At 72.0% G+C, this 57671-nt stretch carries 50 protein-coding genes and 1 other RNA gene (2 of these 51 only partly in view); 24 read left to right on the top strand and 27 right to left on the bottom strand.

Annotation, left to right across the window (positions count from 1 at the left end; all coding sequences use genetic code 11):
- Positions 1-399, top strand: partial view of an alpha/beta fold hydrolase gene (locus BLR04_RS14055; protein WP_090763837.1) — the 3' portion only. Its footprint begins 249 nt before the window's first position; only the last 399 of its 648 coding nucleotides appear in the window; the start codon falls outside the window, past its left edge; its stop codon occupies positions 397-399.
- Here the strand turns inward: BLR04_RS14055 and BLR04_RS14050 are convergent.
- Positions 378-902 (bottom strand): cysteine dioxygenase family protein, encoded by a 525-nt coding sequence (locus BLR04_RS14050; RefSeq protein ID WP_090763834.1) that lies wholly within the window; start codon positions 900-902, stop codon positions 378-380. The two genes, BLR04_RS14055 and BLR04_RS14050, sit on opposite strands and share 22 nt — an antisense overlap.
- A 108-nt stretch (positions 903-1010) precedes the next feature.
- On the opposite strand from BLR04_RS14050, the gene BLR04_RS14045 reads away from it, so the two are divergent.
- Together BLR04_RS14045 and BLR04_RS14040 are read left to right on the top strand one after the other, a co-directional pair.
- Positions 1011-1895, top strand: a complete 885-nt coding sequence (locus tag BLR04_RS14045; protein ID WP_090763833.1) for a LysR family transcriptional regulator — start codon at positions 1011-1013, stop codon at positions 1893-1895.
- A gap of 69 nt (positions 1896-1964) precedes the next feature.
- Positions 1965-2591 (top strand): LysE family translocator, encoded by a 627-nt coding sequence (locus BLR04_RS14040; protein WP_090763828.1) that lies wholly within the window; start codon positions 1965-1967, stop codon positions 2589-2591.
- A gap of 663 nt (positions 2592-3254) precedes the next feature.
- Here the strand turns inward: BLR04_RS14040 and BLR04_RS39665 are convergent.
- Positions 3255-3434: a hypothetical protein gene (locus BLR04_RS39665; RefSeq protein ID WP_143022036.1), complete on the bottom strand. Its 180-nt coding sequence runs from the start codon at positions 3432-3434 to the stop codon at positions 3255-3257.
- 174 nt (positions 3435-3608) lie between these two features.
- On the opposite strand from BLR04_RS39665, the gene BLR04_RS40610 reads away from it, so the two are divergent.
- Positions 3609-9221 carry a hypothetical protein gene (locus BLR04_RS40610; protein ID WP_176903071.1) on the top strand — a complete coding sequence of 1871 codons (5613 nt, stop codon included), beginning with the start codon at positions 3609-3611 and terminating at the stop codon, positions 9219-9221.
- A gap of 82 nt (positions 9222-9303) precedes the next feature.
- On the opposite strand, the gene BLR04_RS14020 is transcribed toward BLR04_RS40610, so the two are convergent.
- The 5 genes from BLR04_RS14020 to BLR04_RS14000 are packed head-to-tail and all read right to left on the bottom strand — an operon-like array spanning position 9304 to position 15545.
- On the bottom strand, positions 9304-10890 hold the full coding sequence (locus tag BLR04_RS14020) for an acyl-CoA synthetase (RefSeq protein WP_090763816.1): 1587 nt from the start codon (positions 10888-10890) through the stop codon (positions 9304-9306).
- 37 nt (positions 10891-10927) lie between these two features.
- The gene (locus BLR04_RS14015; RefSeq protein ID WP_090763813.1) at positions 10928-12076 is read right to left on the bottom strand and encodes a thiolase domain-containing protein; all 1149 of its coding nucleotides are present in this window, start codon (positions 12074-12076) and stop codon (positions 10928-10930) included.
- Between the two features lies 1 nt (position 12077).
- On the bottom strand, positions 12078-13112 hold the full coding sequence (locus BLR04_RS14010) for a lipid-transfer protein (RefSeq protein WP_090763810.1): 1035 nt from the start codon (positions 13110-13112) through the stop codon (positions 12078-12080).
- Positions 13112-14008: an OB-fold nucleic acid binding domain-containing protein gene (locus BLR04_RS14005; protein ID WP_245740239.1), complete on the bottom strand. Its 897-nt coding sequence runs from the start codon at positions 14006-14008 to the stop codon at positions 13112-13114. Before BLR04_RS14005 ends, BLR04_RS14010 begins: the two co-directional genes overlap by 1 nt.
- Positions 13998-15545, bottom strand: a complete 1548-nt coding sequence (locus BLR04_RS14000; protein WP_090763807.1) for an acyl-CoA synthetase — start codon at positions 15543-15545, stop codon at positions 13998-14000. Before BLR04_RS14000 ends, BLR04_RS14005 begins: the two co-directional genes overlap by 11 nt.
- Positions 15546-15688: 143 nt before the next feature.
- On the opposite strand from BLR04_RS14000, the gene BLR04_RS13995 reads away from it, so the two are divergent.
- Positions 15689-16498 (top strand): crotonase/enoyl-CoA hydratase family protein, encoded by an 810-nt coding sequence (locus tag BLR04_RS13995; RefSeq protein ID WP_090763804.1) that lies wholly within the window; start codon positions 15689-15691, stop codon positions 16496-16498.
- Here BLR04_RS13995 and BLR04_RS13990 read toward each other — a convergent pair.
- Together BLR04_RS13990 and pgfA are read right to left on the bottom strand one after the other, a co-directional pair.
- Positions 16495-17601: an NAD(P)H-dependent flavin oxidoreductase gene (locus BLR04_RS13990; protein WP_090763801.1), complete on the bottom strand. Its 1107-nt coding sequence runs from the start codon at positions 17599-17601 to the stop codon at positions 16495-16497. The two genes, BLR04_RS13995 and BLR04_RS13990, sit on opposite strands and share 4 nt — an antisense overlap.
- A gap of 82 nt (positions 17602-17683) precedes the next feature.
- Complete coding sequence (pgfA, locus tag BLR04_RS13985) at positions 17684-18604, bottom strand: cell envelope lipid trafficking protein PgfA (RefSeq protein WP_090763799.1); 921 nt, start codon at positions 18602-18604, stop codon at positions 17684-17686.
- Between the two features lie 142 nt (positions 18605-18746).
- On the opposite strand from pgfA, the gene BLR04_RS13980 reads away from it, so the two are divergent.
- The gene (locus BLR04_RS13980) at positions 18747-19889 is read left to right on the top strand and encodes an acyltransferase family protein (RefSeq protein ID WP_090763796.1); all 1143 of its coding nucleotides are present in this window, start codon (positions 18747-18749) and stop codon (positions 19887-19889) included.
- Here the strand turns inward: BLR04_RS13980 and BLR04_RS13975 are convergent.
- The 5 genes from BLR04_RS13975 to BLR04_RS13960 all read right to left on the bottom strand — a co-directional run bounded on the left by BLR04_RS13975 (position 19816) and on the right by BLR04_RS13960 (position 27673).
- Positions 19816-23925 (bottom strand): alpha-(1->3)-arabinofuranosyltransferase domain-containing protein, encoded by a 4110-nt coding sequence (locus tag BLR04_RS13975; protein WP_090763793.1) that lies wholly within the window; start codon positions 23923-23925, stop codon positions 19816-19818. The two genes, BLR04_RS13980 and BLR04_RS13975, sit on opposite strands and share 74 nt — an antisense overlap.
- Complete coding sequence (locus tag BLR04_RS13970; protein ID WP_090763790.1) at positions 23922-25055, bottom strand: glycosyltransferase family 4 protein; 1134 nt, start codon at positions 25053-25055, stop codon at positions 23922-23924. Before BLR04_RS13970 ends, BLR04_RS13975 begins: the two co-directional genes overlap by 4 nt.
- Positions 25052-25888, bottom strand: a complete 837-nt coding sequence (locus BLR04_RS13965) for a glycosyltransferase (protein WP_090763787.1) — start codon at positions 25886-25888, stop codon at positions 25052-25054. The genes BLR04_RS13970 and BLR04_RS13965 overlap by 4 nt, the downstream gene beginning before the upstream one ends.
- An 11-nt stretch (positions 25889-25899) precedes the next feature.
- Positions 25900-26034, bottom strand: a complete 135-nt coding sequence (locus BLR04_RS42325) for a hypothetical protein (RefSeq protein ID WP_281191431.1) — start codon at positions 26032-26034, stop codon at positions 25900-25902.
- 76 nt (positions 26035-26110) lie between these two features.
- Positions 26111-27673 (bottom strand): MmpA family trehalose lipid delivery protein, encoded by a 1563-nt coding sequence (locus BLR04_RS13960; RefSeq protein ID WP_090763783.1) that lies wholly within the window; start codon positions 27671-27673, stop codon positions 26111-26113.
- Positions 27674-27867: 194 nt separating this feature from the next.
- Between BLR04_RS13960 and BLR04_RS13955 the strand changes: the two genes are divergently transcribed.
- Positions 27868-29910, top strand: coding sequence for a SpoIIE family protein phosphatase (locus BLR04_RS13955; protein ID WP_090763781.1), 2043 nt, complete (start codon positions 27868-27870; stop codon positions 29908-29910).
- Positions 29911-29949: 39 nt separating this feature from the next.
- On the opposite strand, the gene BLR04_RS13950 is transcribed toward BLR04_RS13955, so the two are convergent.
- Positions 29950-32127: an acyl-CoA dehydrogenase family protein gene (locus BLR04_RS13950; protein WP_090763778.1), complete on the bottom strand. Its 2178-nt coding sequence runs from the start codon at positions 32125-32127 to the stop codon at positions 29950-29952.
- A 75-nt stretch (positions 32128-32202) separates the two neighbouring features.
- A complete protein-coding gene (locus BLR04_RS13945; protein ID WP_090763775.1) occupies positions 32203-32970 on the bottom strand; it encodes a hypothetical protein in 768 nt (255 codons plus the stop codon).
- A 647-nt stretch (positions 32971-33617) separates the two neighbouring features.
- On the opposite strand from BLR04_RS13945, the gene BLR04_RS13940 reads away from it, so the two are divergent.
- Together BLR04_RS13940 and BLR04_RS13935 are read left to right on the top strand one after the other, a co-directional pair.
- A complete protein-coding gene (locus BLR04_RS13940) occupies positions 33618-35048 on the top strand; it encodes an AMP-binding protein (protein WP_090763772.1) in 1431 nt (476 codons plus the stop codon).
- A gap of 19 nt (positions 35049-35067) precedes the next feature.
- Positions 35068-36147 (top strand): S1C family serine protease, encoded by a 1080-nt coding sequence (locus BLR04_RS13935; RefSeq protein ID WP_090763769.1) that lies wholly within the window; start codon positions 35068-35070, stop codon positions 36145-36147.
- A 1-nt stretch (position 36148) separates the two neighbouring features.
- Here the strand turns inward: BLR04_RS13935 and BLR04_RS13930 are convergent, their stop codons facing one another.
- Both BLR04_RS13930 and BLR04_RS13925 read right to left on the bottom strand, forming a co-directional pair.
- Entirely contained in the window at positions 36149-36799 is a 651-nt protein-coding gene (locus BLR04_RS13930) for a hypothetical protein (RefSeq protein WP_090763766.1), read from the bottom strand.
- Positions 36796-37575 (bottom strand): hypothetical protein, encoded by a 780-nt coding sequence (locus BLR04_RS13925; protein WP_143022035.1) that lies wholly within the window; start codon positions 37573-37575, stop codon positions 36796-36798. Before BLR04_RS13925 ends, BLR04_RS13930 begins: the two co-directional genes overlap by 4 nt.
- Positions 37576-37876: 301 nt before the next feature.
- Here BLR04_RS13925 and BLR04_RS13920 point away from each other — a divergent pair, with 301 nt between their 5' ends.
- Positions 37877-38710: a GNAT family N-acetyltransferase gene (locus BLR04_RS13920; RefSeq protein ID WP_090763760.1), complete on the top strand. Its 834-nt coding sequence runs from the start codon at positions 37877-37879 to the stop codon at positions 38708-38710.
- Positions 38711-38801: 91 nt separating this feature from the next.
- Positions 38802-41060 (top strand): carbamoyltransferase HypF, encoded by a 2259-nt coding sequence (gene hypF / locus BLR04_RS13915; protein WP_176903070.1) that lies wholly within the window; start codon positions 38802-38804, stop codon positions 41058-41060.
- Here hypF and BLR04_RS13910 read toward each other — a convergent pair.
- Positions 41030-41536 (bottom strand): hypothetical protein, encoded by a 507-nt coding sequence (locus BLR04_RS13910; protein ID WP_245740238.1) that lies wholly within the window; start codon positions 41534-41536, stop codon positions 41030-41032. The genes hypF and BLR04_RS13910 overlap by 31 nt on opposite strands.
- A 111-nt stretch (positions 41537-41647) precedes the next feature.
- Here BLR04_RS13910 and BLR04_RS13905 point away from each other — a divergent pair, with 111 nt between their 5' ends.
- From BLR04_RS13905 to hypE, 13 genes are read left to right on the top strand one after another with little or no spacing between them, the layout of a single operon-like run.
- On the top strand, positions 41648-42694 hold the full coding sequence (locus tag BLR04_RS13905) for an NADH-quinone oxidoreductase subunit B family protein (protein WP_090763948.1): 1047 nt from the start codon (positions 41648-41650) through the stop codon (positions 42692-42694).
- 12 nt (positions 42695-42706) lie between these two features.
- Complete coding sequence (locus BLR04_RS13900) at positions 42707-44512, top strand: nickel-dependent hydrogenase large subunit (protein ID WP_245740237.1); 1806 nt, start codon at positions 42707-42709, stop codon at positions 44510-44512.
- Positions 44509-44952: a hypothetical protein gene (locus BLR04_RS13895; RefSeq protein ID WP_090763753.1), complete on the top strand. Its 444-nt coding sequence runs from the start codon at positions 44509-44511 to the stop codon at positions 44950-44952. The genes BLR04_RS13900 and BLR04_RS13895 overlap by 4 nt, the downstream gene beginning before the upstream one ends.
- Positions 44949-45593 carry a DUF5947 family protein gene (locus BLR04_RS13890; protein ID WP_090763751.1) on the top strand — a complete coding sequence of 215 codons (645 nt, stop codon included), beginning with the start codon at positions 44949-44951 and terminating at the stop codon, positions 45591-45593. The genes BLR04_RS13895 and BLR04_RS13890 overlap by 4 nt, the downstream gene beginning before the upstream one ends.
- Positions 45590-45808 (top strand): hypothetical protein, encoded by a 219-nt coding sequence (locus BLR04_RS13885; RefSeq protein ID WP_090763748.1) that lies wholly within the window; start codon positions 45590-45592, stop codon positions 45806-45808. The genes BLR04_RS13890 and BLR04_RS13885 overlap by 4 nt, the downstream gene beginning before the upstream one ends.
- 20 nt (positions 45809-45828) lie before the next feature.
- A complete protein-coding gene (locus tag BLR04_RS13880; protein WP_090763745.1) occupies positions 45829-46446 on the top strand; it encodes a DUF6084 family protein in 618 nt (205 codons plus the stop codon).
- Positions 46447-46449: 3 nt separating this feature from the next.
- Positions 46450-47439 (top strand): hypothetical protein, encoded by a 990-nt coding sequence (locus BLR04_RS13875; protein WP_090763742.1) that lies wholly within the window; start codon positions 46450-46452, stop codon positions 47437-47439.
- Positions 47436-48248, top strand: coding sequence for a hydrogenase maturation protease (locus BLR04_RS13870; protein ID WP_245740236.1), 813 nt, complete (start codon positions 47436-47438; stop codon positions 48246-48248). The genes BLR04_RS13875 and BLR04_RS13870 overlap by 4 nt, the downstream gene beginning before the upstream one ends.
- 11 nt (positions 48249-48259) lie before the next feature.
- Positions 48260-48367, top strand: coding sequence for a DUF6893 family small protein (locus BLR04_RS42720; RefSeq protein WP_393494639.1), 108 nt, complete (start codon positions 48260-48262; stop codon positions 48365-48367).
- 6 nt (positions 48368-48373) lie between these two features.
- Positions 48374-48739, top strand: coding sequence for a hydrogenase maturation nickel metallochaperone HypA/HybF (locus BLR04_RS13865; protein ID WP_090763738.1), 366 nt, complete (start codon positions 48374-48376; stop codon positions 48737-48739).
- Positions 48717-48989 (top strand): HypC/HybG/HupF family hydrogenase formation chaperone, encoded by a 273-nt coding sequence (locus BLR04_RS13860; protein ID WP_090763735.1) that lies wholly within the window; start codon positions 48717-48719, stop codon positions 48987-48989. Before BLR04_RS13865 ends, BLR04_RS13860 begins: the two co-directional genes overlap by 23 nt.
- 9 nt (positions 48990-48998) lie before the next feature.
- Positions 48999-50138, top strand: a complete 1140-nt coding sequence (gene hypD / locus BLR04_RS13855) for a hydrogenase formation protein HypD (RefSeq protein WP_090763733.1) — start codon at positions 48999-49001, stop codon at positions 50136-50138.
- On the top strand, positions 50135-51208 hold the full coding sequence (gene hypE / locus BLR04_RS13850) for a hydrogenase expression/formation protein HypE (RefSeq protein WP_090763731.1): 1074 nt from the start codon (positions 50135-50137) through the stop codon (positions 51206-51208). Before hypD ends, hypE begins: the two co-directional genes overlap by 4 nt.
- On the opposite strand, the gene BLR04_RS13845 is transcribed toward hypE, so the two are convergent.
- The 8 genes from BLR04_RS13845 to BLR04_RS13815 all read right to left on the bottom strand — a co-directional run.
- A complete protein-coding gene (locus BLR04_RS13845) occupies positions 51191-51790 on the bottom strand; it encodes a D-sedoheptulose-7-phosphate isomerase (RefSeq protein WP_090763730.1) in 600 nt (199 codons plus the stop codon). The two genes, hypE and BLR04_RS13845, sit on opposite strands and share 18 nt — an antisense overlap.
- Positions 51787-52008, bottom strand: coding sequence for a HypC/HybG/HupF family hydrogenase formation chaperone (locus tag BLR04_RS13840; protein ID WP_218128885.1), 222 nt, complete (start codon positions 52006-52008; stop codon positions 51787-51789). The genes BLR04_RS13845 and BLR04_RS13840 overlap by 4 nt, the downstream gene beginning before the upstream one ends.
- Entirely contained in the window at positions 52005-52487 is a 483-nt protein-coding gene (locus BLR04_RS13835) for a phosphoheptose isomerase family protein (RefSeq protein WP_245740235.1), read from the bottom strand. Before BLR04_RS13835 ends, BLR04_RS13840 begins: the two co-directional genes overlap by 4 nt.
- 177 nt (positions 52488-52664) lie before the next feature.
- On the bottom strand, positions 52665-52838 hold the full coding sequence (locus tag BLR04_RS40605; protein WP_176903069.1) for a hypothetical protein: 174 nt from the start codon (positions 52836-52838) through the stop codon (positions 52665-52667).
- A gap of 749 nt (positions 52839-53587) precedes the next feature.
- Entirely contained in the window at positions 53588-54703 is a 1116-nt protein-coding gene (locus tag BLR04_RS13830; protein WP_090763727.1) for an AI-2E family transporter, read from the bottom strand.
- 222 nt (positions 54704-54925) lie between these two features.
- Positions 54926-56275, bottom strand: coding sequence for a DUF2254 domain-containing protein (locus BLR04_RS13825; protein WP_218128883.1), 1350 nt, complete (start codon positions 56273-56275; stop codon positions 54926-54928).
- A gap of 331 nt (positions 56276-56606) precedes the next feature.
- Positions 56607-56990, bottom strand: a transfer-messenger RNA (tmRNA) gene (gene ssrA / locus BLR04_RS13820).
- Between the two features lie 292 nt (positions 56991-57282).
- Positions 57283-57671, bottom strand: the 3' portion of a protein-coding gene (locus tag BLR04_RS13815) for a penicillin-binding transpeptidase domain-containing protein (protein ID WP_090763726.1). 1468 nt of this gene lie beyond the right edge of the window; the window shows 389 of its 1857 coding nt (coding positions 1469-1857); its start codon lies off the right edge, out of view; it ends in the stop codon at positions 57283-57285.

The following is a 57671-nucleotide window of genomic DNA, read 5'->3' as shown; positions in this document are numbered from 1 at the left end:
GAGCTGCTCGTGCTGGTGACGGCCATGATCCCGGCGCCCGGCGAGCCGCCGTCCGCGTGGTGGACCAACACCGGGTTCAAATCCGCCGAGCTCGACGAGATCGAGCTGTTCCTGCACGACGTGCCCGCGGAGCTGGCCGCCGATTTGACGGCGCGCTCGCGCGGCCAGGCCGACAAGGCAGTCGTCGAGCCGTGGCCGCTGGACGCCTGGCCCGACGTCCCGACGAGGTTCCTGCTGTGCCGGGACGACCGGTTCTTCACGCCCGAGTTCATGCGGCGGGTCGTGCGCGAGCGGCTCGGGATCACGCCCGACGAGATCGGCGGGAGCCACATGCCGATGCTGGCCCGCCCCGCCGAACTGGCGCAGGCGCTCGACGGCTACTTGACGGGCAGGTCATAGAGGCGGCGGACGCTGCCGCCCAGCTTGGCGACGTCGGCGCCGTAGATGTGCAGCGAGACGCCCAGCTCCGAGCTGGTGTTGAGCACCTTGTGGATGTCGCCGGGGGGCGCGAAGCCGCTGACCTCGCCCGGCAGGTTGTCGGCCCGGCCGATCTCCACGAGGTGGTCGCCCATGTCGCGGTAGAGGGTCTCGTGCTCGATGCCGCTGATGATGCCGAACGTGCACCACGACACGTGGTCGTGGATGGGGGTGCCCTGGCCCGGACGCCACACGACGGCGACGACGGAGAAGTCGTCCTCGGCGTGCAGGATGTGGGTGACGTACCGGTCGGGCGAGCCCTCGCGTTCGGCGGGCGTGAGGAGGTCGGGCCCGGGGAGGTTGTCGCGCAGCAGGTCGGCGACGGCGAACGCGGTGTCGCGCGCGTCCAGGCCTCGAGCGACGATCCTCGACACACCGGACACGAGAGGCTCGAGGCCGGGCCTGGTGACGGTGGCTGTGTTCATGACACATCCCTAGACTGAATGCGAATTTTGTCTTGTTTCCACCGTCTCGCATCTCGACTGATAGGTCCAACAGAAGTTCTCTGGGCGATCCATAGATAAGATTGATGGATGCTGGACGTCACCCGCCTTCGCGTGCTCCTCACCGTCGCCCAGAAGGGGTCGCTCACCGAAGCGGCCAAGGTGCTGCACTACTCACAGCCGTCCGTCAGCCACCACCTGGCCCGGCTGGAGGCCGAGACCGGCGCCAAGCTCATCCAGCGCGCCGGGCGCGGCATCAGGCTCACCGAGGCCGGCCGGCTGCTCGCCGACCGGGCCGCCGACATCATCGGCCGGCTCGACGCCACGGCGGAGGAGCTCGCCGCCCACGTGGGGCTGCGCACGGGACGCGTCCGGCTGACCGCCTTCCCGTCCGCGCTGGCCACATTCGTGCCCGAGGCGGCCGGCCGGCTCACCGCGGCGCACCCCGGGCTGCGCCTGGAGCTCACCGAGACCGAGCCGCCCGAGGCGCTGCGGCTGCTGCGCGCCGGCCGCGTCGACGTCGCGGTCATCTTCCGGTACGACGACACCGCCCCCGAGGACGGCGGCGTCCACATGGTCCACCTGCTCGACGACCCCAGCTACCTCGTGTCGCGTACGCCGGCGGGCTCGCTCGCCGACCACGCCGACTCCGCCTGGATCGCCGGATGCGACCGCTGCCGCAGCCACCTGCTGGACATCTGCGACAAGGCCGGATTCGCGCCACGCATCACGTTCACCAGCGACGACATCGTGGCCGTACAGGCGCTGGTCGCCGGCGGGCTCGGGCTGACCCTGCTGCCGGGGCTCGCCCTCCAGGCCCACCGCCACCCCGACGTCGATGCGACCGAGGTTCCCGGCTCGACCCGTCACGTGTACGCCGCCGTCTACGGCGAACCCCCGCACCCGCCCGCCACCGAGGCGTTGCTGACCGCATTGCGCGAAAGCCTCCGCACCCCGGCGATGTCGCTCGCCTGAGACCGACCCCGTCGCACCCGCCTGATGGCGCGCGCTCAAAGCCGTTGACGTGCTTCTTACGATGACAACATGCCGGAAATCTCGACGCTCGTCGTGTTCTGCGCGGCCACGCTGGCACTGCTGATCGTGCCCGGACCAGCGGTCCTCTACATCGTCACGAGAAGCGTCGCCCAGGGCACGGCCGCCGGGCTGATCTCGGTGGTGGGCGTCCACGTGGGCTCCGTCGTCCATGTCGCCGCGGCGGCGCTCGGCATCAGCGCGCTGCTCGCCACCTCCGCCACGGCCTTCACCGTCGTCAAGTACGCGGGCGTGGCCTACCTGGTCTGGCTCGGCGTACGCAAGCTGATGCGGCGGGGCGGGGGCGAGCAGGCGGTCGAGCTGCCGGTCCACTCGAAGCGGCGGCTGTTCTGGGAGGGGGTCGTGGTCAACGTACTCAACCCGAAGACGGCGGTGTTCTTCCTGGCGTTCCTGCCGCAGTTCGCCGACCCGTCCGCGGGCCCGATCGCCCCGCAGATCCTGGTGTTCGGGCTGCTGTGGATCCTGCTCGGCATGGCCTCGGACGGCACGTACGCGATGCTCGCCGCGGCCGTGGCCGGACGGGTCCGCGGGTCCGCCCGCGTCCGGCGGCGGCTGGACGTCGGCAGCGGGGTCGTCTACCTCGGGCTGGCGGCCTGGCTCACGACCGAGAAGGCGTGACAAGTCACGCATTTTCGGCTGCTGAGTGCGATAGTTGAGAGCGAATCAATAGCTCTCACCCGGCGGCACATCAGGACATGACCACTAGGCGGACCCCCCATGGAAACGCCACCACACCGCCTCGGGCTCGAACGGGTCGTCGAGGTCTATTCCGGTCACGATGCCGTCATCGGCGTGACCGGATCGGGTTACGCGATCAGCCCGCGCCTCGTGCTCGCGTCCGGCCATGTGGTGGACCCCGCCGCCCCCTGCCAGATCCGCCCACCGGGGTCGACGCGTTGGACGCCGGCCGAGGAGGTGTGGAGGGGCCGTGCCGGCAGCACAGGCGCCGTACTCCTCCACCTCACCGAGCCCTTGGACCTGGGCCCCGACCGGCTGCGCTGGGCCACCGTGGCTCCCTCGACCTCCCCGGCGTCACTGAACTGCGTGGCCATGGGCTTCCCCCAAGCATGGCAACGACAGGGCGCACGCCACGCGGAGCCGGTGTCCGGGGAAGTAGACGCCCCGGCGGGCGCGGTAGGCGCAGGCGCAACGGGAGCAACGAGCGCGCCACGCGCAGTGGGTGCGGTGGGCGCGGTGTCGAAGGCGCTGACATTCCGCGTGCTCGACCCCACCCCCGAGTCGCTGCCCATCGCACTCTGGCACGGCATGGCAGGCGCCGCACTACTCAGCCGGCAAACCGGCCACCTCATCGGCTTGATCACCACCGGCCACCCCGATCACCGCCTTCACCGGCCCGCCTCCGATCACGTAAGTCACCACAGTCACTTGGGTCACCCGAGCGCCCGTGACTCCGGTGACCCTCGTGACTTCGATCACCTCGATCACCGGAACGCCCGTCACGCCGGCCCTCCCGGTCACCCCGACTCTCATTACGCCGGTCACCTCGGCCCCTCCGGTGACCTGAGTGGTCCTCATCAGTCCCGCCGTCTCGGCCACCCCGCTCATCTCGGACGCGCCGGGCACCCCGCGGCCTCTGGCGCCGCCGGTCGGACCGCCGAGTTTCTCGATCTGGTCATGAACGCTCCTGTTGCGGGCGGCTCCGGGCATCGGTTCGACGTCGTCCCCGTGACCGCGCTGCTGGACGACGAGCGTTTCCAGGAGCTGACCGGAGTGACGTCCGAGGAGCTGGAGACCGTACGCGCAGGCGACCGGTCGATGTTCCTGCGCGACCTGCTCGCGCCCGCGCGGGAGACGACGCCGCGAGGGTCCACGGGCTGGGGGCTGTTGGCGGGCCGCCGCGCGGTCGTCCCGTTCATGGGGAGGGACGAGGAGCTGGACGAGCTCCGCTCGTGGGCCGCCGACCCCGACCCGGTGTCGATCGCCGTCCTCACCGGGAGGGCCGGCACGGGCAAGACCCGGCTGGCCGTCGAACTGTGCGCGGAGCTCGCCGAGGCAGGCTGGGACACCGGCTTCCTGCCGCTGGACGCCGTGCACGACCTCCTGTCCGGCGAAGCCGGCTCTCGGGGCGACATGCGGCTGGAGGCGTCACGGGCGACGCTGGTCGTGGTGGACCGGCCGGAGCCGTCGTACCCGCTCGTGGGGGAGCTCGTCCGGCGGTTGGCGAAGGACGGGCGCATCGCCCGCGTACGGCTGCTGTTCCTGGTCGGCGAGCCGGGCGAGACGGACTGGTGGCGACGTCTGGACACGGCGTCGGGCGGCTGGCTGCGGCGGCTCACCACGACGACCGTCGGTCTCAACGCGCGCCCGCTCACCCTGCCCGAGCGGACGGAGCACGCGCTCGCCGCCATGAAGGCGTTCGCCCCGGATCGCGACGTTCTCCCCGACCCGCCGCGGCTCGAGGACCCCGAGTACGGGCTCCCGCTCCACGTCCATCTGGCGGCCCTGCTGTGTGTCCGCGGCGAGGACCCACCGGAACAGGTGCAGGGGAACGGCGGACTCCTCGAACACATCGTCACCCACGAACTCACCAGGTCGATCAGTGACGGGCCCGCCGCCTCCTCCGGCACGACCCGTACCGACCCGGAAGCCCTCGCCGAGGCCCCCACCCCACCGGACGGCCTGAGCATCGCCGGACTGCCGCGCACCGACGAGACGACCACACGCCAGGCCCTCGCGACGCTCCTCCTCACCACACCGGACCACGACGAACTCCCTGCCGTTCTGTCCGTCGTCACCGGCATCAGGGACGGCGCCCTGGCCGGTCTCGTGGCCGACGTACGGGTGACGCCCGAGGCAGTGGCCGGGGAACTGCTCGCCGGAACGGCGGGGTTGGGGCAGCTGGCGACCGCCCTGCGCGATCGCGAGGGCTGCACGGTCGAGCAACTCGTACGCCTGATCGACGTGCTGCGGCGCTCGGCCGGAAGAGAGCCGGTCGGGGCGGCACTGCGAACGTTTCTCACCGGCCGACTCGATGAGCTGGTCGCGACAGCCGTGGCGCACCCACACACCCGGCTCGCCGATGTGCTCGGCGACGCGCTCAGTGCCGCCTTCGACGGGGACACCGGCGAGCCGGGTTCGGCCGTGACGATGTCCGTCGGCAGTCCGGGGCTGCGTCGGGGCGTCGGGCTGGGGTTACAGGCGCTCCAGGTGGCACTCGCCGGGCTGGCCGTCCGTCACCGTCGCGCGTACGGGGAGCGCGTCGCGCTGGCGGCGGCGTTGACGTGGCAGTCGGGCGCGTTGGCGGCTGTGGGGCGGCTGAGCGAGGCGGTCGCCGCAGCGGCTGAGGCCGTCGATCTCCACGCCGCAGCCCCCGCACACGCCGTCACTCCCCCGACTGCTGCGCCCTCCCCGACCGCTTCTCCTCGAGAGGAGGAAGACGGGCAGGCGCATGTGGTGGGTGAGCGGGCACAGGCGGAAGGTGGGCGGGCGGAGGCGCTGTTCGCGTTGGGGGCGGGCCTGCTGATGGCCGGTGAAGGGGTGGCGGCGCTGCGGCCGGCGCAGGAGGCGGCGGACGTGTTCCGGGACCTGGCCGCGGAGGATTCGCACTACGCGGGCGAGGCCGCGCGGGCCCACTACAACCTGGCCTGTGCGCTGCTGGACGCCGGGCGGCTGGGCGAGGCCGTTGCGGCGTTCGGGGCGGCGGGCGGCGACGCGGGGTTCGCGGCCCACGTCACCGAAATGCTCGCCATCGTGCCCCCGCCCAGCATCCTTCCCGACGGCCCCGGCTCTTCCGGCCCTTCCGACCTTCCCGGGACCTTCACGGCTCTCGGGGCTTTCGGTCCTTCCGCGGCTACCGGGGGCTCCGGTGGTTCGGGAGGTTCCGGTGGTTTCGGTTTCGGGGCGGCCGAGGTGGGGCGGACAGTGACGCCGGTCGCGGCCTTCGAGGAGATGCGGGCCGACGAGGTGCTGCCCGACCTGGCCGCCTGCCTGGCCGTAGCGGCCACTCAAGTCGTCCGCGCCGTCGCGCCGGGCGGCGTCACGGTTGGCGGGGGCGTGGTCGTGAGCCGGATGCGGTGGATGGCCGGGTGGCTGGAGGCGCGCGGCAGGGTGCGCGATGCGGTCGTCCCGGCGGGTGAGGCGGTGGGGCGGCTGCGGGGGCTCGCCGACGGCGACCCCGGCGTGCGTGCTCAGCTGGCCTCGGCGGCGGCGGACCTGGCCGGGACGTACGCGCGCCTGGACGACCTGGACGCCGCGGTCAGGTCCGCCGCGGAGGCCGTACGGAATCTGCGGGCTCTTGTCACGCTGGAGCCGGACGAGCACCGGCCCTCCTTCACCGGGCAGTTACTGGTCCTCGGCGAGCTGTTGCTGGCCGACGGCCGGCCCGAGGAGGCGCTGGCCCCGCTGCAGGAGGCCAGGATCTCCATGACAGGCTCGACGACGCACGCCGAGATCCCCAACACCGGCCCGGTGACGCGGGGCGGGCAGGTTGAGGTTGGGCTGGAGGTGCAGGCCAGGGCCAGGTATCTGCTGGGGTTGTGTCTGGACGAGTTGGGGCGGCGGGCCGATGCCCGCGTCCAGTTGGAGATCGCCGCCGAGCTCTACGACGTGCACGGCGGGCGCGGTGGACCGTCGGACGAGGTCCGGGCCAGGCTGGGCCGGATGGAACCGGCCGAGCCGCAACCGGGCGAGCCGTGGCTGCCAGGACTGACCGTCACCCAACCGGCGCGGGCCGTGGCCCGGGCGGAGGAACGGCTCGCGGAGTGCAGGAAAGCGGTCGAGGACGCCGGCACGCCCGGGGCCGAGCTGGTCGACGCGTACCTGTCGGCGCAGGCCGGGCTCGCCACCGCCCTGGCGGACGCGGGCCGGGCCGGCGACGGGCTGGCGCTGGCCACGCAGGCCGCCGAACTGCTTCAGCGGCACGCCGCGCCCGGCCCGCCGCACGCGATCGCGGTAGGCATGGTCGCCGCCGCGCTGGGCCGGGCGCTCGTGGGGCTCGGACGCCACAAGGAGGCGCTCCCCCACCTGCTCACCGCCGTCGAGTCGTACGAACCGCAGGCCGAGCTGAGCGTCGCGTTCCGTACGGAGCTCGCGCATCTGCTGACCCTGGAGACGGTGGCGCTGTCCAGGGCCGCCTCCCCGGCGGACGCGGCGGCGGCGTCCGACCGGCTGGCCGAGCTGTACGCGGGGCTCGTGGCGGAGGGTGCCGAGCCGCCGCTCGCGCTGGCCGGGGCGCTGCACGTACAGGCGAGCATCCGTTTCGGCGCGCGGGACGCCGAGGGCGCGCTGCGGTCGGTCACCCGCGCGCTCGACGCCGTCCCGTCGCCGCAGGCGGGCGAGGAGGCGCTGCTGCTCACCGCGGCGTGCCTGGAGCTGGGCGGCCTGTGCCTGGCCGAGCTGGGCGACGACGACGCGGCGCGGGACCGGCTGGCCAGGGGGACCGCGCTCATGACCCGCGCCGCGACCGTGCCCTGCGAGGTGGCGGGCGTCCATCTGCGGGCTCTGGTACGGCTGGCGAGGCTGCGCGTGGAGGAGGACGGTCCGGCGGCCGGCGCGGCGCTGTTCGCCGGGATCCTCGACATGCGTCCGCTGCCGGGCGTCGAGGCGCTGGGCACGCTGGTGGACGAGCTGTCCGGTCTCGTGACGGAGATGACGGGGACGGCGGGGCTCGCGGGGCCGCTGTCCAGGTTCGCCGAGGCGCTGGAGCGGGAGGTGCCGCTGAGCGGCGCGCCGGAGCTGCACGCCCGTTACGCCCGCTGCCTGGCCGCGTTCGGGGCGGCTGCGGCGCGTGGCGGCGACGACGAGGGCGCACTGCTCGGGGCCGAACTCGCCGTTCGCGTCTACCGGGGGCTCGCCGTGGTGTCGGGCGCGTACCGGGAGGCGCTCGGGGTGGCGCTGGCGCAGGCGGCCGTCGCGTACGAGCGGTGCGGGCGGGCCGAACTGCCCGTCCTGGAGCAGGCCGTGGATCTGCTCGGTGGCCGTCCTGGCCGGCTGCTCGGGGAGACCCTGCTCCGCTACGCCGCCGAGCTGTTCGGACGCGGCCGGCCGGCGGAGTCCCTGGCGCACTGCGAGCGGGCCGCTGACGTGTGCGACGACCTGGACGAGCCGTCCCTCGCCGCAGCCGTGTATGTGCAGCTCGGGGCCACCCTGGCGGCGCTGGGCCGCCCGCTCGCGGCCCTGGACGCGATCACCTGGGCGCTCGCCGAACTCGACCGGGCCGCGGCGGGGGTGGAGGTGTTGCGGGCGCGGGCGATCCAGGTGCGGGGTGAGGCGTCACGGGCGTCCGGACGGGAGCCGGAGGCGATGGCGCACCTGGTGGAGGCGCTGCGCCTGTTCACCGCGCTGCCCGACCAGAGGGGTGCGGCCGCGACGGCCGCGCTGATCGCCGACGACCTCTTGGCCGCCGGTCGGCCGCGCGAGGCCGTCGAGTACGCCGGGATCGCCGCCGCCGGTGAGCCGCCCGGCACCGTGAGGCACGCCGAGGCCGCCTGGCGGCTGGCGCGCTGCCGTCTCGCGCTGGGCGACCCCGCCGGGGCGAACGCCCTGGCGGAGGACGCGATCCGGACGGCCAGCGCACAGCCGGGGGACGTGGCGTACCGGACGGTGCTGGCGGGCGCGCTGACACTGAGCTCCGAGACACTGCTGCGGCCGGACGGCGTCGCGGGGGCGCTGCTGCGGCAGGACGGCGTCGTGGAGGCGGAGGCGCGGGCGCGTGAGGCCGTCGCCGTCTACGACGAGCTGATCGCCGCGGGCGTGGACGCGCGGGACCTGCACATCGGACGGGCCGGGGCGTGCCTGGCGCTGGCCGGGGCGCTGCTGGCGCGGCAGTTCCCCGCGGACGCGGTGGGGCCGCTGCGGGAGGCGGTGGCGGCGCTGGAGCGGTTCCCTTCCGGCGGGACGGCGCAGGCCGGGCTGCTGTCACGGGCGATGCTGATGCTGGGGGACGCGCTCATGCGGGCCGACCGGCCGCTGGAGGCGGGGCTCGTCCTGCACCGGGCCGCCCAGGTGGCGAAGGACGCGCCGACGGGAGCGGTCGCGCACGCCCGCCTCGGCCTCTGCCAACTGGACCTCGGCCGCGACGACGCCGCCGACGAGGCCCTGCAGACCGCCGCCGCCCTCCTACGCACCCTGACCGCCCAAGACGCCGACCCGCGTGCGCAGGGCGACCACCACGCCGACCTGCTGCGCGAAGTGCTGCGCGGCCGGCTGAGCCTGCTGGAGAAGGCGGGACGGGAACAGGAGGCGCAAGCGATCGACGCCGAACTGCGGCACCTCGACGCCACGCCGTGAAGCGGGACAAGCGCCAGAAAGGGCGGGCAAAAGGTCCGAGGCGCCGCATCGACCACGCGCCCCGGAACGGGCTGAGCCGTCCTCAGGGGGAGGTGTTCTCGGCGGTTCTGCGGGCCCAGCGATAGTCGGCTTTGCCTGCGGGCGAGCGCACCATTTCCGTGACGAACGCGTACGTGCGGGGCACCTTGTAGCCGGACAGCTGGGTCCGGCAGTGGGCGTCCAGGTCGGACGCGGTCAGCTCGACGCCGGGGCGTGGCTCGACCACGGCGGCCACCCGATCGCCCCACCGCTCGTCCGGCACCCCCGTGACCACGGCGTCGAACACCGCAGGATGCCCCTTGAGCACCGCCTCGACCTCCTCGGGGAACACCTTCTCGCCGCCCGTGTTGATGCACTGCGAGCCGCGGCCGAAGACGGAGACGGTGCCGTCGGCCTCGACGGTGGCCAGGTCGCCGGTGAGCAGCCAGCGGGTGCCCTGCTCGTCCGTGACGAACGTACGGGCCGTCTTGTCGGGGTCGTTGTAGTAGCCGAACGCCACCCGTCCCGATCTGGCGAGCGTGCCGATCTGTCCGGAGCCTGGCTCGACGGGCCGGTGCTCGTCGTCCAGCACGGCCAGTTTCACGACGGAGTTCGGCTGGTAGCGCAGGCCCTTCTCGGGCGACGACCCGGCGACGCCCGAGGCGGTGTAGCCGGACTCGGTCGAGCCGAAACTGTCGAGGATCATGACGTTCGGCAGCAGTTCCTGCAGCCGGTCGCGTACGGCGCCGGACAGGATGGCGCCGGTCGAGCTGACCGCGAACAGCGACGACACGTCGTACGTGCCGCGCGCCAGCTCCTCGGCCAGCGGACGGGCCATGGCGTCGCCGGTGATGTTGAGGGTGTTGACCCGCTCGCGGGCGATGGTCCGCAGCACCTCGGCGGCGTCGAACTTGCGGACGTACACCATGGCCGAACCCATCCACCAGGCGAGGAACGTGGCCATCTGCGCGGCGCCGTGCATGAGGGGCGGCGCGGCCATCAGCACCAGGGGCGTGGCCTTGACCGCCTCGTCGACGACCTCCTGCGGGGTGGTTCGCGGCTGCCCGTACGGGTTGCCGCCGCCGAAGCCCATGAACAGGTCCTCGACGTGCCACATCGCGCCCTTCGGCAGGCCGGTGGTGCCGCCGGTGTAGATGATGTACACGTCCTGGCCCGACCGCTTGGGGAAGCCCCGCTCTGGCCGTCCGTGCTCCAGGGCGGTCGCGTACGGCACGGCCGTGGCGATCGACGGCGGCCCGCCCACCGCGATCAGGTGGTCGAGCAGCGGCGCGCGCCCGGCGACGGCGGCCACCCTAGGCTCGAACTCCACGTCGTAGATCAGCGCCCGGATGTCGGAGTCGCGGTAGAGGTAGAGCAGTTCGGCCTCGACGTAGCGGTAGTTGACGTTGATCGGCACCGCTCTGATCTTGAGGGCGGCCAGCAGGCCGGCGACGTACTCGACGCCGTTGTAGAGGTGCAGGCCGACGTGCTGGCCTGGTTCGACGCCGAGGTCGGTGAGATGGTGGGCGAGCCGGTTCGCCTCGGCGTCCAGCTCGGCGAAGGTGCGGCGGTCCGCGCCGCAGACGACGGCCGTCCGCTCCCCCGCGGCGTCCGTCAGCCCTTCGAACAGGTCTGCGTGGTTGAACTCCACCGGGACCTCCAGGGTGTGATGGGTCTCCCCCGCGGCGTCAGGGCCGCTCCCGTGCGACGATCCACATCGCGAAGAACTGCGCTCCTCCGCCGTACGCGTGGCCGAGCGCCGTACGGGCGCCGTCCACCTGGTGGTCGCCGGCCAGGCCGCGCACCTGCTGGGCGGCTTCGGCGAACCTGATGAGTCCCGAGGCGCCGATCGGGTTGCTCGACAGCACCCCGCCGGAGGCGTTCCACGGGATGTCGCCGTCGAGGGCCGTGGCGCCCGACTCGGTGAGTTTCCAGCCCTCCCCTTCCGCCGCGAACCCCAGGTTCTCCAGCCACATGGGCTCGTACCAGGAGAAGGGGACGTACACCTCGGCGACGTCGATCTGCCGCCGTGGGTCGGTGATGCCGGCCTGGCGGTAGACGTCGGCCGCGCAGTCGATGCCCGCGCGCGGGCTGACGGTGTCGCGCCCGGCCCGGAAGATCGGCTCGGAGCGCATGGCGGTGCCGTGCAGCCAGGCGGGGGTGCCGGTGACGGCCGACTCGGCGGCCAGCACCATCGCGCAGGCGCCGTCGCTCGACGGGCACGTCTCCAGGTAGCGGATCGGCTCCCACAGCATGGGCGTCGACTCGACCATCTTCCTGTCGATGCCGGGGATCTTCAGGTGCGCGTACGGGTTCTTCAGCGCGTTGCGGCGGTCCTTGACCGCGACGAGGGTGCCGATGTGACCGGGGGCGCCTGACCTGCGGATGTAGTCGCGGATGTGCGGCGCGAAGTAGCCGCCCGCGCCGACCACCAGTGACGCGCTGAACGGCAGGTGCGTGGACAGCGCCCAGGTGGCGTTCGACTCCGACTGCTTCTCGTACGCCACGACCAGCACCCGCTCATGCACCCCGCCCTGGACGAGCGAGGCGCCGGCCAGGGCCGTGCTGCCGCCGACGCTGCCCGCGGTGTGCACCCGCATCATGGGCTTGCCCGCCGCGCCGAGCGCGTCGGCGAGGTACGCCTCCGGCATCATCACGCCCTCGAACAGGTCGGGGGCCTTGCCGATGACGACGGCGTCGATGTCCTTGAAGGTCAGCCCGGCGTCCTCCAGGGCCCGCAGCGCCGCCTCGCGCACCAGCCCGGCCATGGAGACGTCGCGCCGCTTCGTGGTGTAGCGCGTCTGGCCGACGCCGATGACCGCGCACCGGTTTCCCATCTCAGGCCTCCAGGACGGTGACGAGGTTGTGCTGCAGGCAGGGTCCGCCCGCGGCGTGCCCGACGGTGCGGCGGGCGGACCCGTCGAGGATGGGCCGGGCGGCCTCGCCGATGCGGATGAGTCCGGTGGCCATGACGGGGTTGGCGGCCAGTGGCCCGCCGGAGGGGTTGACCCCGGTGTCCTCGCGCAGGTCGAGGGCGCGGCGCAGGATGATCTCCTCGTGCGGGAACTGGGCGTGCAGCTCGGCCACCTCGACGGGGCCCTCGCCGACCCCGGCGGCCCGCGCGGCGTCGGCCGCGGACGCCGAGTGCGCGAGGTCGCGCATCCCGGGGTAGTGCGGCTCGATGCGGTGGGCGATCCCCCGCACGTAGGCGGGGTTCGGGCACAGCCGCCGGGCCAGGTCGCCGGTGGCGAGCACGACCGCCGCCGCGCCGTCCGTGACGGGCGGCACGTCCGTCGTCAGCAGCGGCCGCACCGCATGGTCCCCACCGGGGTCGGAGTCAGGGTCGGGGTCGGGCAGGTCCAGCGCGTACGGGTTCGCGCGGCCGTCGGCGCGGCTGCGGCGGACGATGTCGTCGAGCTCCTTGCGTTCCGCGCCGACCGCGGCGGCCTGGAGCGCGGCCAAGGAGAGCAGGTCGAGGCCGAGCGGCGCCAGATAGTACGGGTCGAGCTGCAGCGTCGCGATCGTGCGCAGGTCGCCGAGCGACGACTTGCCGAAGCCGTAGACGAGGGCCGAGTCGATGTCGCCGTGCTGGAGGCGCACCCATGCCTCGTACAGGGCCCAGGCGCCGTCCATCTCCACGTGGCTCTCGGAGATCGGCGGCCAGGCCCCCAGCGCGTCGAGGGCGGACACGAACGAGAACGGGGCTCCGGCCAGGTAGTCGCAGCTCCCCGAGCAGGTGAAGCCGAAGCGGCTGAGGCCCGTACGCTCCTTGACCTCCTCGATCACGGGACGGATCAGCTCAGGCTCGCTCAGCCCGGTGTCGTGGGACGTGTGCCGCGTCTGGGCGAACGCGACGATGGCGACCTCTCTCATCACAGCTCCACGTCGGGCTCGCCGGTGGGGGCGAACCAGCGGATGTTCGTCATGGACGCGGTCCGCTCCTCCGTCGGGACCCAGACGGCCCTGACCCGCATGCCGTGCCGCACCTCGTGCGCGGGCACGTCGCCGACCAGGGCGATCATCGGGATGTCCGCGCCGTCGAGCAGGATGTACGCCGACACGAACGGCACCTGCGGCGCGCGCGGGTCAGGCAGGTTGTTGATCGCGAACGTGGTGACCGTGCCGGTGCCGGGCAGCTCGACCGGCTCGCCGATGGCCGTGCCGCACTCGGGGCACGACAGCCGGTACGGCACGTACACCTTCTCGCAGGACTGGCACCGCCCGCCGAGGAGCACCCCGCGTTCGACGCCCGCCAGGAAGACGCCCAGCGCGCCGCCCGCCCGCAACCGGTACTCGGCGCGCACCGGCGCGACGATCTTCGTGACCTCGGGGACGAAGTGCGACAGGTCGGTGACGTTGCCGGTGGGCCGCTCGCTCCAGACCGGCCAGACGCGCGTGCCCGTGGCGATCGCCTTGGGGTTCCCGGCGTCGACGGCGTGCAGGAGGGCGGTGTCGGCGCCGTCGAGCGCGATGAGCGCCCAGGCGAAGGGACGGTCGAGAGGGTGTCCTTCCAGCGGCTCGTCCACCCACGCGCACGTGGTGACGGTGCCGGCCGGGCCGACCTGGACGTACTCGCCGGTGACGGGGTCGCCGGTGCCTGGGTCGTACTCCAGCGGCGGCACCAGTACGCGGCCCTCGGCCGTGCGCACGCCGACGATGCGCCGGGCGCGCAGCTCGCTGAGGAACCGCCCGATCACCGGCCCCGTCGTGCGGGTGTAGCCGCCGGGGAACTCGAGGACGTGCCGGGCGGCCGGCGGTTCAGATGGCACGGTCGTGTCCCTCCCAGTACGGGTCGCGCAGCTTGCGTTTGAGCAGCTTGCCGTTGGGTTCGCGGGGCATCTCGGCGATGAAGTCGATGCTCTTCGGCCACTTCATCCGCGACAGCCGGCCCTCCAGCGAGGCCAGCAGCTCGGCGGCCAGCGCGGGGCCCGGCTCGACGCCGGGGGCGGGTTCGACGACGGCCTTGATCTGCTCGCCCCACTCCTCGTCGGGGATGCCGAACACGGCCACGTCGGCCACCTTCCGGTGGACCATGAGCTCGTTCTCGATCTCGGCGGGGTAGATGTTGGCGCCGCCGGAGATGATCAGGTCGGCCTTGCGGTCGCAGAGGTAGAGGAAGCCGTCGTCGTCCAGGTAGCCGATGTCGCCGACGGTGAAGAAGTCCTTGAGGCGGTTCGCGGCCGTCTTGGCCGGGTCGCCCTTGTACTCGAAGCCGGTGCCCGGCATCTTCATGTAGATCGTGCCTGGCGTGCCGGTGGGGACGGGCTCGCCCGCGTCGTCCACGACGAGCAGCTCGCTGATGGGCCACGGCTTGCCGACGGTGCCCGGGTGCGCCTTCCAGTCCTCGGGGGTGGCGATGGTGCCGCCGCCCTCGGTGGCCGCGTAGTACTCGTACACGCAGTCGCCCCACCAGTCGAGCATCGCCTGCTTGACGGGCACCGGGCAGGGCGCTGCCGCGTGGATCATCCAGCGCAGGGAGGACAGGTCGTAGGCCGCGCGGGTTGCGTCCGGGAGCGCGAGCAGGCGCTTGAACTGGGTCGGGACCATGTGCGAGTTGGTGATCCTGTGGCGTTCGACCAGCCGCAGCATCTCCTCGGAGTCCCACTTGTCCATGTAGACGAGCGTGTGCCCCATGTGCAGGGCCGTCCCGCCGAACTGGGTCACCGCCGTGTGGTAGCTGGGGGACGTCACGAGGTGCGCGTTGGGGCGGCCAGGAGTGATGCCGAACATCGCCGGCAGGAACGTCATGAGCTCGGCCGAGTCGTCCGGGTCGAGTCCGGTGAGCGGCCTTCTGACGCCTTTGGGCTTGCCGGTGGTGCCCGAGGTGTAGTGCATGGTGGCGCCCGCCGTGCGGGCGTCGGGGGTGGTGGCGGGCCATCCGTCGGTCAGCTCGCGGGCGGCGCGGAAGCCCGCGCGTTCGTCGTCGCCCAGCAGGAAGCGCCGGTGCGGCTCGACGGCCGCGGCTCCGCGCGCGCCCTCCTCCAGGAATCTCGGGTGGACGAAGAACGCCTTGGCCTCGCTGTCGGCGACGATGTAGGCGATCTCAGGGCCGGTGAGGTGCCAGTTGACGGGCGTGTAGTACCAGCCGGCCTGCAGTGCGGCCAGGTAGAGGACGAGACCGTCTGCGCCGTTGGGGACCAGGCCGCAGACGCCGTCGCCGGGCTCCAGCCCGAGGTCGCGCAGGCCGTGCACGAGGCGGTTCGCGCGGGCCAGGAGGTCACCGGCCCGATGCTCCGTGCCGTCGGGATCGACGGCCGCCACCCACTCCGGATCACTCTCCGCGAGCCTCCAGAAACCCCGTGCCATGAGAACTCCCTGCGAAATGAGCCTTGAGCGTGTCTGATGGGGGTCGCCCTCGCAAAACAGGAACCTGTTCTTGTTATTGGTCGGAGCGTATCCTGGCGCCACATCTGTAGCAAGCGCTTGATTCAGCCAGTTCGGAGGCACCCGTGGAGCTCCTGCCGATCAGCACCCCGCACTGCCGGATCGAACGCGACGAGCACGTTCTCGTCGTCACCATGAACCGCCCCGAGGCCCGCAACGCGCTCTCCGCCGACATGCTCGTCGGCCTGGCCTCGGCATGGGCGTACGCCTCCGAGGAGCGAGACGTCCGGGTCGCCGTCCTCACCGGCGCGGCGGGCACGTTCTGCTCGGGCGCCGACCTCAAGGCCATGGGCACGCCGTCGTCCGACCCGGAGGTGCGGGCCAGGGCCCTCGAGATGACCGACTTCCACTGGAAGGGCCTGCTGCGCCAGGACCTGCCCACCAAGCCGGTCATCAGCGCCGTCGAGGGGTACGCGGTCGCCGGCGGCACCGAGCTGCTGGTGGGCACCGACCTGCGGATCGTGGCGGAGTCGGCCACTCTCGGGCTGTTCGAGGCGAAGCGCGCGCTGTTCCCCATGGGCGGCAGCGCCGTACGCCTGCCGCGCCAGATCCCGTACTGCCACGCCATGGACCTCCTGCTCACCGGACGCGCGGTCACCGCGGCCGAGGCGCTGTCGATGGGGCTGGTCAACCGGGTCGTCCCGGACGGGCAGGCGCTGGCCGCGGCCCGCGAGCTGGCCGCGGCCGTCGCCGCCTCCGGGCCGCTGGCCGTCCAGGCGATCCTGCGGACGTACCGGGACACGCTGGGCATGCCGGAGCCGGAGGCGTTGCGGGTGTCCGACGAGCTCGGCTGGCCGGTGATCGGCTCGGAGGACGCCAAGGAGGGCACCCTCGCCTTCCGCGAGAAGCGCCCCCCGGTGTACCGAGGCCACTAGTCGGCGGTGATGCGCTCCAGACGTTCGAGGGCGTCGCCGTACTCCTCCACGAGGCCGAACACGACGTCCTTGGCGGAGCGGACCTGGTTCATGATGCCGATGATCTGCCCGGCGGGGAACGTGGCCAGCTCGGCGGCCTCGGAGCGGCCGATGCGGCGCAGCGCGTCGGAGACCAGCATGAACTGCAGCGGCATCGGCAGCGTCCCCGGCGACTCCTGCGACTCCCACGCCTCGGTCCACTCGTTCCTGAGCAGCCGGGCGGGCTTGCCGGTCCAGCTCCGCGACCGTACGGTGTCGCGCGAGGTGGCCTGGAGGATGCGGCGCCTGGCCATCTCAGGGGTGTCGGCCTCCTCGACCGTGAGCCACAGGGAGCCGGTCCACACACCCTCGGCCCCGAGCGCCATCCCGGCGGCCATCTGGCGTCCGTTGCCGATGCCGCCCGCCGCGAGGACGGGCACGTCCACGGCGTCCACCACCTGCGGGATGAGCACCATGGTGGAGATCTCGCCGGTGTGGCCGCCGGCCTCGGTGCCCTGGGCGACGACCACGTCCACGCCCACCTCGACCTGTTTGAGCGCGTGGCGCGGGGTCGAGGCCAGGGCCGCCACCTTGACGCCGTGGTCGTGGGCGAGCTTGACGACGTCGGCGGGCGGCGGACCGAGCGCGTTGGCGAGCAGCGCGATGGGGTGCCGCAGCGCGACCTCGACCTGGGGGCGGGCGGTGGCGTCTGTCCAGCCGAGCAGGACCCGCCCGGGGTCCGCGTCGGCGGCCAGCTCGGGCACCCCGTGCCTGGTGAGGAGGTTCTCGACGAACGACCGGTGCCCTTCCGGGATCATCGTCTGCAGCCGGCCGACGAGCTCGTCGGCGGGGAAGTCGGCCCCCGCGTACGACGCCGGCATGACCACGTCGACGCCGTACGGCCTGCCGTCGACGTGGTCGTCGATCCACGCGAGCTCGGTCTCGAGCTCGTCGGGTGTGAAGTAGAGCGCCCCGAGCACCCCCATGCCGCCAGCCCTGCTGACGGCGGCGACCACGTCCCTGCAGTGACTGAACGCGAAGATCGGGAGCTCGATTCCGAACATGTCCGTGACGCGTGTCCGCATGGCCCGACGATACGTCCGGGCACAGCGCACTGCAACGCGTTCTACATCGGGCTCGGTGCGCTGAGCCGCTCGCGAAAACCCGTTACAACGCCCGGCCCCGCCCGACGCGGGCGGTCACGGCGGCGGCGACGAGCAGGACCGCGCCGAGGGCGACCAGGACCAGCGGGACGACGTTGCGCAGCAGGTGGACCTGGAACTTCGCGTCCTCGGCGTTGCGCACCAGCTCGTCCACGGTCTGGTCGGTCATCCGCGCGTCGGCGACGAAGGCGGGCGAGCGCTCGACGCCGTCCTGGGTCTTCAGCACCTCGTGGCGCTGCAGTTCCTGCCGCACCGGCGAACCTGTGACCGGCTCCACCCAGAACGTCTTCTTGGCGTCGTACCAGCGGCCGACCCGCACGTCGCCCTTGCCCTTCATGTCGAGCGCGCTCGCCGGGACCGTACGGCTCTCGGTCATGGTCGGCGGGACGGTCTGCTCGAAGACGTAGACGGGCAGGCCGTTCACCGTCTCCTCGCCCGAGAACCGCGCGTCGAACGCCTTGCGCGCGATCGGGTCGAACACCTGGTACGTCTTCTTCTCCACGCCGAAGGGGAACTTGTAGACCTGCCCCGTCATCGGCACGGGCTCCTTGTCGACGCCGGCGCCGCAGCAGTTGACGGCCTCGCCGGTACGGCGGTCGAACGCGCTGCGGCGCTCGGCCATGTCTATGAACGAACGCTTGTTCGTCACGTCGTTGACCACGACCGCCTCGTCCCAGACCACCCGGTCGGAGGTCGCCTCCTTCGCGTCGCCGCGCGTGGTGACGATGATGTCGAGGTCACCGGTGAGGACCTTCAGGTCCTGCAGGGAGAAGTACTCGGCGTCCTTGGCCTCCAGCCGCGAGATGCCGAACTGGTTGGCGGGCGCGGAGACGATCTGGTCGGCCGCCCAGAACTTCAGCAGCGGCGCCAGTGTCACGAAGAAGGCCCCGAACCCGATGAGGACGAGCGTGGAGATCCGACCCATCGAGGCCTCCGGATTTATCAGACATGTCAGCGGTCAGTGTCAAGCAAAGGGACGGTAACGGACAAACCATCGCAACCTAAGAGATAGAAACAAGTTCTATCGTGGTTCGTCCGAATCACGAAAGCGGAAGGGTGAGGCCGGGATGAGAGGCAGGGACGCCGCCCTCGACGGCATCCGCGCGCTGGCCGCGCTCGGCGTCTGGCTGCTGCACGTCGGGAGCAACACCGGCGTGATGTACCGCGAGGGCCTGCTGGCCTGGATGATGAGCCGCCTCGGCGTCGCCGTACCCATCTTCTTCCTCCTGTCGGGCCTGCTGCTCTACCGCCCGTGGGCGCGCGCGGTGATCGAGGATACGCCACGCCCGCGAACACCGCGTTACCTGTGGCGCCGGGTGCTGCGGGTGATGCCGCTCTACTGGCTGGTGACCGGGCTGACGCTGTGGGCGTGGAGCTCGTTCGACCTGACCGGCTGGCTCACCTGGATGCTGCTCGCCCAGAACCACTTCCCCGGCGACGACACCACCCCCGACGGGCTCTACCAGATGTGGACGCTGCCCGTCGAGATGTCGTTCTACCTGCTGCTGCCGCTGATCGCCTGGGCCCTGCACCGGTGGGCGCGGTGCGGGAACCGGCCCGTCCGCCTGCTCGCGGGCATCGGGGTGCTGCCGCTGGTCTCCGTGGTCACCGTCGTCGTGGCGCGCGTGTACGACCTGCCGCAGCTCGGGACGCTGCTGCCGTACCAGCTGGTGTTCTTCGCCTGCGGCATGGCCCTCGCGGTGCTGTCGGTGTGGATCGGGCACAGCCGGGTGGTCGAGTCGCTGGCGCCGCAGCTGCTCGTGCTGGCGGGGCTGGTGTACGTGCTGCTCAGCACCGAGCTGGCCGGGCCGCGCACGCTCGCGCTGCCCACGCTGTCGCAGTCGCTGTGGCGGCTCTGCCTGGAGGCGGCGGTGGCGGTGCTCGTGGTGACGCCGTTCGCGCTCGCGCCGGGGTCGGGCGCGCTGCGCGACCGCGTCCTCGGCCACCCGGTGACGGCCTACTTCGGGCGCATCTCGTACGGCTTCTTCCTGTGGCACGTGCCGGTGATCACGTTGCAGCTCAAGCTCATGGGCGCGCAGCCGTTCGGCGGCGACCCCGCCGGGGTGGCGGTGGTGTCCTTCGTGGTCACGACGCTGCTCAGCGTCGTCTCCCACCACCTCGTCGAGCTGCCCGTGCTCAGGCTCGCCCGGACCGAGCGAGCTCCCGATCGGCCGCGCGAGGCTCCGCCGCAGGTCGCTCGCGTCCCCTGACGAGCGCGCCGACGAGCACGCCCACGGCGGCGGACGCGACGAGCTGCGGCACGGCGTCCGCGAGCAGGACGTCGAACCCGTCGAGCCCGTGGCCGCGCAGCACCAGGCCCGCCGCCAGGGACACCGCGGCCGCGCAGCACAACCCGGCCGCCGCCACCGGCGCGGGCAGCCTCCTGGCGCGCAGCAGCAGCGTCAGCAGGACGGCGCAGACCACCACGACCATGCCCGGCCAGCTCGCCACCCAGCCGCCCACCGCCGCCCCCAGCACGAGCGCGGACGGCGCCCGCAGCCGCGACAGCCGCGCCGCCCCTGGCTCGGCCGTCCCACTCGGGTGTTCGGGACGCGGCCCGCGCAGCGCGAGGGCGACCACGGCGAGCAGCGCGATCCCGGCCAGTCCGAGCAGGATCGCGAGCCGGTAGAGGCGGTCGGGCGCGTACTCCAGCCGCACGGTCCCCGTGGTGCCGGCAGGCAGCACCCAGCCCTGCTTCCAGCCGTCGATCCGCACGGGCGTGAGCGTCCTGCCGCCCGCCCTGGCCTGCCAGCCGTCGTTGAAGTTCTCGTCGACGACGAGGAACGCCTCCTCCCGCGCGTCGACCCGCACCTCACGCACGGACGGCGTCCAGACGCCGGGCACAGCCGGCCCGCTCGCCGCGCTCGGCCTGTCGGGCAGGTCTCCCACCGCGAGAGCGTCGATCGTGTACGGGCTCCAGCCCGCCACACGCACCCGGTTGTCGCCCGCCGTCAGCCTTGCTCCTGAGCAGCCGGTGATCCGCACGGGCCGCTGCTCCAGCAGGTCGGCGTGGGTGCCGTCCACCCTGGTCTCGACCGGACGGCCGTTCACCTCGATCCGGGGGCCGAGCCCGCAGGCCAGCCGGAGCCGCCCGTCGGGGAACCTTCCCACCGGGTTCACGCCGGGCACCACCAGCTCGGTCACCTGCAGCCGCTTGGAAGCCGGGACGAAACGCAGTTTGAGCCGGGTGGTGGTCAGCGGTTCGAAGGTGAGGTAGCCGCTCTCGTCCACCCGTCCCGCGCGGGCCTCGCCGCGGTCGCCGGTCACGATGACGTCGAGCGGCTGCCGGTCGTCGCCCGCCCGCTGGATCCGCAGGCGGGAGAGCGTGCGCGCGCCCTTCCACGCGAGGGTGAGCGTCGGCTCGGTGTCGCCGGGGTCGGGGACCCAGGTGGTGCTGCCGTCCGCGTCGAACGCCGCCCGGGGCGAGACCATCGCGTCGCCGGTCAGCTGGGACGAGCCGGTCACGGTGGTCAGGTCGGCACGCAGGCGGGTGAACCGGTCGATCAGCTCGGGGTCGTGCAGCACCGCCGTCCCCCGCACACCGGCGGTCGTGTCGGACGCCGAGCGGAAGGTCCGGTCGAACCCGGTCTCCTCGCCGCGCCGCGACAGCGCCACCTCGTTGCAGACCCAGCGGGACTCGTTGCGCATGCAGGCGGGCCGCGCGTCCGAGCCGCCGTCCATGACGTACGCGTCCCCGCCCTGGCCGGGCAGCCGGATCGTCCGTTCTGGGGTGACGCCGGGAATCGACAGCTCCACCACACCGACGCGCTGCCCGTAGCTCCACTGCTGCGCGGCCGTGCCGGTCACCTTGATCCGCAGCCAGGTCGTGGGCCCGTCCGGCACGCGCAGCCGCTGCGCTTGTGTGGTGCTCCGTACGTCCTGGACCAGGCTGCCCGCCGCCGTCTCCACGGCCACCTGGCTGATCTCCTGCCCGAGCAGCAGGCCGGAGGCGAACATGGCGTCCACGTACGGGACGCGGGCCGGGCGGGGCAGGTCCACGCGCAGCCACTCGCCCTGCGGGCGCTTCGAGCCCTCGCTCTCCCAGGCGGTGGCGGGGTTGCCGTCCAGCGCCGCCCACGGGCCGCCGCCTGGCGTGCTCGTCCCGGGGATCGCGTACGGGTCGGCGACCGAGGACGACGCGGTGACGTCGGAGACGCCGTGGTACTCGGCGACGGCGGTCTCGTCGAGCCAGCCGTCCTCCAGCAGGTCCAGCGCCCGCACGCCCGAGAAGTCGGCCTTGTGGTCGGCCGTCAGCGTGGGCGACCGGTTCGACCGGATCTCGCCGAACGAGCGCTCGCGCAGCCGCAGCCCGTCGCTGACCACGGCGGGGAGCTTCCTGGCGCCCTTGTCGCCGTTCACCAGGACGGGGCCGTCGTCCAGCAGGCCGAGGTCGCCCATCGCGAACAGCGAGTCAGGGCCGCCGCGCACCTCCGTGGCGGCGGCGGCCGGCTGCACGGAGACCAGGTCGGACGCGCCCGCCACCTCGTACAGGTCGAGCGCGGGGAAGGGCGCGTCGAGCGTGTTCACCGCGTCGTCGCCCGTCTGGTCGCCGACGGGCGGGCCGAACGAGCGCACCTTGGTGATGCCGGGCGACGCGCGCAGCGCCTCGAAGATCCGGGCGGGCCAGGCCCCCTGGAGGTTCGCCCGGGCGAGGTCGTTCCTGACGAGCAGGTAGCGCACGCCCATCCGGCGCAGCACGGCGGTGAGGCCCGGCGAGCCGTGCCCGGCGGTGAGCCGCTGGTCGACGGCGTCGAGCAGCCGGGTCAGGCCGACCGAACCCGGCGGCGTGATCTGGCGGGTGGTCCAGCGGGCGACGGTCAGGGCCTGCAGCGGCTCGTCCAGCGGGCGGCCCCAGACGTACTCGCCGGCCTTGGCGCCGGGCACGACCAGCACGCCGCTGTCGCCGGCGTGCTCGTCCAGCCAGGCCGCCGCCTGCCGCCAGTGGGCCGGCACGTCGGCGAACTCGCCGGGCGAGGCGATCCCCTGGTTGGCGACGGGCACGAGCAGCGCGGCGAAGGCGGCGACGGCCACCGTACGGACCGGTATCCGGGCCCGCGCCAGCAGGTGGGCGAGGCCGAACGCGAGCGCGAGCCGGACGAGCGGGTCGAACTTGCGCAGGTTGCGCAGCGGCGCGAGCGGCCCGTCCAGCAGCCGGCGCACCGGCTCGGCCACGACCGGTTCCAGGACGCTGATGTGCCCGGCGGTCAGCGCGAGCACGCCCACCAGGAAGAGCGCCACCACGAACCCCCGGGCGGGCAGGTCGGAGCGGGCGAGGCCGGCCAGGCCGAGCGCGGCGATGGCGCCGGTGACGACGACCATGGCGGCGGAGGTGGCGATGGCGAACCCGGGCGGCTGCTCCATGACGCCGCCCACCGGCAGGTAGCGCACCCAGTCGGAGGCGCCGCGCAGCACGTTCGTGAGCGAGGTGACGGCGGTGGTTGTCCCGGCGGTCTCGGTGTACGGCAGGAACGAGAACGCGTACCGGCCGACCAGCAGCAGGGGCAGCGACCAGGACAGGGTGGCGACCGTGACGGCGGCCGACCACCAGCCGAGCATCCGCAGACGCGGCACCGGCCGGGGCCTGGTGAGGATGTACAGCAGGGGCGCGACGAGCACGGCGAGCACCGCCGCCGCGTTCACGCCGCCGCACAGCGCGACCGCGAGCGCCGACCTGACCGCCCCGCGCACCCGCTGCCCGGTCCGTGACGCGGTCAGCAGCGGGAGCACGATCCACGGCAGCATCGCGGCGGGCAGCCACTCGACGGAGATCTCGCCGAGGATCGACAGCGTGCGCGGGGCCAGCGCGTACGCCAGCGCGGCGACGATCCGGGTGCCGGGCGTGCCGACGCCGAGCTGCCTGGCCAGCCGCTCGACCCCGAGGAAGCCCGCGCACAGCAGCAGCGTCAGCCAGAGCCGCTGGGTCACCCACGGCGCGACCCCCGCGAGGTCGCCCAGCGCGAAGAACGGGCCCATCGGGAAGAGGTAGCCGGCCACCTGGTTCTGCAGCTGGCCGAAGTGCTGCAGGTCCCACAGGTGGGTCGCGCGCTCCAGCCAGCCGACCGGGTCGAGTGCGAGGTCCAGCTTGGTGTCGGAGATGATCCTGCCGGGCTTGGCGGTGAACGCGAGCAGCCCGAACGCGAGGCAGCACAGCAGCAGCCAGAGCCGCCGCCTGCCCTCCTCCCCCACGGGACGGCCCGCGCCGGTGCGGCGGCCGGCGACGAGCCGGTCGGTCGGCAGCAGGGTCACCGTTCGCTCCCCGCATCACCCTCGGCAACGTCCGTGAGAGTCGGAAAGGCTCCCGGCCCTGGGTCCTCGCCGCGCAGGACCGCGGTGACGCCGGCGGCGGTGCGGTCCCAGGAGAAACACCCCGCCCATTCCCGACATTTCACGCTATAAGGGTGGTCCAGCTCGTCGAGGGCTCCGGCGATGCCCTTGGCCAGGTCCGTCCCCTCGGCCAGCAGCCAGCCGGTCTCCCCGTGCCGTACGGCGTCGCACAGCCCGTCCACGTCATAGGCGACCGTCGGGACGCCGAGGGCGGCGGCCTCCAGCACGCTGAGCCCCCAGCCCTCGCCCTGCGACGCGCTCACGTGCAACCATGCCCGCGCCACCACCCGCGCCTTCTCCTCCTCCGGCAGGTAGCCGTGCAGCACCGCGCCCTCGGGCAGCCGGGCCCGCAGCTCCGCCTCCAGCGGGCCGGTCCCGACGACGTCCACTACCAGGCCGGGGAAGCGTTCGCGCAGCTCGGGCAGCGCGTCGAGGAGCAGATGGACGCGCTTGTGCGCGACGAGCCGCCCGACGCAGACGATCCGCGGGACCTGGCTCTTGCCGACGTCCGCGACCGTCGCGACATTCACCCCGTTCGGCACGACATGCACCGGCCCCCGCCAGCCGAGCCGCTCGCGCATGGCCCGCTCCGTGGACGGCGACACCGCCACGCTCGCCCGCCGCCGGTAGCTCCACCGCGACACCGGCCCCTCCAGGAACCGCCCGAACGCCGCCAGCCACCCCGGCAGGTGCATCCCGAACTGCCGGTCGTGCACGTGGTGCACCACGCACACCACCCGGGTACGCCGCCGCACGACCCACGGGGTGAAGAACGGGATGCCGTTCTGGCAGTCGAGCACGGCGTCGAAGCGTCCACGGCGCGCCAGCAGCCAGGCCAGCACCAGGGGGTAGACGGTGAACGTCCCGCCCATCCGCGCGAAGCGCACCCCCTCCACGACCTCGCTCCTGCGCCGGCCGGGCGCCCGCGCGGTGACGTACCGGACGTCGTGGCCGGCCCGCGCGAAACGGCGGGACAGCTCCCAGGCGAAGGTCTCGGCGCCGCCCGCCTGGGGGTGCCAGGGGTCACGCCAGTTGACGACGGCGATCCTCATGGGTATCCGACGGGGTCGAGCGGCGGCTCCCAGGCCGGCTGCCCGGCGGACTGCCCGGCGGACTGCCCGGCTGCCCTGGGCCTGGCGCGCAGCCGCAGCCAGATCCGTCCCAGCTCCAGCACGATGCCGAACGCGTGCCGGGGCGGCGAGAAGCGCGAGCCCGGCATGTCACGCCAGCGCACGGGGATCTCCGTGACCCGCGAGCGCCGCGCCAGGCAACGGGCCAGCAGCTCGACGTCGAAGGCGAAGCCGGAGGTGCGCAGCTGCGCGGCGATCTCGCGGGCCAGGCCGCCGTCGAAGAACTTGAAGCCGCACTGGGTGTCGCCGACGCCGGGCACGAGCAGGCGGGCCAGGGCGCGGAACCCGTACGCGCCCGCCTCGCGGATCCGGCTGTGCCGGTTCTCCACGTGGGAGCCGCGGTGCGCCCGCGAGCCGATCACGACCCGCTCACCCGACCTCAGCAGGTCCAGCGCCACGTCGATCGCGGCGAGATCGGTCGCCATGTCGGCGTCGCAGAAACCGACGTACGGCGCGCTCGTGGCGAGCAACCCGGCGCGCACGGCCGCGCCCTTGCCGGGGGTCGCGCACCGCACCAGACGGACCGGTACGTCGCCGCCCGGCCAGGTCGTGACGATCTCGGCCGTGCGGTCGGTGCTGTTGTTGTCGACGACGATGACGGCACTGGCGAACGGCATGCGGGCGAGCTTCGCGCACAGCTGCAGGAGCCCCCCGGGAAGCCGTCGTTCCTCGTTGTGGGCGGGAACGACGATCTCAAGCAGTGGTGTCCGGCTCGCCCTCCCGTGCCCGTCCGGGTCGTCCCGAGAGGGTGGCATGTCGGCGTCTGTTACCTGTCACCGTAGTTGTAGAGCGGCTGGTTGACGGGCGTCGAGGCGGCGCCGGTGAGGGACAGCGTGGCGGTGGTCGCCACGAGTGCCGCCACGGCCGCGCCGACGATCGCCGCTAAGAGGATCTTGATCACGGGGGGTTCCTCCTCCAGCGCTCCGGTCGAGCGCGCCCTTCTTCGCAAGTCCTGACAAGTCTGCTGATCAGCGTACCTAGCTGGGCGGAATGCGGCGGACCGGGCCGGCGTATCGATACAGCCGCAGGTCAGGCGTGTCCACGAGGACCGTCGCGCCGCGCAGCCACCCGGCGAACCGCTGCCGTTCGGCCGGCGTGCCCGCGTCCACGACCACGTAGCGGAACCCCGCCCCCAGCAGGTCCGGCGCGGCCTCCCCCAGCACCCGCCCGACCTCCCGCGCGCGCGGGTCCTCGTTCCCGATCACCAGGTCGCCGACGCGGACGGCGTCGTTGGAGACCACCCGCCGGCCCGGCGCCGCGAAGAACCGCTGCGCGGGGTCGAGCACCGCCCGCCCCCCGTTCCACGGGAACTGCCGGTACGACTCGAACGGCAGCACCAGCACGTCGCCCGCCTCGGGGTCACGCCTGATCAGCTCGCGCGCGGCCGTCCAGCTCCGCGGGTACGCCACCGACCCGAGCCGGCCCAGCGACCCCCAGGCCATGGACGGCAGCACCGCGATCGGCACGAGCACGAGCACGGCCACCCACACCCGCTCGCGGGCCACCCGATCGGCCAGCAGCCCCAGCCCGACGGCCGCGACGAGCGCCAGCGGTGCCACGAACTGCTGGGCGTCCCGGAACACCGCGAACCCGCCCCACAGCTGCACGGCCTGCCGGAACGCCGCCCGGCCCGGCTCGGTCACCCCGGCGCCCGCCACCCCCAGCCCGAGCAGGGACGCCGCGACCAGCCCCCTCCGGTACGGCACCGGGCCGCGCACGAAGAACGCGATCCCCACCAGCGTGAGCAGCAGCCGGGCCGCGGCTCCGAGCACGGTCCCGTAGCCGGGCGGGACCGCGTGCGCGTTCCAGATGCCGCCGAGCGACAGCAGGCTCCCGACCGTCCCGAACGGCGTGTCGGCGCGCGCCGCGAAGGCGTCGACGCCGAGCGGGTCGCCCCGCAGGCCCTCCGGCCGCAGCACCGTCGGCACCAGCCACGGCAGGCTGAACGCCGCCAGGACCGCGGCCACCCGCGCCACGCGCACCCATCCCCCGGGGGTGCAGGACCCGCGGGCCACGGCGACCGGCAGCGCCGTGATCGCGGTGACCGTCATCGCCGCGAACCCGCCCACCGCCGCCGGCAGGACGGCGAGGGCCACGCGCCGGCCCGACCACACCGCCCGAATCACCCAGGGCAGCCCCGCGTACCCGAGCAGCAGGGCCCACTGCCCGATCAGCAGCCGCTCGGCGACGTACGGGTTCCACACGTAGAACGCCCCGGCCACCAGCCGCGGCCCCAGCGACGACGGGACGAGCAGCGCCGTACCCGAGCAGCCCATGACGAAGACGGCGAGCAGCAGCAGCTTCTGCACCAGCTCGGCGGGCAGCACCTGGGCCAGCGCGGTGACCACGGCGTCACTCGGGACGACCCGCGCGGCCCCGCCCGCGAGCCCGAACGTGAACGGCGAGAAGCTCGGGCCGGGCACGAACACCATGTCCTGGACGAGTGTGAACCCCCGGCCCAGAGCCGGTCCGAGCGCCAGACACCCGAGCGCCAGCCCGAGGATCGCCGCCGCGAGCCCGGCACGGGCCGTGTGATGCATCCCGACATGACATCACATGCGAGCGGCTGCTCAGGCTTTGAGATCTACGTATTCATGACGTGATAGTCACCTCATTAAACCGTACATATAGCCAAATACGTCTCTTTTCGTACGAAAACCCGCATATTCTCAATGAGCTTGTGGTCTCTCCACGGCAGGACAGGCCATCAGGCGGCCTCAAGGGGAAGGCAGGGATGAGGGAAGCGGAAGCGAGAACGGCCGGCGACCTGCCGCTGGACGTCTTCGATCCCGCTCCGGTGGGCGTCGCGGCGTTCAGTGGACCGGATCATCGGCTGATCTACATGAACTACGCCTACCAGCAGATCGTGGGCGAGCGCCGGCTCGGGGAGCCGGCGCGGGCGGCCTTCCAGGACATCGACCAGGAAGGCTACTTCGACCTGCTCGACCAGGTGTACCGCACCGGCAGGTGCGTCAACCTGCGGGAAAGCCCCTTCAGGTTCGGCGACCACCCCTTGGGCGGTCAGGAGCGCTACGCCTCGGCCAGCCTGTCGAGGATCTCGCTGGCGAACGGCGAGGACGGCGTGCTGATCATGGCCGTGGAGGTCTCCGGCAACGTCGAGTGCACGAAGTCGATCGGCTCGGTGGCCGAGGAACGCAGCAGGTTCCTGCAGCGCTACCAGAGCCTCCTCCAGATCGAGACGCAGGCCATCTGGGTCTCCGACCCCGACGGCAGAGTGCTGGAGCCGAGCCCCGGGTGGCAGCGCTTCACCGGGCAGAGCTGGCGGGAACTGCGCGGGATGGGGTGGCTCGACGCCCTGCACCCCGACGACCGCGCCCCCGTCATGGACCGGTGGACCAAGACGGTGGAACTGCTGAGCCGCTGGGACGCGGTCTACCGCCTGCGGACGCCCGACGGCTCCTACCGGCACGTCCGGGCGCGCGGCGTGCCCATCGTCGAGGACGGCCAGGTGGTCGAGTGGGTCGGCGCCTTCACCGACATCGAGCAGGAGTGGCAGGAGGAACGCCACCGCAGGCTGCTCGACGAGGCCGCCGCGGCGACCGCCGACCTCGCCGACCTGAACGACGTGCTGGCCGCGCTGTCGGAGGTGATCGTGCCGGCGGTGTCCGACGGGTGCGGGATCTACCTGCTCCCCGACATCGCCGACAAGTCAGGTCCGTCGCCCGTCTTCACCGAGCGCGTGGTGAACACCGTGCGGGACAAGGGATCGACGCGTCCCCCGCTGCGTACCGAACGGTTCGCGTTCGAATCCGACTTCGCCCGGGTGATCAGGACCAGACAGCCGATCTGCCTCACCTTCCCGCCCGGGATGCCGCCTCCTGGCGCCGCACCCCCGGGCGCGGAAGAGTGGTTCGTCACGATGCGGGTCAACAGCATGGCGCTGGTGCCCGTCGTCGTGGACGGCGTGGTGGCGGCCGTAGTGATCGCCACGGTCTGGCAGGACCGCGAACCGCTCAGCACGGTCGACGTCGACCTGCTGAGCCGCATGCTCGACCACGCGCACACCCACCTCAGCAACGCCATGCGGTTCCAGCGCACCCAGCGCGTCGCCCTGGCCCTGCAGAACTACCTGCTGCCCGACCCGCCGCAGGTGCCCGGCCTGGAGATCGCCGCCCGCTACCGGGCGAGCGCCACCGCGGCGGAGATCGGCGGCGACTGGTACGACTCGTTCGTCTCGCCGGACGGCTCCACCATCCTCACCATCGGCGACGTGGTCGGACACGACCTGGGCGCCGCCGTCACCATGAGCCAGCTGCGCAACATGCTGCGGGGCCTGGCGATGGACCGCCTCGAACCTCCGGGCGACATCCTGCGCCGCCTGAACATCGCCATCGAGCTGCTCGACGAGGAGGACACGGCGACCTGCATCCTCGCCCGCCTGGAGGGCCCCGTCGGCGGCGACCGCTGGCTCCGCTACTCGGTGGCCGGGCACCCGCCGCCCCTGCTCGTCACCCACGAGGGCGAGGCGCGCTACCTGGAGCAGGCCGTCAACCTCCTCCTCGGCGTGGGCTACGACATGCCGCGCACCAGCGCCGTCGCCGCGCTGCCCGCGCGCAGCACCCTGCTGCTCTACACCGACGGGCTCGTGGAGGTGCCGGGCGAGCACCTGGACGAGGGCCTGGAACGGCTCCGCCAGGCCGCCGCCTCGATGGCCCGCGAGCCCCTCGACTCCTTCTGCGACAAGCTGCTCACCCGGCTGCCCATGGCGCGCAAGGACGACATCGCCATGATCGCCGTACGGCTGCCCTGCGCCTGAGCCGTCCCCCCACGGTTCGCGGGGGGACGGCCCCGCCCGTCACTTACCGGGCTCGGGGTCCCTCGGCAGGCCCAGCATGCGCTCGCCGATGATGTTGAGCTGCACCTCCGTCGTGCCGCCGTAGATGGTCATCGCCCGCGTGGCGAGGACCGCCCGGTTCCAGTAGCCCGCGTCGCCGAGCTTCATGTCGGCGGCGATCACGGCCGCGGAGCCGAGCAGCTCGACCGCGGTCTCCGACACGTGCTGGGCGTGCGAGGTGGACAGCAGCTTCCGTACGGACGCGTCCGCGCCCGGCTCGGTGCCGGCCAGCTGCTTGAGCGTGACCCGCAGCGACAGCGCGTTGATCGAGTGGCCCTCGCAGACCACCTCCGCCACCCGCTGCGCCTCGATCGGGGTCAGCTCGCGGCCGAGCCGCCCGATCAGCCCCAGCAGGTCGGGGACGGACGCGCCGGTGCCGCCTGAACCGGCCGACAGCGACACCCGCTCGTTGGACAGCGTGTTGCGGGCGACCTTCCAGCCGTCGCCGACCTCGCCCACGACCAGGTCGTCCGGCACGAACACGTCGTCGAAGAAGACCTCGTTGAACAGGTTCTCGCCGGTCATCTCGGTGAGCGGCCTGACGGTCACGCCGGACGCCTTCATGTCGACCAGGAAGTACGTGATGCCCTCGTGCTTGGAGCCCTCGTTGGAGGTACGGGCGATGCAGATGCCCCATTCGGCCACGTGGGCGACCGACGTCCAGATCTTCTGACCGTTGAGCTTCCAGCCGCCCTCGACCCGCTCGGCCTTCATCTGCAGCGAGGCGAGGTCGGAGCCCGCGCCGGGCTCGGAGAACAGCTGGCACCACATGAGCTCGCCGCTCAGCGTCTTCGGCAGGAACCGCTGCTGCTGCTCAGGGGTGCCGTACACGGCGACGGACGGCACCACCCAGGCACCGATGATCATGGCGGGCAGCCGGACCTTGGCGGCCCGCAGCTCCTGCGCGATCAGCACCTGCTCCAGCGGCCCGGCGTCGCGGCCCCACGGGCGGGGCAGGTGTGCCATGACGAACCCGCGGTCGGCCAGGGCCCGCTTCTGCTCCTTGCCCTCCAGCCGGGCGATCTCCGCGATCTCGGCGCGGATCGACTCGCGCAGCTCCTCGGCGTCCTCGGGCAGGTCGAGCTCCATCTCCCTGGACACGCCCTGGAGCGCGAGCGAGGTCACCGTGGCCGCCCACTCCGCGGACGAGCCGAGCAGGGCGCGCAGGGTGAGGGCGCGGCGGAAGTAGAGGTGCGCGTCGTGCTCGAAGGTGTAGCCGATGCCGCCGAACGTCTGGATGGCGTCCTTGGCGCACTGCACGGCGGCGTCCGGGGCCATGACCCCCGCCACGGCGGCGGCGAACTCCAGCTCCTTGCCCTCGGCGCGGGTGGCGTCCCACACCGTGGCGCGGGCCTGCTCCAGCGCGACCAGCATCCGCGACAGCTTGTGCTTGATGCCCTGGAACTGGCCGATCGGGCGGCCGAACTGGACGCGTACCTTCGCGTACTCGGCGGCGGACGTGACGCACCACGACGCCAGACCGGCCGCCTCGGCACCGAGGATGATCGCGGCCAGGTTGCGCACGTCGGGGCTCTCGACGCCGTCCAGCACCCGCTCGGCGGGCACGCTCACGTCCGACAGCTCCACCTTGGCGGCCGGCCTGGTGAGGTCGAGCGACTTCAGTTCTGTGACGGTCGCGGCCGAGGCGTCGAGTGCGATCCACTCCTCCCCGTCGGCCGTCACGACCGGCAGCACCAGCACGTCGGCCAGGGAACCGCCGAGCACGGGCTCGGCCGTGCCGGACACGACCAGGGCGCCGTCCTCGTCACGGGTGCCGGTCAGCGCGCCGGACAGGGCCACGGCGCCGGTCAGGCCGCCACCGGCCAGCTGCTCCAGCAGCTCGTGCCGCTTGGACGCGTGGATGACCGCGCTCGCCAGCACCGTCGGCACGTAAGGACCGGGCGCCATCCGCTCGGCCAGCGCCTCGACGGCCACGGCGGCCTCCAGCAGCCCGTAGCCGGAACCGCCGGCCTCCTCGGGCAGGTGCAGCCCGAGCAGCCCCTGCTCGGCGAGCCCCGACCAGAACGGCGGACGCCCCTCCGTGCCGGCGCGCAGCAACTCCGACGGGATGTTGCGCTCGGCCCAGCCGCTCACCGATTCGCGGAGCGCCTCGTGCTCCTCGCTCAACCCGATAGCCATACTCGTCCTCCAGCCAGCTCTGGATGCAGATGCCCAGAACCATATTCTAGAGGATGCTTCTGGCCTAGGTCTTCCCTACAGCGGACGCACCCGCTGCACGAGGGTGTTCAGGTCGGGCCAGCGCGCCTTGTCGGTGTCCAGCATGTTCGCCATGAGCATGGCCGGCTTGGTCTTGCCCACCTCGACGACCGTCACCATCGCCTGCGCCTGCCGCTTCTTCCCGCCGGAGGTGTAGGTGACCTTGTAACCGAGCGTCCAGCCCTTGCCGACCGGCAACCGCTGCGAGGCGGTCCACGCCAGCGTGGCGCCCTTCGGGAACTGGGTGCGCATCGTCCAGCGCACCGCCTGGGCGGCGATCGCACGGTAGTCGGCGTCCGAGACGGGCTTCTTCTTGGGTGCGTCGCCGGGCAGCATGGCCGAGGCGATCCGGGTGTGCGGGACGACCGCCTTGCCGACCTGCTGCGCGGCCGAGAACGGCGAGGGCGACTTGACCGCCTGCCACGGCGCGGCCAGCTTCGGGTAGCTGATGCCGGTGCGTTCGTCGTTGACCAGGCCGACCACGACGGACGCCGTCCCCGGGAAGGTGGCGTACGTCTTGCTCGCCGGCACCGGCGGCAGCACGATCGGGGCCTGCGTCGGCGTGGGGCTCGCCGACGGGGTAGGCGTCGCCGTCACGGTAGGTACGGGCGCCACCCCGGCGAACTGCTCCTCCGCGGCGTGGCGGGCCGGCACGTCGCCCGAGAACACCGTGAACACCAGCACGACGGCGAGCACGGTCGCCGCGATCGCGCCGAGCAGGTAGACCACCTTCATCGGGACGTCCCCGAGCCGCCGCCGGGGCACCGGGCCACTCCCTGGCCCGCCGGCAGCGGTCATGGCGGGCCTGTGCGTGGCGGGCGGCTGCGGCACCCGGGGCCACACCTGCCGCCACTCCGCCGGCGGCCGCGGCTTCCTCCGCCTCGGCGCCTGCTCCCGCGTGGGGCCGACCTCCTCCGCCACCGCCCCGGAAGCCTGCCCCCCGGAGTACGGCCTCGCGAAAGCGCCCCGCTCAGAGCCTCCGTCCCGAGGAGGCGTGCCAGGAGTCCCACCCGCAGGCTGCCCCTGAGGGACGGGCTGCGGGCCGGACTGCGGGCCGGACTGCGGCTGGGCCCCCGGCCGAGCCTGCACGGCGAACGGCTGCGTCAGCGCGCTCGCGGAGACCTCCGCCCGCCCGGGCGGACGGGAGTCGGTGGAAGCGGGCTTCGCCGGAGCGGGCTGCACGGAAGCGGGCTGCGCGGCGGCGGGCTGCGCCGTGCTGGGCGGCCCGGGCGGGCGGGCTGTCGTGGGTGTCCCCTCCGCCGACAGGACGATCTTGCGAAAGGGAACGGTGGGGGGGTCACTCTCAGGACTCTGCTCGCCGACGTCCGCCATGACCTCGAGGTTACGACACCCCGGCGCCGGACAATTCCGCTATTCCCCTGGCAGAATCTAATTCTGTAGGGTCTGCGGACATGAGGGGTTTCTACGAGATCGCAGCCCACGACCCAGAACGCCCCGCCCTCCTCGGCGAGGAGAGCACCACCTACGGAGAGCTGCTCGCCCACGTCAACCGGGCGTCGAACGCCCTGGTCGCCCGCGGCGTGAGCCAGGGCGACAGCGTCGTGACCGTGCTGAAGAACGGGCTCGACGCCCTGACCATGATGCTGGCGACGTACCAGACGGGCGCCTACCTCGTCCCGGCCAACTGGCACTACACCGCCGAGGAGATCGACTACATCGTCGCCGACTGCGGCGCCAAGGTGGTGATCGCGCCGGACGCCCTCACCGTCGCCGAACTCGTCGCCGGACACCCGTCCACCCCGCCCGCCCACCGCCGCGCCGGCTCGATGATGCTCTACACCTCGGGCACCACCGGCCGCCCGAAGGGTGTGCGCCGCCGGCTGCTCGACCTGACGCCCGAGGAGCTGTACCCGATCCTCATGCGCAAGAGCTGGCGGCACTTCGGCCTGCCGATGGACGGCGTGCACCTGGTCTGCTCACAGCTCTACCACTCGGCGCCGTACGGGCAGGCGATGATGGCGCTGCAGTTCGGCCACGCGATCGTGGCGCCCCTGCGGTTCGAGGCGGCGGAGGTGCTGGAGCTGATCCAGCGGCACCGGGTGACGAACGCGTTCATGGTGCCGACGATGTTCCACCGGTTGCTGGCGGTTCCGGACCGCGAGTCGTACGACCTGTCGTCGCTCACCCACCTCTACCACGGGGCCGCGCCATGCCCGCCGGCCGTCAAGAAGGCGATGATCGACTGGCTGGGGCCGGTGGTGTGGGAGTACTACGGCTCCACCGAGGCCGCCGTGGCCACCATGGTCTCGTCCGAGGAGTGGCTGGCCAGGCCGGGCACGGTGGGCAGGGCCCTGGACGGGATGACGTTCACGATCGTGGACGAGGACGGCCGCGAGGCCGCCCCCGGCGATCCTGGTCTGGTCTACATCGGTGGCATCAACCGGTTCGAGTACCACGGCGATCCCGAGAAGACGGCCGCGTCCATGCGCGGGCGCGACTACACCCCCGGCGACATCGGCCACCTCGACGAGGACGGCTACCTGTTCCTGCTCGACCGGCGCACCGACCTGATCATCTCGGGCGGCGTCAACATCTACCCGGCCGAGATCGAGGCCGTGCTCATGGAGCACCCGGCCGTGGCCGACGTCGCGGTGATCGGCGCGCCCGATCCCGAGTGGGGGCAGCGGGTCGTGGCGCTCGTGCAGCCCGCACCCGGCTTCACCGGCGACGACGCGCTCACCGCCGAGCTGTTCCTGCACTGCGCGTCCCGGCTGGCGAGGCTCAAGCACCCGCGGTCGGTCGAGTACCGCGCGTCGCTGCCGCGCACGCCCACCGGCAAGCTCAGCAGGCGAAACGTCCGGGAAGAGTATCTTTCGTCCTGAATTGGGCAGTTCAGTGCCCATGAGGGAGACCGTCGCCGGACTGGCCGCCACCGCCGTACTGCTCGCAGGTTGCGGACCCGCTCCCACCACCACGGCAACCACGACTCCGACCGCCACCCACACCACCGCACCGCGCACCGCGCCGACGTCGGCCGCCCCGACCGCGCCGGCGCAACCGCTGGAGGCGGCCTACGAACGGGTCATCTCCCAGGTGCTGCCGTCCATCGTGCAGATCACCACGCCGGTCGGGCTCGGGTCGGGCATCGTGTACGACACCAAGGGGCACATCGTCACCAACGCCCACGTGGTCGGCCAGGCCAAGGAGATGACCGTCACCCTCGCGACCGGCGGCCCGCCGCGCAAGGCCAAGCTCGTCAAGGCGTTCCCGGCCGGCGACCTCGCGGTGATCAAGGTCGACGACGCCAACCGGCTGCGGCCCGCCACGTTCGCCGACTCGTCGAAGCTGCGGGTCGGGCAGATCGTGCTCGCCATGGGCAACCCGCTGGGGTTCTCCGGCAGCGTGACGAACGGCATCGTCTCGGCCCTCGGCCGCACGGTCTCCGAGCCGCAGAACCCCGACTCGCCGGGCGCCACCATCGCCGGGGCGATCCAGACCTCGGCCGCGATCAACCCGGGCAACAGCGGCGGCGCGCTCGTGGACCTGTCCGGCCACGTGATCGGCATCCCCACGCTGGCCGCCACCGACCCGGACCTCGGCGGCGGGGCCGCCCCGGGGATCGGTTTCGCGATCCCGAGCAACACCGCCACCGACATCGCCCAGCAGATCGTCACGCAGGGACGGGTGACCAACACCCACCGGGCCGCGCTCGGCATCCGCGGCAGCACGGTCATCAGCGCCCAGGGGCAGCCCAGCGGCGTCGGCGTGATCTCCGTCCAGCCGAAGACCGGGGCCGCCCAGGCCGGGATCAGGCCGGGGGACATCATCGTCTCGATCGACGGCAAGGACACGCTCACCATGGCCGACCTGGCGGAGAACATCAGCACTCACAAACCGGGCGACCGCGTCAGCGTGGGCCTGATCCGCGACAACCGCCAGAAGACCGTCACCGTCACCCTCAGCGAGCTCCAGCCCGACTGAGTCAGCGCCCGGGCGCCGTCCTGGTCGCCGCTCGGGCCCGGATCTGGCCCAGCGTCTCGCGACTCGCCTTGATCACCGAGACCAGCACGTACGCGACCAGCAGCAGCCCCAGGCACAGGGCGTCGGCCGCCCACCACGGGATCGCGGCCAGCAGCAGCTCCCCGTCAGAGCCGGTCAGCGACCTGATCCCGGCCGTGGCCAGCACGACCACCACCCCGACGAGAATCCACGTACGCGCCCGCGGCAGCCTGCCCTTCGTCCACAACCGGATGCGCCAGCCCATGAACACCGCCAGCACGCCGAGCAGGGCGCAGAACCCGATGAGCCACCACGGCAGCGTGAAGGCGGGCCGCGCGGGCGGCCCTGGCGGCGGGGTGACCGGCGCGGCGGCGGCCTGCGCCCGCACCGTACGCAGCTCGGCCTCGACCTTCTTCCTCGCCCGTTCCGAGGCGTCGAGCTGCTTGCGCAGCTGCGTCACGCTCTTCTCCTGCCGCGTCTGCGGCGGCGGGGCGGCGGTCTCGGTGGGCAGCATCCGCGCCACCACGGTCAGCATGATCGCGATGAACGCGAGCGCCAGCACGATGGTCATGAACAGGTCGATGAACCGCAGGTCGAGCGGAGGGCTGAACGACCTCGCCGGACGCCGTCTCACGGCTCCCTCACCAGCGAGTACTTCTGCGGCCGGCTTTCCAGGGCGTTCAGCCGTTCGACCGCGGTGCGCAGGGCGTCGAGACCCTTGATGAGCTCCTCGGTGCGCCCGCGCGTCTCGGCGAGCTCCTGCGTGAGCCCGTGCAGGGCGGGCGCGGCCTGCTTGGCGGGCAGGCGCGCGATGTGGACGAGGAAGACCTCGTCGGCGGCCGTGATCCCGGCCCGCTCCGACCGCTCGACCAGCGCCATCGCCCCGAAGGAGACCACGCTCAGGAACAGCGCGATCAGCGTCACCCCGAACGCCGAGGCCAGCTCGGGCAGGACGTGCTGCTTGAGCGCCACGATCAGCGCGCCGGGATCCCCCTGTCCGTCGAGCGCCCCGGAGAACGAGGTGACCATCGCGGCCATGGTGAGCGCCGTGCCGATGAACCCGAAGACGGGCAGGGCCCAGATGAGGGCGTGGTCGAGGTGGTGCTTGTTGGCCATCTCGCTCTCGTCGAGCGCGGAACGGGCACTCAGCACCGACTCGCTGTCGTTGCCCGCGTCGGCCGACTCCTTGAACAGCCGCAGCCGCCGGGCCACCAGCGTGTCGTCACCCGGCCGCACCGAGGCGACGTTGGCCACGGCGCGGGCCGTCGCCGCGTTCTCGCGCCGGAGGTCAGGCACGGCCCGCGCGATGCGCAGGACGGCCGTCAGGAACACCGCGAAGATCAACGTCACCACGTACTCGGCGGCCGGCGGCGCGGTCGTCGCCCCCACCGCCGCAAGAAGCGCCTCCACCACTCCCAACGCATAACAACCCAGGGAAACCACAACGCCCACAAGGGGCGCGAACACCGAATGACGCCAGCCGACCTTTGACACCCTTCAACCTCACCTCGGCACAAGAATTGTCAGAGAACACCTAACCACACGTAAAGCACTCATTGCAGGCAGTCATCACCATTAACTCGGGCGAACCTGCCAGGTTCCGACATTTCCGGTTCCGCTAGCCTCCATCCCACGTCGGTACGCCGCCCGCTGCGAGTCACCCCCATGCCGGCTCTTATGAGCATTTGTGTCAGAGAGGGATGACATCCGTATGCGACAGGCTTTCGATCCGTCATGGGCTGAGCTCGCCGAGGCCGAGCTGAACCACAACTTCTCGGCAGCGGCGTCGGCCGAGACCAGGCGGACTCTGGGCATCGACAGCATCCGGCTGGGCGGCGGCGTGGTCCTGGCCATGGCCAACGACCCCATGAACTACTGGAGCAAGGCCCTCGGGTTCGGCTTCGCCGAGCCCGTCACCTCCGAGCTGGTCGGCGAGATCGTCGACTTCTACCGGTCGAGGTCCGTACCGTCGGCGGTGGTGCAGCTCGCGCCCTCCGTGCTGCCGCCCGACTGGACGGAGATCTGCGAGAAGTACGGCCTCGTGCACAAGTCCTCGTGGGTGAAGCTGGGCCTCGACCTCACCACCGACCTGCCGCAGGACGACGACGGCCCGGTGGTCGAGCGGATCGGCACGCCCGAGGCGGAGGCGTGGGCCACGGCGATGATCCGGTTCTTCGGCATGCCGGAAGGAGTGCTCGAGCAGATCACGACCAGCTCTCTCGACGACCCCGCCTTCCACGGGTACGCCATCAGGTCCGGCGGCGAGATCGTCTCCGTGGGCGGCCTGTTCGTGCACGGCGAGGCGGCCGAGATGTTCTCCGGCGCCACCATGCCGGAGCACCGCGGCAAGGGGTACCAGAGCGCCCTGCTGCGCGCGCGAATCCGTGCCGCCGCCGCGGCCGGATGCCGGTGGGTCTTCGCCGAGACCGGCGCCGAGGAGCCTGGCGGGCACAACCCGTCCCTGCACAACATGCTGCGCGCGGGCATGACCCAGCTGTACGTACGCGACAACTACCGCTGGTACCTGGAGCCCAGGACCGCCTGACACCTCCGTGACGGGGACCTGCCCATACTTTGGGCAGGACCCCGGCCGGGGGTGACCGGTTCCGCCCCTGCCGGTGGCGCACACTGGCCCGATGGGGGTGCTGGTCAGGGTCGAAGGCATCGTTCAGGGCGTGGGGTTCCGTCCGTTCGTGTACGGGCTGGCCACGCGTCTCGGCCTGTCGGGCCGGGTCGGCAACGACGGTCACGGCGTGTTCGTCGAGCTGGAGGGCGACCGTCCCCTGATCCGCGAGTTCCTGCACCGGCTCGAACGCGACGCCCCGCCGCTCGCCGCGATCGAGCGCGTCACCGTCCGGCGGGGCGCCGTGCACGCGGCCGGGTTCACCATCGTGCCGAGCGCTTCTGCGGGAGCGTCCCGCACGCTCGTCTCGCCCGACATCGCCACGTGCGCCGACTGCCTGGCCGAGCTCCGCGACCCCGCCGACCGCCGCTACCGCTACCCGTTCGTCAACTGCGTCAACTGCGGGCCGCGCCTGACGATCGTGCGCGCGATGCCGTACGACAGGCCGCTGACCACGATGTCGGGGTTCGCGATGTGCGCCGACTGTCACACCGAGTACCACGACCCGGCCGACCGCCGCTTCCACGCCCAGCCCATCTGCTGCCCGTCCTGCGGCCCCCGACTGAAGCTGGTCGGCGCGACCGGCGACCCGCTGGTGGGGTCCGCCCGCGTGCTGCGGGCGGGGGGCGTGCTGGCGGTGAAGGGTCTCGGCGGCTACCACCTGTCGGTGCTCGCCTCGGACGACCGCGCCGCCGCCGAGCTGCGGCGGCGCAAGCGACGCGGCGACAAGCCGTTCGCCGTCATGGTCGCCGACCTCGACGCGGCCCGGCGGCTGTGCGAGGTGGACGCGACGGGCGCCGCCCTGCTGAAGGACCGCGCCCGACCGGTCGTGCTGCTGCCGCGCCGCCCGGACGCCGCCGTGGCCGACGCGGTCGCGCCAGGACAGCGCCGGCTGGGGCTGATGCTCCCCTACACGCCGCTGCACCACCTGCTGCTTGCCGACACCGCCGCCCCGATCGTGCTGACCAGCGGCAACGTCGCCGACGAGCCCATCCTGTACGACGACCGCGCCGCCCTGGAGAACCTCGCCGGCATCGCGGACGCCTTCCTCACCCACGACCGTCCGATCCACCTGCGCGCCGACGACTCGGTGGTACGCCCCTTCGACGGCAAAGCAATGGTCGTCCGCCGTTCACGCGGCCACTCCCCCCGCCCGTGCACGCTCCCCCTCGCGACGACCCGGCAGGTGCTCGCCTGCGGCGCCGAGTTGAAGAACACCTTCTGTTTGGCGAAGGGCGCACACGCGTTCGTCTCCCCGCACATCGGTGACCTGGAGAACTGGCCGACGTTCCGCTCGTACGTGGAGACCGTCCGGCACTTCTGCGGCCTGTTCGGCATCCGCCCCGAGGTCGTCGCCCACGACCTGCACCCCGAGTACCTGTCCACCAAGCACGCGCTGACCCTGCCGGACGTCGAGCTGGTCCCCGTGCAGCACCACCACGCCCACATCGCCTCCTGCCTGGCCGACAACGGCGAGAGCGGACGGGTGATCGGCGTCGCGTTCGACGGGCTCGGCTACGGCGCCGACGGCACCCTGTGGGGCGGCGAGTTCCTGCTGGCCGACCTGGCCTCGTTCGAGCGGGCGGGGCACCTGGCCCGCGTGCCGATGCCGGGCGGCGCCATGGCGGTCCGGCAGCCGTGGCGGATGGCCGCCGCCTACCTGGCCGACCTCCCGGACGTCGAGGCCCCGCCGGTGGCCGCGCGCAACGGGCCGCGCTGGCGCCAGGTGACCGCGCTGGCGCGCGCCGGCGGCCTCGGCGCGCCCCTGACATCGAGCGCCGGCCGCCTCTTCGACGCCGTCGCGGCGCTGGTCGGCGTCCGCGACACGGTCACGTACGAGGGGCAGGCGGCGATCGAGCTGGAGCAGCTCGCCGATCCGCACGAGAAGGGCGGCTACCCGGCGGGCGTCTCCCGCGACGGCGGCCTGCTGGTGGCGTCCGGCGCCGACCTGGTGCGCGCCGTCGTGGCCGACCTCGCCGCGGGCGCCGGCCCGGCCGTCGTGTCCGCCCGCTTCCACCACGGCGTCGCGGAGCTGATCGTGCGCTGCTGCCGCCTGCTGCGCGAGGACTCGGGCCTTGCGACGGTGGCCCTGTCCGGCGGCGTCTTCCAGAACGTGCTGCTGCTCAGGCGCACGCTGGACGGCCTGCGCGCCGCCGGCTTCCGGGTGCTCACCCATGCCGCCGTGCCGGTCAACGACGCCGGGATCAGCCTGGGCCAGGCAGCCGTGGCCGCCGCCCGCGATCACATCGGAAGGTCGTCCGGCACGTCCTGATGGGGCCACGGGGACGCCCCGACCACGGTGCCGTAGACGACGTGGTCCACCAGGAGCGCCACGCGTTCCCGCGTGCGATGGGGACGCGGCGTGCCCAGCACGGGCGCGATGACCGCCTCGAACACCGCCCAGAACGCCAGCCCGTACACCGGTCCCACCCAGGGCCGGCGGCGGACCCGCCAGGGCAGCAGCCCGAACAGCAGCCCGCCGAACGCCCCGTACGACCAGTGGGTGAGCTCGACCATCGCCGGACGCCGCGCGGCGGGCACCCGCCGGGTCACCTCAGGGGCGGCCCGTTCGAGTACTGCCTCAGGAGGCACCTTCCGCACCAGCCCGACCGCCGTGGTGAACTGCCGCAATCCGGACATCGCCATCGCGCCGATCACGCCGCGCGCGGTGGCCCGCGGCAGTGACCGTGGCGGCCGTGGTGCCACGTATCGGTACGAACCGGTGGTGCGCGGTGGAGCTTGCGTCATGGTTTGCAACCTTCGTCAGAGCGGTATGTCCGCTACGTAGAGGTGCGTGTCGACTACCGAAAGGCATCGACCCTAAACCTCTGCGGCATGGCCGAGAAGGGGGCTTGGGTCATGACATCGACGACACCTGCACCGGTCGCCCTGGAGGAAGTCCACATCCTCTGGACGTCGGAAGGCATGAGCTGCGACGGCGACACCGTGGCCGTCACCGCGGCGGGGCTGCCGAGTCTGGAAGAGGTGCTGCTCGGGCTCGTACCCGGGCTGCCCAAGGTGCACCTGCACAACAAGGTGCTGGCCACCGAGGTGGGCGACGCCTTCATGGCGCCCTTCCACCAGGCCGCACGCGGCGAGCTCGGCCCGTTCATCTTCGTGGTCGAGGGCTCGATCCCGAACGAGCGGATCAACGGCGAGGGCTACTGGTCGTCCATGGGCAACGACCCGGTCACCGGCGAGCCCATCACCGTGAACGAGTGGATCGACCGGCTCGCGCCGAGGGCGTGGGCGGTGGTCGCGATCGGCACCTGCGCCACGTACGGCGGCATCCACGCGATGGCGGGCAACCCGACCGGCTGCATGGGCCTCGGCGATTACCTCGGCCACGACTTCCGGTCCGCCGGCGGACTCCCCATCGTGAACGTGCCCGGCTGCCCCGTGCAGCCGGACAACTTCATGGAGACGCTGACGTGGCTGCTCTACCAGGCAGCGGGGATGGCGCCGACCATCCCGCTCGACCAGATGCAGCGTCCCACCTGGCTGTTCGGCAAGACCGTGCACGAGGGCTGCGACCGCGCCGGCTACTACGAGCAGGGCGACTTCGCCCACGACTACAACTCGCCCAAGTGCCTGGTGCGCGTGGGCTGCTGGGGTCCGGTCGTCAACTGCAACGTGCCCAAACGCGGCTGGATGGGCGGCATCGGCGGCTGCCCCAACGTGGGCGGCATCTGCATCGCCTGCACGATGCCCGGTTTCCCCGACAAGTTCATGCCGTTCATGGACGAACCCCCCGGCTCGTCCGTGTCGGCCGCGGCGAGCGGCGCGTACGGCGCGCTGATCCGCAGGCTGCGCTCCATCACCAACCGCTCGGCGAACAAGGAGCCGAAGTGGCGGCACAACGGCCGCAAACTGACCAGCGGGTACGACCCGCGCTGGGGTAACTAGGGGGACGGCAAGGTGACAACCCGTACTGCGGGCCGGGGTCAGAAAGCGGAGACCGCTCGCGAACTCGTCGAGATGTCGTGGGACCCGATCACGCGGATCATCGGCAACCTGGGCATCTACACGAAGATCGACTTCAAGAACCGCGAGGTGGTCGAGTGCAAGAGCACCTCGTCACTGTTCCGCGGCTACAGCGTCTTCATGAAGGGCAAGGACCCGCGCGACGCCCACTTCATCACGAGCCGCATCTGCGGCATCTGCGGCGACAACCACGCGGTGTGCTCGATCTACGCCCAGAACATGGCGTACGGCGTCAAGACGCCGCCGCTGGGTGAGTGGATCATCAACCTCGGCGAAGCGGCCGAGTACATGTTCGACCACACGCTCTTCCAGGACAACCTGGTCTTCGTCGACTACTGCGAGCAGATGGTCAAGGAGACCAACCCGAGCCTGCTGCGCCAGGCCGAGAACACCCAGGCGCCGAACGCCGGCATTCACGGCTACCGGACGATCGCCGACATCATGCGCGCGTGCAACCCGTTCAGCGGTGACCTCTACCGCGAGGCCCTGCAGGTCAGCAGGGTCACCAGGGAGATGTGCTGCCTCATGGAGGGCCGGCACGTGCACCCGTCGACGCTGTACCCGGGCGGGGTCGGCACCGTCGCCACGCCGCAGGTGTTCACCGACTACCTGGTCAGGCTGCTGCGGGTGCTCGACTTCGTCAAGAAGGCCGTCCCCATGAACGACGACCTCTTCGACTTCTTCTACCAGGCGCTGCCCGGCTACGAGGAGGTCGGCCGCAGGCGCATCATGCTCGGCTGCTGGGGCGCCTTCCAGGACCCGAACGTCGTCGACTACGACTACCGCACCATGAACGAGTGGGGCAGGAAGATGTTCGTCACGCCGGGCGTCATCGTCGACGGCCGGCACGTGACCACGAACCTCGTGGACATCAACCTCGGCATGCGTATCCTGCTCGGCAGCTCCTACTACGACGACTGGCAGGACGAGACCACGTTCGTCACCCACGACCCGCTCGGCAACCCGGTCGACCAGCGGCATCCGTGGAACCAGACGACGCTGCCCAAGCCGCAGAAGCGCGACCTCGACGGCGGCAACTACAGCTGGGTGATGAGCCCGCGCTGGTTCGACTCGCGTACCGGCGACTACCTGGCGCTCGACACCGGAGGCGGCCCGCTCGCCCGGCTGTGGTCGACGGCCCTCGCGGGCCTCGTCGACACCGGCACCGTACGCGCCACCGGCAGCAGCGTCGAGATGATCCTGCCGAAGAGCGCGGCCCTGCCGGAGACGCGCCTGGAGTGGAAGATCCCGCGCTGGGCGAACACCATCGAGCGCAACCGCGCCCGCGCCTATTTCGTGGCGTACGCGGCGGCGATGGCCGTGTACTTCGTCGAACAGGCCATGAACGAGGTCCGCGCCGGGCGCACGCAGGTGTTCGCCGACTTCGACGTGCCGGACGAGGCGATCGGCTGCGGCTTCCACGAGGCGGTGCGCGGGGTGCTGTCCCACCACCTCGTGATCAGCGAAGGCAAGATCGCCAACTACCACCCGTACCCGCCGACGCCGTGGAACGCCAGCCCGCGCGACATGTACGGCACCCCGGGACCGTACGAGGACGCCGTGCAGGGCCTGCCGATCTTCGAGGAGAACGACGCCGAGTCGTTCAAGGGCATCGACATCATGCGTACCGTACGCAGCTTCGATCCGTGCCTGCCCTGCGGCGTCCACATGTACCTCGGCGGCGGCAAGGTGCTCAAGCAGGTGCACTCGCCCACGTTCGGGAACGGTGCCGGCGGATGAGCGAGCGCCTCCACCGGATCGAGGCCCTGCTCGAAGAGGCCGACGCGGCCACGATCGAGCTCGTCACCGAACTGCTCGACCTGTACGGCGAGGGCCTCGAACGCGTCATGGCGACCGTGGACGAGGAGCAGGCGGCGCGCCTGGCCGCCGACGAGCTGGTCGGGTCGCTGCTGCTGCTGCACGACCTGCACCCGCTCGACCGTGACGCCCGGCTGCAGGCCGTGCTCGCCGGCGGGTCCGCCGAGCTGCTGGCCGTCGAGGAGGGGCGGGTGCGGCTGCGCATGCGCCCCGCCGGCTGCGGCACCGCCGCCGCGGCGGCCGCGCTGCGCCGGGCGGTGCTCGACGCCGTCCCTGAGGTCGACGAGGTCGAGGTCGAGGTCGGTGACGCGACGCTGATCCCGGTCGAGAGCCTGACGGTCCGCCGCGCGGCGGCGCCATGACGGGCGCGCTGCACCGGCTCGCCTCGCGGGCTCGCGAGCGCCGGCAGCCGGAGCAAGTGCAGGAGCAGGAGTGCGAGCTGTGCGGCGAGCCGCTGGCCGCCGTCCACCGCCACCTGCTGGAGCTGCCGGCGCGCGAGCTGCGGTGCGCCTGCCGGGCCTGCCAGGTGCTGTTCGACCACGGCGCGGCCGGCGGCGGGCACTACCGCCTCGTCCCGGAACGCCGCCTGCGGCTGGACGGCTTCACCCTGGACCAGCCGGCCTGGGCGCACCTGGGGGCGCCGGTGCGCACGGTGTTCCTCGTCCAGCACTCCGACGGGCCGCCGACCCTGTACTACCCGAGCCCGGCCGGCGCCGTCCGGGCGGCCGTCGACCCGTCCGTCTGGGAGCGGCTGTGCCGGGCCGACCCGGCGCTCGACCGGGCGCGGCCGGAACCGGACGTCGAGGCCCTGCTCGCCGACCGCGACCACGGGGCCTGGATCGTTCCGGTGGACGACTGCTACGCGCTCGTCGGCACCGTACGGGCTCACTGGCGCGGGCTGAGCGGCGGCAAGGACGTCCGCGACCACATCACCCGCTTCTTCACCCACCTCCGCGAGCGGTCGGTCACCGTACCGGCCGGCGACGACAGGAGTCCAGCGTGAGCAGGAAACAGCCGATCAGGACCGGACACCCCGACGTGCGGCCGGACGCCGCGTCCCACGTCAAGGGCGTCAAGCAGGGCAACTCCACCGGCAACCTCGACAAGCAGGCGGGCCACCTGCCGGACGGCCGCTCCACGGCCAGGCGTTCGACCTCCATCAACCCCGGCATGCATGACCCGATCGACCCGGACATGCCGAACCTGTCGCCCGCCTGATGCCGCCGTCACCACCGGCCGTGCGGATCGGCGTGGCGGGCGCGGAGCCCGCCACGCCGTCCGCCGCGCCCGCGCTGCGCTTCCTGCTCGACATCGAAGCGGACGCCCCGATCCGGGCGCTCACCCTGACCACGCAGATCCAGATCGACGCCGCCGCCCGCGCCTACGACGACGAGGCCCGCGACCGGCTCCGTGAGCTGTTCGGCCCTCCGGGGACCTGGAAACCCGACCTCCCCGGCCTGCTGTGGGCGCAGACGGTCACCCATCTGCCCGGCTTCACCGGGTCCACGACCACGCCGGTCACCGTGCCCTGCACGTACGACTTCGACGTGGCGGCCACCAAGTACCTGCACGGGCTGCGGGACGGCGAGGTGCCGCTGCGGTTCCTGTTCACCGGCACCGTCTTCTACCTGGACGGCGCCCGGCTGCAGGCCGCGCACCTGCCGTGGGACACCGAGGCCGAGCACCGCATGCCGGTGGCCGTCTGGAAGAACCTCATGGACCGGTACTTCCCCGACACGGCCTGGATCCGGCTGGAGCGGGACACCTTCGACCGCCTGCACGCGCACCGGACGCGCCACTCCCTGCTCGGCTGGGACGACGCTGTGCGGTCACTGCTGGAGACGAGCGAGAGCTGAGGCATGGACCACGTCAGACAGATCGCGCAAGCCGTGCTGTACGAGGGCTACCTGCTGTGGCCCTACCGGGAGTCGTCGCTGAAGAACCAGCACCGCTGGACGATAGGCGGCGTCCACCCCGAGGCGTACGGCTCCGCGCACGACAACCATCCCTGGCGGATGCGTACCGAATGCCTCGTCGAGGCCGAGCCCGGCGACACCGTGGACGTGTGCGTACGCTTCCTGCACGCCGTCACCCGTGACGTCGTCCGCGTGCGCGACGGCGCGGAGGAGCGGGTCGCCGAGCTGGTCGCGGGCGGCGAGCGGCGGCTGCCCGGCCAGGAGGCGCAGGAGCGCGAGACGCACGCCTCGGGGCTGGTCCTTGACGACCTGTGCCGGGCCCCGGCCGTCACGGACATCGCCTTCCCCGCCGGCGAGAGCCGCGAGCCCGTGGGCGAGCGGGCGGGAGCCGTGCTGCACCGCTGGCAGGCGCTGCGCGGCCGGATCGAGACCGGCGCCCGGCGACTCGAGCCGGGCCTGTTCCTGCTCACGGTCGAGGTGGTCAACACCACGCCGTGGCCCGGGGGCACCCGCGACGACGCCGTCCAGCGCACGCTCGTCTCCGCGCACACCGTGCTGCACGCGCCGCACGCCCGGTTCGTCTCGCTCATGGACCCGCCCGACGCGCTGCGGGCGTACGCGGCCGAGTGCGACAACGTCGGCGCCTGGCCCGTGCTCGTCGGCGAGGAGGGCGACCGGCACACCGTCCTGTCGGCCCCGATCATCCTCTACGACCACCCGCGGATCTCGCCGGAGAGCCCCGGCGACCTGTTCGACGCGACCGAGATCGACCAGCTCCTCACCCTGAGCGTGCTCGCCCTCAGCGACCGCGAACGGGCGGACGCCCGCGACGGCGACCCCCGCGCCCGCGAGATCCTCGACCGCTGCACCGCCCTGTCCGCCGACGAGCTGATGCGCCTGCACGGCATCATGCGCAAGGAGCCGCAAGGATGAACACGTTCTGGGACCGGATGGCCGGCCGTGGACCCGACGAGGTCACGGTCGCCGGGATGCCGGTCGGCCCGGGCAGCCGCGTCCGGCTGCGGCCGCGCAGCCAGGCCGACATCGTCGACCTGGCGCTCGACGGCCGCGTGGCCATCGTGGAGAGCCTGGAGGAGGACGACGAGGGCGCCGTCCACGTCGCGGTCACGCTCGCCGACGACCCGGGACGCGACCTCGGCGACGCCCGCATGCCGGGCCACCGCTTCTTCTACTCCGTCGAGGAGATCGAGCCGCTCGGCGAGCCGGACGAGCCCCCTGCGCCCCGCGTCCTGGTCGCCGGCATCGGCAACGTCTTCCTCGGCGACGACGGCTTCGGCGTCGAGGTGGTCCGCCGCCTGGCCGAGGAGCCACCCGTTCCCGGCGCGGACGTCGTCGACTTCGGCATCCGCGGCATGGACCTGGCCTACGCGCTGCAACGCGACTACGCGGCCGTCATCTTCGTGGACGCGGCCCCCATGGGCTGCTCCCCCGGCACGCTGTCCGTGCTCGAACCCGACGTGCCCGACGACGAGGACACGCTGGTCGAGACGCACGGCATGGACCCGGTCAGGGTCCTGAGGCTGGCCCGCGGGCTGGGCCGCCTCCCCGACCGCGTGCGCGTCATCTGCTGCGAGCCCGCGGCGGTCGACGAGGCGCTGTTCGAGCTGAGCTCGCCCGTGGAGGCGATGGTCGGCGAGGCGGTCAGCCTTGTGAAGGCACTGGTTATGGAAATGATTGCGGAAAACGCCGGTCCTGGCTGCCGCGATCGACTGACGCGGTGAGGTGATCTGTGATGAGGAAGTCTCGCGTGGTGAAGCTGCTCGTTCTGTGCGGGCTGGCGGCGATCGTCGCCCACCAATGGCCGGAGATCCACCGGTATCTGAAAATCTCACGAATGTAGGGCGGCATGCACGAGATCGGGATGTGCGAGGGCCTCGTCGAACTCATCCAGCGGCAGGCCGACGGCCGGCGGGTCACCGCCGCCCGGGTACGGATCGGCGCCCGTCACGCGGTCGTGGACGACGCCTTCGACCAGGCCTTCGCCGTCGCCGCGGCCGGCACCACGCTCCAGGACACCGCGGTCGAGCTCGTCATCACACCGATGACGGTCGCCTGCGACACCTGCGGCAGCCGCGCGGAGTGCGCCGACCCGCTGGCCGTCTGCCCGGTCTGCGGCAGCGACGACGTCCAGGTCAGCGGCGGCGACGAGCTGGTCCTCGAGTCGCTCACCTACGGCGAGGAGGCGCCCGATGTGTCTCGGCATCCCCGGTGAGCTGGTCGAGTTCGGCAAGGACGACGCCGAGCTGGCCGTCGTCGAGATCAGCGGCGTGCGCCGCCGCATCAACGTCGGGCTGCTGGCCGACGAGGGCCTCAAGCCCGGCGACTGGGTGCTCGTGCACGTCGGCTTCGCGCTGTCGAAGATCTCGGAGGACGAGGCGCAGGCCGTGCTCGACGCCCTGAAGGAGCTTGGCCAGCAGTACGAGGAAGAACTGGACGCGCTGCGCGCCTCGGACGTCGGATGAGGGAGATCGATGCGCTTCGTCGATGAGTTTCGCGACGCCGGCCGGGCGCGCGCGCTGGCCGCGCGGATCGCCGAACGCTGCCGTCCAGGACGGCAGTACACGTTCATGGAGGTGTGCGGCGGCCACACGCACACCATCTACAAGCACGGGCTGGAGGACCTCCTGCCGCCCGAGGTGAACCTCGTGCACGGCCCCGGCTGCCCCGTCTGCGTGATCCCGATGGGACGCGTGGACGACGCCATCCACATCGCCCGACAGCCCGACGTGATCATGACCTCGTTCGGCGACATGACCCGCGTGCCCGGCGGCACCGGCTCCTTCCTGGACGCCAAGGCCGCCGGGGCCGACATCCGGATGGTCTACTCGCCGCTGGACGCGCTCACCATCGCCCGCGCCAACCCCGACCGGCGCGTGGTCTTCATGGCCATCGGCTTCGAGACCACCGCGCCCTCCACGGCCATGACCGTGCTGCGGGCCGCCGAGCAGGGCGTGACGAACTTCTCCGTCTTCTGCAACCACGTCATGATCATTCCGGCGATCAAGGCCATCCTCGACTCGCCGGACTTCCGCCTCGACGGGTTCATCGGCCCTGGCCACGTGTCCGCGGTGATCGGCTGCGAGCCGTACGGGTTCATCGCCCGCGAGTACGCCAAGCCGCTGGTCGTCGCCGGATTCGAGCCGATCGACATCCTCGCGTCGGTGCTGATGCTGCTCGACCAGCTGGCCGAGGACCGCTGCGAGGTGGAGAACCAGTACGCCCGCGTGGTGCCGTGGCAGGGCAACCGCATCGCCCTGTCGGCGATCGGCCGCGTGATGCGGCTGCGCCCGCACTTCGAGTGGCGCGGGCTCGGCTTCATCGCCCACTCCGCCCTCGCCATGTCCGACGAGTACGCCGCCTTCGACGCCGAACGCGTCTTCGACCTGCCGGGCGTACGCGTCGCCGACCCGAAGCCGTGCCAGTGCGGCGAGGTGCTGAAGGGCGTGCTCAAACCGTGGGAGTGCAAGGTCTTCGGCACCGCCTGCACGCCGGAGACGCCGATCGGCACGTGCATGGTGTCCTCGGAGGGCGCGTGCGCGGCGTACTACAACTTCGGCCGCTTCGACCGTGAGCAGATGCACCGGGCGGCAGGGGAGGCGAGCCGGGCATGAACCGCGAACGACAGGTGCTCGCCCGCATCGAACGCGTACGTCGCCGCAAGCCCGTCGTCCGGGAGGAGCTGATCACGCTCGCCCACGGCGCAGGAGGCAAGGCCACGCACACCCTGATCGAGGCCGTCTTCCTGGAGGCGTTCCGCAACCCGCTGCTTGAGCCGCTCGGCGACGGCGCACTACTGGCGCCGGCCGCCGAGCGCATGGCCTTCACCACCGACTCCTTCGTGGTCTCCCCGCTGTTCTTCCCCGGCGGCGACATCGGCGACCTGGCCGTCAACGGCACCGTGAACGACCTCGCCATGTGCGGGGCCCGGCCGGCACACCTGTCGGCGGGCTTCATCCTGGAGGAGGGGTTCCCCGTCGCCGACCTGAGGCGCATCACCGCCTCCATGGCGGCCGCCGCCGAGGCGGCCGGCGTGACGATCGTGACCGGCGACACCAAGGTCGTGCAGCGCGGCAAGGCCGACGGCTGCTACATCACCACGTCCGGCGTCGGGTACGTCGAGCAGCCGGTCACGCTGTCGGCGGCCGGCGTGCGGCCCGGCGACGCGGTCATCGTCTCCGGCTCGATCGGTGACCACGGGGCCGCTGTGATGCTGGCCCGCGACGACTACGGGATCGAGGCGTCCGTCGCCTCCGACACCGCGCCGCTGCACGACATCGTCGCCGAGCTGCTGAAGGCGCTGCCCGAGCAGGTCAGAACGCTGCGGGACGCCACCCGCGGCGGGGTCGCCACGGTGCTCAACGAGGTGGCGAGCGCGTCGGAGACGGCCATCGTGCTGCGCGAGGACGCCGTGCCGGTGCGCCCGGAGGTGACCGGGATCTGCGAGCTGCTCGGCCTCGACCCGCTGTACGTCGCCTGCGAGGGCCGGTTCGTGGCCGTGGTGGACGGCGCCCACGCCGACCAGGCCCTCGACGTGTTGCGCGGCCACCCACTGGGAGCGGGCGCCGCGATCATCGGCAGTGTCGCCGCCGACCCTCAGGGGCTGGTGCTGCTGCGTACCTCGTTCGGCGGCACGCGGGTGGTGGACGTCCTCGTCGGCGATCCCCTACCGCGCATCTGCTGACACCAGTTCTGCCAGGACATGGTAGAGCGTCGCCTGCGCCTCCTGGACGCGGTGCACCGACGAGGACGGCACGGTGAACTGGTACTCGGCCAGCCGTTCCTCGGCCATGCGACCCCCGCCGCAGCCGGCGAAGCCGATCGTGACCATCTGCCGGCTCGCGGCCTGCACCAGGCCGCGCAGCACGTTCACCGAGCCGCCGCTCGTCGACAGCGCGCACGCCATGTCGTCGGGGCCGCCGAGCGCGGCGAGCTGGCGCGCGAAGACCACGTCGAAGCCGATGTCGTTGCCGAGGGCCGTCATCAGCGCGGCGTCCTCGGCCAGCGACACGGCAGGCAGGCCGCGCGCGGCGAAGAGCCGCGCCATCGACTGCGCGTCGGTGCTGCTCCCGCCGTTGCCGAAGGTGAACAGCCGCCCACCGGCCCGGAAGGCGGCCGCCATCGCCGCCGCGCACTCCGACAGCCGCTCCCGCTGCTCGTCGAGCACCCGCCGGCGCAGTTCGAGGCTCTCCGCGGCCTTCTCGACCGTGGACGCGCGCACGTCGAGCGCGTCACGCCGCAGGAACGGGTACAACGTCTCACTCATGACTCGGCCCTCTCCACCACGGCGATCGCCTCTTTCGCATGCACCAGTACGGTGTCACCGACCTGCGCCTCCACCAGGGCGACGCTGATCTCCTCGGTGCCCGTCCCGGTGTCTGCCCGCGCCATCCCGCCGGGCAGCAGACCCACGACCTTCACCTGTACGGCGACGTCACCGCACGTCACGCAGGAGTCGCAGGCGGGCTCCCGCTCGTCGTTCACTCCGCCTCCTGGAACACGTGGACCAGCTCCCACAGCAGGTGGTACACCGTGATGTGGATCTCCCGCGCGACCAGCGGATCGGCGCTGCGCGCGCACAGCACGTGATCGGCCTCGGGGAACTCCTCGTTCGCCGTCAGGGCGACGGTCAGCAGGCCCAGTGAGCGCGCGGCGGCCAGGTCGCCGGTGGCCGGGCAGATGCCGACGGCGATGTCCTGCGGCCGTCCCCACATGCCGAGCAGGGCGGGCTCGCCTCCTAGGCAGAGTGCCGGCAGCGCCCGCTTGCCCACGATCACCGGATGGGTGAACTCCACCGCCACGTGCGCGGCGTCGGCGGCGGCCTCGCCGCGGCCGAACGCCAGCAGCCTGCCGCCTGCGCGGAACCTGTCCGACATCGCGTTCGCGGCCTCGATGACCGCGTCGACCTCTGCTGTCAACGCCGCGCCGGCAGCATCACGGCTTGCGACGATCTCATCGAGCACGGTGGCCCTCCCGCCTTTCCGGGGCACGACCTCCCCATTCCACCGTGACGCCCGGCGCGGGCCCGTCCCCTCGCCGCAACCAGTTCGGCAAGATCTCGGCAAGCTTCTCCACTCGTGCCGGGACATGAAACGGCCCCGCCCGCCAACGATGCGGCGGGCGGGGCCGTGCACGCTGTGTCAGAGGCCGAGGCCCCCGAGCTTGCCCAGGAGGGTGCCGAACACGGTGGTGGTGACCCCGTTGAGTGCGCTGCCGCCACTGCTGGCGTCCTTGTCGGCAGCGGCGGCGGGGGCGGCGAGCGCGGCGGTCAGCATCGCGCCGGAGGCGAGAACGGCGGCTATACGAGCTTTCACAGGCATCTCCCACGAGCGGTAGCGGAAAAGAATACGTCCGGCACTCTATGAGACGCCTCTGAACGAACATCGCCGTCACAGGTCCGCACAGTGGTAAAAGCATGGTCGCTGGTCGGAAAAGGCACCCGCACCACACCGGCGGGTGAAGGGGGATGTACCCACGCCCACGTCCGTCAGCCATGGCCTGACGGAACAGGACCTGGTAGCCGGCCTGCCGCCCTGACGACACGTCCCGGTCGCGATCAGCAGTGCCACGCGAGGAACGTGAAATAAATACGGCGACGATAAAGTGCCGGCTAAATCCCTACCGTCTTCCTCGAATCCGGGATGCCTTCCTCCGGAAACGCTGTTGACCATAGTGAAAGGTTAATGTCGGCACCGTTATCCGGGGGCATCATGGTGAACAAACAGTATCTGGGGCTGTTGGGCTTCAGGCCGGTCTACGATCCCTACCCCGACCCGTACGGAAGCAGCGACAGCGGGTCCGACGCCGGTCGGGCCAGGCGCCGCCGGAGGCGTCGCCGCTGACGGAGACTGACGACAGGGACAGGGGCGCGGCGGAGGCCGTCCGGCCTCCTTAACGCCCCTGTTGCCCCATGTGGCAAGGCGATCGCATCACGCGCGGCTGTGCCACCGCGCGCCGGCACGGCAAGCCTGACCACGCACAGCGATGCGGGAGCCCCGGCCAGACACCGTACTTCACCGAGGCACGGTGCCGCGGCACCCACTAGGGACTGTCCGGCCCTGACTCAACGCGGGTCGACGTCGCGCTCCTGGCCGCGATGCTCATGCATATGGGAGCCGGGCTTCTCGTGTTGATGTGGTTCCGAGGCCGTCTCGACGAAGAGGCCTCGCTCGAGAGTGCGATAGGCCACCGCGATGAGAGGGACGGTGACGACCGCACCCGCGATTCCGCCGATCAACGTCCCGGCGGTGACACCCAGCAGCACCACGGCCGGGTGCAGATGCACGGCCTTGCCGATGATGACCGGTGCCAGCAGGTTGCCCTCAAGCTGTTGGACGACGACCACCGCGGCCAGGACCAGCAGCGCGTCGGTCACTCCATTGCTGACCAGTGCGACCAGTACGGCAACCGCTCCGGCCACGATCGCGCCGACGATCGGCACGAACGCGAACAGAAAGGTGAGGAATCCCAGGGCCAACCCGAGCGGCACCTGCAGCAGAACCAGCGCCAAGCCGATGCCGAAGCCGTCGACTGCGGCCACCGTCACGGTTCCGCGCACATAAGCGACCAGAGTACTCCACCCGGTGCGGAAGGCCGCGTCCACACGTTCCCGGCTTCGGGACGGAAAGCGGGGCACGATCCATTCCCACATGGAAGGCCCGTCGCGCAGGAAGAAGAACAGCAGCACCAGCGCTGTCGCGGCGGCTGCGAGCGTCTGCAGGGTGGTCATCGCGCCGGCGAGAGGACCAGGCGCGACACCCTGCAGGGCTTTCGTCAACTCCCCAAGAGCCGCATCCAGCTGCTGCTGACTGAGCGGACCCGCGGTCAGGAAGGCGCGGAGCCGTTCGAGTCCGGTCACCAACTGCTGACGCAGGTCGTCGGACTGGGCGATGGCCTGGTTGGCCACCACAGTCAGAGGGCCGGCGACTATCAGGACAAGCAGGACAAGCGCACCGAGCGCGCTCAGCGCCCTGGGAACGCGCAAACGGCCAAGAAATGCCACCACCGGGTGGAGAAGCGCGGTCAGGAACAGCGCGGCCGTCACCGCCAGCGTCACCGGCGCGATACGCACCAGCACCCAGCCAACCAGGGCCGCGGCAGCAGCGATGACAAGGAAGCATGCGCTGGTCGCGCCTGTGGTGCGGAGCCTGCCTGGTACGGCGGCCCAACCGGCGGGCATCCGGTCGCGCCCCTCCGACGTGCTCGGTCCGGCGCCGGACTCACCGAGTCGTCGCGGCACGATCCGGCCTCCGCGTCACCTGGGCCTTTCGAGGCATGCGCTGGCCCTACCCCGACGCGTCGGGACCACGCATCGCGCCGAAGCGAGCCCCTTCTTCCCTGCTCGTCGCAACGCGGGCCAGCGGAAACGCGCTCACCATGGATCTTGCCCTCGTCCCGGATGTCAGGCGGAGGTGACCGGCCAGTGACCGGCGAGCGCCTGTCGTACCGACTGCTCCAGTTCCTGCAAACGAGCCCGCTCTCGTTCATCGAAGGAGTGTCTGTGCATCGCATCGGTCAGCCGTGCCAGTTGCCCGGACACGGCGCGGTGATGCTCCGGGCTCCGGGTGGTCCAGGCCACCTCGCGCAGGAGCGTGAACATTCTGGCGAGCACGTACGGGTCGTCGGACCCGTAGCGGCGCGGCTGGGTGAGCACCAGATCCAGCATTGCGGCGAAGTCCGGGCGTGGCAGCACCACACGTACGCGTCCAGCGTCGTCGTGCAGCAGGCGCGAACCGAGGCGATAATGCGCCGCCTCGCAGAGGAGCGCGGCAGCGTGGCTCAGCGCGTGTACGGCGGTGGTCGGATCGTTGACCCCCGGTGACAGTGCCCGCACGGCGATGTCGATGATTTGGCGCAAGCCGAACTCGGGGTCCTGAGCCGCGGTCCGCTCGGAGTCCGTCCGCAGGGCGCCGTTCAGCGCGTCCACGAGCCGGGTGACGGCAGACTCGTCCAGTTCCCCCCCTTCGGCCGCCCAGGCCACAGCCACGGGCGTGCCCGCGATCAGGAAATCGCCCGGGTGGTCGGCGAGCACGACCACAGCACCTGTCTCGAGCGCGGCGCCCAACAGGGGCTGTCCCTCGACAGCCGTGAGGAACCCCGACGAGCCCGCGCACAAGGAGACTGTTCTGCCGCCAGGGGTCGGAGGTACCTGCGGGATCCCGTCGTTGTCCCGCTCGTCGCCGTACACATGCCGCATCGTCGCCTCGGTGTCCGCGTGTACCTGACGCAGGATCGACTCCACACGAATCTGCCGAGCGAGATGGGCCAGGAACCCCACCAACATGCCGACGCTGGCCACCCCGAGAACGAACCCTACGGTCACCGAGACTTGAGGTACGAAGGCGTCCTGGTCGTCCAGCGAGGCCCGCACGGTGCGCAGCACCGTCAGCGAGTACACGAACGTGCCGAGCAGCAGAGAGAGGGTGACGTGGACGAACGGATCCGCAGCGAACGTGCGCAGCACACGCGGCGAGTACTGGCTGCTGGCCAACTGCAACGTGACCACGGTCAGCGAGAACGTCAGCGAGGTCACAGTGATCAGCGAGCTCGCCACCGCCGACAGCACCGTGCGCGCCGCCTCCGGGCCGCCGCTGAACAGCCAGGCGGTCAGACCGGGCGGCATGCTGTCGTTCATGGCCGCGTCAAACCGGGGCAGGCCGACTCCCAGCAGGAGTGCCAAGAGCAACGCCAAGGCCGGCAGGGGCCACAGCTGAGACCGCAGATTGTCGACCAGGACGCTCCACCGGTTCAAGCCGCGCCTCCTCCCCACGATGACGACACCAGCGATCGTCAACGTCAGCCGGAACGGGGACCCGCCACCGTGTGCCACGGGTCACCCGTACGGAGCGTGCGACCACCGCGCCTCGCCATTGTGCAGCCGGGCTGCGCGATACCCGCCACGCGACACGCGTCCGCACAGCTCACAACCTCGAACAGGCAGGGACGCGGCGCAGCAACGCGGCGCCATTGGCGCTGCTGCACTGTGTGGAGACGTTCACCATCCGGTCGGCGACCTGGCCGGCCGGTGAACAGCAAACCGCCTCTCGCCCGCGGTTCCTCCGCAGGCAAGAGGCGGTGTGATCTGGTGGAGGTGGCGGGAATCGAACCCGCGTCCTTCAACCCCAAGTCAGGGCTTCTCCGGGCGCAGCCTGCTGTGCTTTTCTCGGCCCCGGCGATCACGCAGGCGAGTCGCCGACGGGCCCAGCCACTGTTTGGTTTCCCGCTCTCCCCCGTGGCCGGGTCGAGCGGTTGAGCCTTCTAGCGATGCCAGACACCGGGCCGAAGGCACTCCCGGGCTGACAGTGGTTTCGCTGCTTAGGCAGCGAGGGCCAGGGAGTCCCTGGCCGCCACAGTGCTCTTGGAATTGGCACTTGTTGTTTGCGGTCACAGGATTAACGAGGTTATGTCCGCAGTCCTCGGCCCGCTTCACCTGGCTTGCAAAGTCGAAGTCGAAGCCAGTCACCCCCTGTGCAATTATCAACACACCCCTCGCGAGGAGCGCGCGACAAGAATCTACCCCGAAGAACGCCTCGAACGCCAACTAGATTCCCGAAAGGCGAAACCCCCGGGAGCGCGGCGCTGAGGCACACGCTCCCGGGGGCCGACCGGCAGGGTCGAGCCGGTCCGGACGGCAGGACTTCCCCCGAGATGAAGTCCTGATCTCATCACGGCGACTGGGACCGCAACCCCCCGAGCGGGCCCAGTCACTCAGTAAGACGCAACGAGCCGCCCGGATGGTTGCTCACAGTCACGACAATTTCACGGAGCGCTGTTGAGGCCCGCGAAGAAGCTGCCCGCGACGGCCGCAGGGTTGTAGTTCTTCGCCAGCACCGCGACCGCCACATCGCCCTGCCAGCCGACGAACCAGCTCTGCCCGTTGCCTGCCGCCGCCGTCACGCCGTACACGCGGCCCTTGCCCGCCTGCGCGGGCGTGCCGGCCGCGCCGGCCCGCATCATCGCGGTCAGCGCCGTACGGACCTCAGGGTCGACCGGCACCGGAGACGGCTGGACGGCCGGCACCGGATCGGCCGCCGGGTCGGGCGCGCTGGGCTCGGTGACCAGCACAGGCGGACGCCAGGTGCCGGAGGAGACCGCCGCCGCAACGAGGGCCAGCCCGAGCGGGCTCACCTGGACGGTCTGGCCGGCGA

This window comes from Nonomuraea maritima (assembly GCF_900100395.1).
GTDB classification, from domain to species: domain Bacteria; phylum Actinomycetota; class Actinomycetes; order Streptosporangiales; family Streptosporangiaceae; genus Nonomuraea; species Nonomuraea maritima.
Note: the sequence above shows the minus strand (reverse complement) of the source record. Positions and strands in the feature narration are given on the sequence as shown.

Excerpts from the sequence above, each read along its gene's own strand:
- BLR04_RS14050 (WP_090763834.1), bottom strand. The coding sequence starts at position 902 with ATGAACACAGCCACCGTCACCAGGCCCGGCCTCGAGCCTCTCGTGTCC.
- BLR04_RS14045 (WP_090763833.1), top strand. The coding sequence starts at position 1,011 with ATGCTGGACGTCACCCGCCTTCGCGTGCTCCTCACCGTCGCCCAGAAG.
- BLR04_RS14040 (WP_090763828.1), top strand. The coding sequence starts at position 1,965 with ATGCCGGAAATCTCGACGCTCGTCGTGTTCTGCGCGGCCACGCTGGCA.
- BLR04_RS40610 (WP_176903071.1), top strand. The coding sequence starts at position 3,609 with ATGAACGCTCCTGTTGCGGGCGGCTCCGGGCATCGGTTCGACGTCGTC.
- BLR04_RS14015 (WP_090763813.1), bottom strand. The coding sequence starts at position 12,076 with ATGGGAAACCGGTGCGCGGTCATCGGCGTCGGCCAGACGCGCTACACC.
- BLR04_RS14010 (WP_090763810.1), bottom strand. The coding sequence starts at position 13,112 with ATGAGAGAGGTCGCCATCGTCGCGTTCGCCCAGACGCGGCACACGTCC.
- BLR04_RS14000 (WP_090763807.1), bottom strand. The coding sequence starts at position 15,545 with ATGGCACGGGGTTTCTGGAGGCTCGCGGAGAGTGATCCGGAGTGGGTG.
- BLR04_RS13990 (WP_090763801.1), bottom strand. The coding sequence starts at position 17,601 with ATGCGGACACGCGTCACGGACATGTTCGGAATCGAGCTCCCGATCTTC.
- pgfA (WP_090763799.1), bottom strand. The coding sequence starts at position 18,604 with ATGGGTCGGATCTCCACGCTCGTCCTCATCGGGTTCGGGGCCTTCTTC.
- BLR04_RS13980 (WP_090763796.1), top strand. The coding sequence starts at position 18,747 with ATGAGAGGCAGGGACGCCGCCCTCGACGGCATCCGCGCGCTGGCCGCG.
- BLR04_RS13970 (WP_090763790.1), bottom strand. The coding sequence starts at position 25,055 with ATGAGGATCGCCGTCGTCAACTGGCGTGACCCCTGGCACCCCCAGGCG.
- BLR04_RS13965 (WP_090763787.1), bottom strand. The coding sequence starts at position 25,888 with ATGCCACCCTCTCGGGACGACCCGGACGGGCACGGGAGGGCGAGCCGG.
- BLR04_RS13960 (WP_090763783.1), bottom strand. The coding sequence starts at position 27,673 with ATGCATCACACGGCCCGTGCCGGGCTCGCGGCGGCGATCCTCGGGCTG.
- BLR04_RS13955 (WP_090763781.1), top strand. The coding sequence starts at position 27,868 with ATGAGGGAAGCGGAAGCGAGAACGGCCGGCGACCTGCCGCTGGACGTC.
- BLR04_RS13950 (WP_090763778.1), bottom strand. The coding sequence starts at position 32,127 with ATGGCTATCGGGTTGAGCGAGGAGCACGAGGCGCTCCGCGAATCGGTG.
- BLR04_RS13940 (WP_090763772.1), top strand. The coding sequence starts at position 33,618 with ATGAGGGGTTTCTACGAGATCGCAGCCCACGACCCAGAACGCCCCGCC.
- BLR04_RS13935 (WP_090763769.1), top strand. The coding sequence starts at position 35,068 with ATGAGGGAGACCGTCGCCGGACTGGCCGCCACCGCCGTACTGCTCGCA.
- BLR04_RS13920 (WP_090763760.1), top strand. The coding sequence starts at position 37,877 with ATGCGACAGGCTTTCGATCCGTCATGGGCTGAGCTCGCCGAGGCCGAG.
- hypF (WP_176903070.1), top strand. The coding sequence starts at position 38,802 with ATGGGGGTGCTGGTCAGGGTCGAAGGCATCGTTCAGGGCGTGGGGTTC.
- BLR04_RS13910 (WP_245740238.1), bottom strand. The coding sequence starts at position 41,536 with ATGACGCAAGCTCCACCGCGCACCACCGGTTCGTACCGATACGTGGCA.
- BLR04_RS13905 (WP_090763948.1), top strand. The coding sequence starts at position 41,648 with ATGACATCGACGACACCTGCACCGGTCGCCCTGGAGGAAGTCCACATC.
- BLR04_RS13895 (WP_090763753.1), top strand. The coding sequence starts at position 44,509 with ATGAGCGAGCGCCTCCACCGGATCGAGGCCCTGCTCGAAGAGGCCGAC.
- BLR04_RS13890 (WP_090763751.1), top strand. The coding sequence starts at position 44,949 with ATGACGGGCGCGCTGCACCGGCTCGCCTCGCGGGCTCGCGAGCGCCGG.
- BLR04_RS13875 (WP_090763742.1), top strand. The coding sequence starts at position 46,450 with ATGGACCACGTCAGACAGATCGCGCAAGCCGTGCTGTACGAGGGCTAC.
- BLR04_RS13870 (WP_245740236.1), top strand. The coding sequence starts at position 47,436 with ATGAACACGTTCTGGGACCGGATGGCCGGCCGTGGACCCGACGAGGTC.
- BLR04_RS42720 (WP_393494639.1), top strand. The coding sequence starts at position 48,260 with ATGAGGAAGTCTCGCGTGGTGAAGCTGCTCGTTCTGTGCGGGCTGGCG.
- BLR04_RS13865 (WP_090763738.1), top strand. The coding sequence starts at position 48,374 with ATGCACGAGATCGGGATGTGCGAGGGCCTCGTCGAACTCATCCAGCGG.
- BLR04_RS13860 (WP_090763735.1), top strand. The coding sequence starts at position 48,717 with ATGTGTCTCGGCATCCCCGGTGAGCTGGTCGAGTTCGGCAAGGACGAC.
- hypD (WP_090763733.1), top strand. The coding sequence starts at position 48,999 with ATGCGCTTCGTCGATGAGTTTCGCGACGCCGGCCGGGCGCGCGCGCTG.
- hypE (WP_090763731.1), top strand. The coding sequence starts at position 50,135 with ATGAACCGCGAACGACAGGTGCTCGCCCGCATCGAACGCGTACGTCGC.
- BLR04_RS13845 (WP_090763730.1), bottom strand. The coding sequence starts at position 51,790 with ATGAGTGAGACGTTGTACCCGTTCCTGCGGCGTGACGCGCTCGACGTG.
- BLR04_RS13830 (WP_090763727.1), bottom strand. The coding sequence starts at position 54,703 with ATGCCCGCCGGTTGGGCCGCCGTACCAGGCAGGCTCCGCACCACAGGC.